The sequence below is a fragment of the Janthinobacterium sp. genome, from assembly GCF_009923995.1.
In the GTDB taxonomy this organism is placed as follows: domain Bacteria; phylum Pseudomonadota; class Gammaproteobacteria; order Burkholderiales; family Burkholderiaceae_D; genus Janthinobacterium.
The window spans coordinates 1-55686 of the sequence record NZ_RFSK01000028.1 but is presented as its reverse complement, the minus strand read 5'-3'; the positions used below and the strand labels follow the sequence as shown (position 1 = coordinate 55686).

The 55686-nt window shown below is 64.0% G+C and carries 53 protein-coding genes (1 of these 53 only partly in view); 20 read left to right on the top strand and 33 right to left on the bottom strand.

Annotated elements, in window-relative coordinates; translation table 11 throughout:
* The 12 genes from EBS11_RS15315 to EBS11_RS15260 form a co-directional block, all read right to left on the bottom strand.
* Positions 1 to 344, bottom strand: partial view of a FliA/WhiG family RNA polymerase sigma factor gene (locus EBS11_RS15315; protein WP_290604015.1) — the beginning only. It extends 400 nt beyond the left edge of the window; only the first 344 of its 744 coding nucleotides appear in the window; its start codon is at positions 342 to 344; the stop codon falls past the left edge of the window.
* A gap of 33 nt (positions 345 to 377) precedes the next feature.
* The gene (locus EBS11_RS15310; protein WP_365955506.1) at positions 378 to 842 is read right to left on the bottom strand and encodes a flagellar basal body-associated FliL family protein; all 465 of its coding nucleotides are present in this window, start codon (positions 840 to 842) and stop codon (positions 378 to 380) included.
* A gap of 11 nt (positions 843 to 853) precedes the next feature.
* Positions 854 to 2083 (bottom strand): flagellar hook-length control protein FliK, encoded by a 1230-nt coding sequence (locus EBS11_RS15305; protein WP_290604013.1) that lies wholly within the window; start codon positions 2081 to 2083, stop codon positions 854 to 856.
* Positions 2080 to 2397 (bottom strand): hypothetical protein, encoded by a 318-nt coding sequence (locus EBS11_RS15300; protein ID WP_290604011.1) that lies wholly within the window; start codon positions 2395 to 2397, stop codon positions 2080 to 2082. The genes EBS11_RS15305 and EBS11_RS15300 overlap by 4 nt, the downstream gene beginning before the upstream one ends.
* A complete protein-coding gene (gene fliS, locus EBS11_RS15295; protein WP_290604009.1) occupies positions 2390 to 2779 on the bottom strand; it encodes a flagellar export chaperone FliS in 390 nt (129 codons plus the stop codon). The genes EBS11_RS15300 and fliS overlap by 8 nt, the downstream gene beginning before the upstream one ends.
* 61 nt (positions 2780 to 2840) lie before the next feature.
* Positions 2841 to 4256: a flagellar filament capping protein FliD gene (gene fliD / locus EBS11_RS15290; protein WP_290604007.1), complete on the bottom strand. Its 1416-nt coding sequence runs from the start codon at positions 4254 to 4256 to the stop codon at positions 2841 to 2843.
* A gap of 86 nt (positions 4257 to 4342) precedes the next feature.
* Positions 4343 to 4780, bottom strand: coding sequence for a flagellar export protein FliJ (locus tag EBS11_RS15285; RefSeq protein WP_086145673.1), 438 nt, complete (start codon positions 4778 to 4780; stop codon positions 4343 to 4345).
* 8 nt (positions 4781 to 4788) lie between these two features.
* Entirely contained in the window at positions 4789 to 6099 is a 1311-nt protein-coding gene (gene fliI, locus EBS11_RS15280) for a flagellar protein export ATPase FliI (RefSeq protein WP_290604005.1), read from the bottom strand.
* Entirely contained in the window at positions 6096 to 6785 is a 690-nt protein-coding gene (gene fliH, locus EBS11_RS15275; RefSeq protein ID WP_290604003.1) for a flagellar assembly protein FliH, read from the bottom strand. The genes fliI and fliH overlap by 4 nt, the downstream gene beginning before the upstream one ends.
* Entirely contained in the window at positions 6782 to 7822 is a 1041-nt protein-coding gene (locus tag EBS11_RS15270; RefSeq protein ID WP_290604001.1) for a flagellar motor switch protein FliG, read from the bottom strand. The genes fliH and EBS11_RS15270 overlap by 4 nt, the downstream gene beginning before the upstream one ends.
* The gene (fliF, locus tag EBS11_RS15265; RefSeq protein WP_290603999.1) at positions 7800 to 9536 is read right to left on the bottom strand and encodes a flagellar basal-body MS-ring/collar protein FliF; all 1737 of its coding nucleotides are present in this window, start codon (positions 9534 to 9536) and stop codon (positions 7800 to 7802) included. Before fliF ends, EBS11_RS15270 begins: the two co-directional genes overlap by 23 nt.
* A gap of 60 nt (positions 9537 to 9596) precedes the next feature.
* Positions 9597 to 9935: a flagellar hook-basal body complex protein FliE gene (locus EBS11_RS15260; protein ID WP_290603997.1), complete on the bottom strand. Its 339-nt coding sequence runs from the start codon at positions 9933 to 9935 to the stop codon at positions 9597 to 9599.
* A 551-nt stretch (positions 9936 to 10486) separates the two neighbouring features.
* On the opposite strand from EBS11_RS15260, the gene EBS11_RS15255 reads away from it, so the two are divergent.
* The 7 genes from EBS11_RS15255 to EBS11_RS15225 all read left to right on the top strand — a co-directional run bounded on the left by EBS11_RS15255 (position 10487) and on the right by EBS11_RS15225 (position 16933).
* Entirely contained in the window at positions 10487 to 11362 is an 876-nt protein-coding gene (locus tag EBS11_RS15255; protein ID WP_290603995.1) for a FliM/FliN family flagellar motor switch protein, read from the top strand.
* 1 nt (position 11363) lies between these two features.
* Positions 11364 to 11729 carry a FliM/FliN family flagellar motor switch protein gene (locus EBS11_RS15250; RefSeq protein WP_070220030.1) on the top strand — a complete coding sequence of 122 codons (366 nt, stop codon included), beginning with the start codon at positions 11364 to 11366 and terminating at the stop codon, positions 11727 to 11729.
* Between the two features lie 17 nt (positions 11730 to 11746).
* Positions 11747 to 12496, top strand: coding sequence for a flagellar type III secretion system pore protein FliP (gene fliP, locus EBS11_RS15245; RefSeq protein WP_290603991.1), 750 nt, complete (start codon positions 11747 to 11749; stop codon positions 12494 to 12496).
* 3 nt (positions 12497 to 12499) lie between these two features.
* The gene (locus EBS11_RS15240; protein WP_289905390.1) at positions 12500 to 12772 is read left to right on the top strand and encodes a flagellar biosynthetic protein FliQ; all 273 of its coding nucleotides are present in this window, start codon (positions 12500 to 12502) and stop codon (positions 12770 to 12772) included.
* A gap of 11 nt (positions 12773 to 12783) precedes the next feature.
* Complete coding sequence (locus EBS11_RS15235; RefSeq protein ID WP_290603987.1) at positions 12784 to 13581, top strand: flagellar biosynthetic protein FliR; 798 nt, start codon at positions 12784 to 12786, stop codon at positions 13579 to 13581.
* 128 nt (positions 13582 to 13709) lie between these two features.
* Positions 13710 to 14849, top strand: a complete 1140-nt coding sequence (locus EBS11_RS15230) for a flagellar type III secretion system protein FlhB (RefSeq protein ID WP_290603985.1) — start codon at positions 13710 to 13712, stop codon at positions 14847 to 14849.
* Positions 14846 to 16933, top strand: a complete 2088-nt coding sequence (locus EBS11_RS15225; protein WP_290603983.1) for a flagellar biosynthesis protein FlhA — start codon at positions 14846 to 14848, stop codon at positions 16931 to 16933. Before EBS11_RS15230 ends, EBS11_RS15225 begins: the two co-directional genes overlap by 4 nt.
* Positions 16934 to 16986: 53 nt before the next feature.
* Here the strand turns inward: EBS11_RS15225 and EBS11_RS15220 are convergent, their stop codons facing one another.
* The 14 genes from EBS11_RS15220 to EBS11_RS15155 form a co-directional block, all read right to left on the bottom strand.
* On the bottom strand, positions 16987 to 18087 hold the full coding sequence (locus tag EBS11_RS15220; RefSeq protein ID WP_290603982.1) for a hypothetical protein: 1101 nt from the start codon (positions 18085 to 18087) through the stop codon (positions 16987 to 16989).
* Between the two features lie 95 nt (positions 18088 to 18182).
* Positions 18183 to 19325, bottom strand: coding sequence for a flagellin (locus tag EBS11_RS15215; protein ID WP_290603981.1), 1143 nt, complete (start codon positions 19323 to 19325; stop codon positions 18183 to 18185).
* A gap of 112 nt (positions 19326 to 19437) precedes the next feature.
* Complete coding sequence (locus EBS11_RS15210) at positions 19438 to 22305, bottom strand: tetratricopeptide repeat protein (protein WP_290603979.1); 2868 nt, start codon at positions 22303 to 22305, stop codon at positions 19438 to 19440.
* 132 nt (positions 22306 to 22437) lie between these two features.
* Entirely contained in the window at positions 22438 to 23205 is a 768-nt protein-coding gene (locus tag EBS11_RS15205) for a class I SAM-dependent methyltransferase (RefSeq protein WP_290603977.1), read from the bottom strand.
* Positions 23202 to 24209: a hypothetical protein gene (locus EBS11_RS15200; RefSeq protein WP_290603975.1), complete on the bottom strand. Its 1008-nt coding sequence runs from the start codon at positions 24207 to 24209 to the stop codon at positions 23202 to 23204. Before EBS11_RS15200 ends, EBS11_RS15205 begins: the two co-directional genes overlap by 4 nt.
* Positions 24206 to 25177 (bottom strand): hypothetical protein, encoded by a 972-nt coding sequence (locus tag EBS11_RS15195; RefSeq protein WP_290603973.1) that lies wholly within the window; start codon positions 25175 to 25177, stop codon positions 24206 to 24208. Before EBS11_RS15195 ends, EBS11_RS15200 begins: the two co-directional genes overlap by 4 nt.
* A gap of 43 nt (positions 25178 to 25220) precedes the next feature.
* A complete protein-coding gene (locus EBS11_RS15190; RefSeq protein ID WP_290603971.1) occupies positions 25221 to 25898 on the bottom strand; it encodes a metallophosphoesterase family protein in 678 nt (225 codons plus the stop codon).
* On the bottom strand, positions 25876 to 26853 hold the full coding sequence (locus tag EBS11_RS15185; protein ID WP_290603969.1) for an ATP-grasp domain-containing protein: 978 nt from the start codon (positions 26851 to 26853) through the stop codon (positions 25876 to 25878). The genes EBS11_RS15190 and EBS11_RS15185 overlap by 23 nt, the downstream gene beginning before the upstream one ends.
* A complete protein-coding gene (locus tag EBS11_RS15180) occupies positions 26850 to 27698 on the bottom strand; it encodes an NAD(P)-dependent oxidoreductase (protein WP_290603967.1) in 849 nt (282 codons plus the stop codon). The genes EBS11_RS15185 and EBS11_RS15180 overlap by 4 nt, the downstream gene beginning before the upstream one ends.
* A gap of 39 nt (positions 27699 to 27737) precedes the next feature.
* Complete coding sequence (locus EBS11_RS15175) at positions 27738 to 28868, bottom strand: class I SAM-dependent methyltransferase (protein WP_290603965.1); 1131 nt, start codon at positions 28866 to 28868, stop codon at positions 27738 to 27740.
* Positions 28869 to 28942: 74 nt separating this feature from the next.
* Positions 28943 to 29626, bottom strand: coding sequence for a WbqC family protein (locus EBS11_RS15170; protein WP_290603963.1), 684 nt, complete (start codon positions 29624 to 29626; stop codon positions 28943 to 28945).
* A gap of 11 nt (positions 29627 to 29637) precedes the next feature.
* Positions 29638 to 30801: a DegT/DnrJ/EryC1/StrS family aminotransferase gene (locus tag EBS11_RS15165; protein ID WP_290604053.1), complete on the bottom strand. Its 1164-nt coding sequence runs from the start codon at positions 30799 to 30801 to the stop codon at positions 29638 to 29640.
* 318 nt (positions 30802 to 31119) lie between these two features.
* Complete coding sequence (locus EBS11_RS15160) at positions 31120 to 32724, bottom strand: hypothetical protein (protein ID WP_290603961.1); 1605 nt, start codon at positions 32722 to 32724, stop codon at positions 31120 to 31122.
* 286 nt (positions 32725 to 33010) lie between these two features.
* A complete protein-coding gene (locus tag EBS11_RS15155) occupies positions 33011 to 34687 on the bottom strand; it encodes an electron transfer flavoprotein-ubiquinone oxidoreductase (protein WP_290603959.1) in 1677 nt (558 codons plus the stop codon).
* 251 nt (positions 34688 to 34938) lie between these two features.
* On the opposite strand from EBS11_RS15155, the gene EBS11_RS15150 reads away from it, so the two are divergent.
* Positions 34939 to 35715: an SDR family oxidoreductase gene (locus EBS11_RS15150; protein ID WP_034752351.1), complete on the top strand. Its 777-nt coding sequence runs from the start codon at positions 34939 to 34941 to the stop codon at positions 35713 to 35715.
* Positions 35716 to 35782: 67 nt separating this feature from the next.
* On the opposite strand, the gene EBS11_RS15145 is transcribed toward EBS11_RS15150, so the two are convergent.
* On the bottom strand, positions 35783 to 36349 hold the full coding sequence (locus tag EBS11_RS15145) for a PAS and helix-turn-helix domain-containing protein (RefSeq protein ID WP_290603952.1): 567 nt from the start codon (positions 36347 to 36349) through the stop codon (positions 35783 to 35785).
* 146 nt (positions 36350 to 36495) lie between these two features.
* Between EBS11_RS15145 and EBS11_RS15140 the strand changes: the two genes are divergently transcribed.
* On the top strand, positions 36496 to 37194 hold the full coding sequence (locus EBS11_RS15140; RefSeq protein ID WP_290603951.1) for a CoA transferase subunit A: 699 nt from the start codon (positions 36496 to 36498) through the stop codon (positions 37192 to 37194).
* A gap of 157 nt (positions 37195 to 37351) precedes the next feature.
* Positions 37352 to 38002: a CoA transferase subunit B gene (locus EBS11_RS15135; RefSeq protein ID WP_077403229.1), complete on the top strand. Its 651-nt coding sequence runs from the start codon at positions 37352 to 37354 to the stop codon at positions 38000 to 38002.
* A gap of 54 nt (positions 38003 to 38056) precedes the next feature.
* Here EBS11_RS15135 and EBS11_RS15130 read toward each other — a convergent pair whose 3' ends face one another.
* Positions 38057 to 38467, bottom strand: a complete 411-nt coding sequence (locus EBS11_RS15130; protein ID WP_290603949.1) for a DoxX family protein — start codon at positions 38465 to 38467, stop codon at positions 38057 to 38059.
* Positions 38468 to 38712: 245 nt separating this feature from the next.
* The gene (locus EBS11_RS15125) at positions 38713 to 40050 is read right to left on the bottom strand and encodes a dicarboxylate/amino acid:cation symporter (protein WP_290603947.1); all 1338 of its coding nucleotides are present in this window, start codon (positions 40048 to 40050) and stop codon (positions 38713 to 38715) included.
* 261 nt (positions 40051 to 40311) lie between these two features.
* On the opposite strand from EBS11_RS15125, the gene EBS11_RS15120 reads away from it, so the two are divergent.
* Genes EBS11_RS15120 through EBS11_RS15110 form a run of 3 tightly spaced genes read left to right on the top strand, consistent with a single transcriptional unit; the run spans position 40312 to position 43883 of the window.
* Positions 40312 to 41193 carry an alpha/beta hydrolase gene (locus EBS11_RS15120; RefSeq protein ID WP_290603945.1) on the top strand — a complete coding sequence of 294 codons (882 nt, stop codon included), beginning with the start codon at positions 40312 to 40314 and terminating at the stop codon, positions 41191 to 41193.
* Positions 41194 to 41239: 46 nt separating this feature from the next.
* On the top strand, positions 41240 to 41590 hold the full coding sequence (locus EBS11_RS15115; RefSeq protein WP_102294719.1) for a RidA family protein: 351 nt from the start codon (positions 41240 to 41242) through the stop codon (positions 41588 to 41590).
* A gap of 40 nt (positions 41591 to 41630) precedes the next feature.
* On the top strand, positions 41631 to 43883 hold the full coding sequence (locus EBS11_RS15110) for a bifunctional (p)ppGpp synthetase/guanosine-3',5'-bis(diphosphate) 3'-pyrophosphohydrolase (RefSeq protein ID WP_290603941.1): 2253 nt from the start codon (positions 41631 to 41633) through the stop codon (positions 43881 to 43883).
* Between the two features lie 39 nt (positions 43884 to 43922).
* Here the strand turns inward: EBS11_RS15110 and EBS11_RS15105 are convergent, their stop codons facing one another.
* Positions 43923 to 44870 (bottom strand): cation diffusion facilitator family transporter, encoded by a 948-nt coding sequence (locus EBS11_RS15105; RefSeq protein WP_290603939.1) that lies wholly within the window; start codon positions 44868 to 44870, stop codon positions 43923 to 43925.
* A gap of 177 nt (positions 44871 to 45047) precedes the next feature.
* Between EBS11_RS15105 and EBS11_RS15100 the strand changes: the two genes are divergently transcribed.
* A complete protein-coding gene (locus EBS11_RS15100; RefSeq protein WP_290603937.1) occupies positions 45048 to 45488 on the top strand; it encodes an LptA/OstA family protein in 441 nt (146 codons plus the stop codon).
* A gap of 81 nt (positions 45489 to 45569) precedes the next feature.
* On the opposite strand, the gene EBS11_RS15095 is transcribed toward EBS11_RS15100, so the two are convergent.
* On the bottom strand, positions 45570 to 46445 hold the full coding sequence (locus EBS11_RS15095; protein WP_290603935.1) for a pirin family protein: 876 nt from the start codon (positions 46443 to 46445) through the stop codon (positions 45570 to 45572).
* 57 nt (positions 46446 to 46502) lie between these two features.
* Positions 46503 to 47102, bottom strand: coding sequence for an NAD(P)H-dependent oxidoreductase (locus EBS11_RS15090; protein ID WP_290603933.1), 600 nt, complete (start codon positions 47100 to 47102; stop codon positions 46503 to 46505).
* A gap of 125 nt (positions 47103 to 47227) precedes the next feature.
* Here EBS11_RS15090 and EBS11_RS15085 point away from each other — a divergent pair, with 125 nt between their 5' ends.
* A complete protein-coding gene (locus tag EBS11_RS15085) occupies positions 47228 to 48133 on the top strand; it encodes a LysR family transcriptional regulator (RefSeq protein WP_290603931.1) in 906 nt (301 codons plus the stop codon).
* A 17-nt stretch (positions 48134 to 48150) separates the two neighbouring features.
* Here the strand turns inward: EBS11_RS15085 and asd are convergent, their stop codons facing one another.
* The gene (gene asd, locus EBS11_RS15080; protein WP_290603929.1) at positions 48151 to 48999 is read right to left on the bottom strand and encodes an archaetidylserine decarboxylase; all 849 of its coding nucleotides are present in this window, start codon (positions 48997 to 48999) and stop codon (positions 48151 to 48153) included.
* Positions 49000 to 49238: 239 nt separating this feature from the next.
* Between asd and EBS11_RS15075 the strand changes: the two genes are divergently transcribed.
* From EBS11_RS15075 to EBS11_RS15055, 5 genes are all read left to right on the top strand, one after another.
* Positions 49239 to 51461 (top strand): TonB-dependent receptor, encoded by a 2223-nt coding sequence (locus tag EBS11_RS15075; RefSeq protein WP_365955492.1) that lies wholly within the window; start codon positions 49239 to 49241, stop codon positions 51459 to 51461.
* Between the two features lie 119 nt (positions 51462 to 51580).
* A complete protein-coding gene (locus EBS11_RS15070) occupies positions 51581 to 52819 on the top strand; it encodes a DEAD/DEAH box helicase (protein WP_290603927.1) in 1239 nt (412 codons plus the stop codon).
* Positions 52820 to 52886: 67 nt separating this feature from the next.
* Positions 52887 to 53504, top strand: coding sequence for an LON peptidase substrate-binding domain-containing protein (locus EBS11_RS15065; RefSeq protein ID WP_290603925.1), 618 nt, complete (start codon positions 52887 to 52889; stop codon positions 53502 to 53504).
* A gap of 150 nt (positions 53505 to 53654) precedes the next feature.
* Positions 53655 to 54398, top strand: coding sequence for a DNA-binding protein (locus EBS11_RS15060; RefSeq protein WP_290603923.1), 744 nt, complete (start codon positions 53655 to 53657; stop codon positions 54396 to 54398).
* A 215-nt stretch (positions 54399 to 54613) separates the two neighbouring features.
* On the top strand, positions 54614 to 55606 hold the full coding sequence (locus tag EBS11_RS15055; protein WP_290603921.1) for a chemotaxis protein CheB: 993 nt from the start codon (positions 54614 to 54616) through the stop codon (positions 55604 to 55606).
* Positions 55607 to 55686 lie beyond the last annotated feature (80 nt).

Genomic DNA, 55686 nt, shown 5'->3' with positions numbered 1-55686 from the left:
TGGCTTTCCTGGCGCACGGCGCGCGGGCGCCAGTCCTGGCGCCGCAATTCGTCGAGGATGGCGCCGCGGATGCGCAGGCTGGCATAGCTGCCGAAGGACTGGTCCGGCACGCCGTAGCGGCGCAAGGCTTCGAGCAGGCCCATCAGGCCGATCTGTTCCATGTCGTCGCGGTCGATGGCGCCCGACACCTGCGAATTGAGCTGGCGCACGATGCGCTTGACCAGCGGTGCGTACGCCACCAGATGTTGTTGCTCTTCAGCAACGCTGAGCACGGCCGCGCAAGCGCTGGCGGCCGCATATTCGCCGGCGCCGTACGCTTCCTGGTATTGCTCTACATAGGCCACGGGATCTCCCACTAGGTCGGCTGGCGTGTCGGCTTATTCAATGATCAGCTTGCCCACCATGACTTCGGTGAAGGGCTTTTCCATCTGTTCGCGCTCATAGCTGACATTGAAGGCCTTGTTGATCTGTTCCGCATACTGTTCCACGGTCATGGTCTGTGCCTTGTCCACCGGGAAGCTCGACAGGGTGCTGACGGCGATCGAGCGCATCAGGGGCAGGTGGTCCTTGGTCAGCTTTTCCTTTTCTTCCGTGGTGGCGATCACCAGGTCGGCCGACAGGTAGTGCGTGTCCGTGTCGCCGGGGCCGCGGCGCAGCATCACGATGACCTTGTCGAGCGTGATGAACTTGCGCGCCTTCTTGCCTGTGGCGGGCGGCGGCGGGGCTTTCGCTTCGGCGGCATCGGCATGGCCGGCGACCGGCTTGGCCAGGTACCACATGGCGCCACCGGCCGCGCCGGCGGCCAGCACGGCCACGGCGATGAAGCCGGCGATCAGTTTCATTTTCATATTCATCAGGCAGTCTCTCGCTCATGCATGGCGTAAGTGGTGGGGGCAGTGCTGCCGTCGGACAGGGCGCGTCCCGGTTCCGCATCGTCATCCTGGCGGCCCGGCTGACGCTGGCCGCGCGCATCGCCCTCGGCGAAGGCCTGGGCGGCGGGGCTGCGCGGGGTGGCGCCGATGTTCACGGCCACCTCGGTGTACTGGCGCTGCGCCAGGTCGTTGCGCATGTTGTCGCCGATGCCCTGCAGCTGGCGCAGCACTTCCGGGTTCGACGCCGTGACGTTGACCTGCAGCGTGCCGGCCGCGTGGCGGATGGAAATGTCGATGCGTCCCAGCATCGGCGGCTCGAGGCGGATCGTCGCGTGCTCGCTGTTGCGTCCGATCTGCGTCTGCAGGCGCTCGCCCAGCGCTTCGCGCAGCGGTTCCTGCCATTGCTGGGCAGGGCCGCTGAGCTTGACGGTATCGCCGGCCGGGGCCGCCGTCGTCGCACTGGCCAGCGTGCCCGTCAGGCTTACGCCGGTCGCGGCCGGCGCGACAGGCGTGGCCGGCCGTTCGGCGTCGCGCCCGGCGAGCGCCGCGGTCATGGCGGCCGGCGCGGCGGCAGCGGCCGTCTTGCCTGCGCCGGCGTCGCCGTCGGCGGAGGGCGCCGGAAACGCGGCCGCCAGCGGCTCGCGCGCGTCGCGACCCGGTGCCGCCGGTGCATTGAGCGTCACGGCGGCCGGATGCAGGCTGATGTTCAGGGCGGGATTCTGCTGCACGCTGATTTGTTGTGTGGAAATGACGGCGAGGCGCGGCGCGGCCGCTTCCGCGTCCGCCGCGCTGCCGTCCGGTGCCGGCGTGGCGGCCGGCAGGGCCGGCGGCACGGGCATGGCCGTCGGCGGCATCAGGGGCGGCGCCATGGCGGCCAGCCCGGCATCGGGCGTGGCGCCGGCCTGGGCGATGTCAGCCGGAACACTGTCGACGGCCTCGGCCGGTTTAACAGGGGCGTCGGTCTCGGTGCCGGCCGGCGGCGGCAGGGCCGTCGCCGCGTCATTCATGGCCACGCCCAGCGCCTGCGCGAACAGCGGCAAGCCCGACGGCAGCGCCGCGTACTGGGCGGGCAGGTCAGGCGGCGCGCTGGTGGCGGCATCGGCCGGCGGATTGACTGCCGCGCCAGCAATGATGCCGGCGCCGGCATTCGCGCCGGCGCCGGCTGGAGTAGGGGCGGCCATGGTGGCTGTCATGTTAAAACTGATGTTCATGCTTGATTTCCATCCTGGTACATATCGCTTTCCAGCGCATATGCAACCCAGCCTTCCTGTTTCGAGTGTATCTCGCCCATGTGCAGGCCCAGGCGCTGTTTTTCGTTGATGCAGATTTGCAATGCCTGCCCATGCACGCGGCGCAGGGTGAGCAGGGCGGTGTGTTCGCTGTCGCTGAGCGCGCCCTGGCCCGCCAGCAGGGGCAATTGCTGCGCCAGCTTGCGTTCCAGCTGCTCGAGCGCGTTCCAGTCCTGCTGGCCGGCGGCGGCGTGCAGTTCGCGCGTCAGTTGCTGCAAGGCCGGTGTCCTATCCATTCTTGGCCTGGACGCCGAGCCAGCCTTGCTTGATGGTCGTCAACAAGGTCGTCACTTCATCGATGAGGGCAGGGTCGAGGGTGATGCCGGCCATGTACAGGCGGCCCGTGCAATATTCGTACAGGCGGCCCAGGTTGGCCACGACCTCGCCGCCATTCTCGAAATCGAGCGAGCTCGACAGGCCATTGATGATTTCCGTGCATTTGTCCAGGCTGATGGCCTTTTGTTCGTAGCGCTTGCCGACGATATGTCCGCGCGCGCGCGCCAGTTCTTCCAGCAAGCCGTCGGTGAGCAGCAAGACCAGTTCGACTGGGGTGGCGCGCGACGTCTGCGCATCCAGGTTGACGGCGTGGTAATTACTGTATGCATCTTGATTCATCATTTTTTCTCACTCTAAAAGCTGGGTGTTGCTGGCAGGGTCCGCGCACGGACGGCGACTGCCTCTATTTAGTCTTGTCGCTGCCGAACAGGGCATCGAACATATCCGTCGTTTGCGACATGCGCGCCTGCAAGGATTGCAGTTGGGTAAATTGCGCCTTGTAGCGGTTGTACATGGCCGTGTAGTCGGCTTCGAACTTGGTCTGGCGTTCGTCGAGCGACTTTTGCAGCTTGGCCGCCGAGGTTTCGCGCTGCGACAGCTGGCCATTGGTGGTGGTCCAGGTCTGGATGAACTTGTCCAGCTTGCCGGCGATGCCGCTCGAGGTGCCGGCCGTGCTGCTGCCGATTGCCTTGTCCAGGCCGCCAGGATTGGTTTTCAGGGCCGCTTCCAGCTTGGTGGCATCGAGCGCCAGGGTGCCGTTGCGTTGCGCCGTGATGCCGAAGGTGGCCAGGGCGCCCGTGGCCGTTTCGCGCAGGGTGCGCACCAGCTGATCGCGCAGCACGCGCACGCCGCTGTCGGTGGAAAACACGCCGGCAGCCTTCGACGAGGCGGGATCGCCCGGGTCGGTGAGGGCATCCAGGGTTGCCTTGAGCTTGTTGTAGGCGGTGACAAAGCTCTGCGCATTGGTGGTGGTAGCGGCCGTGTCCAGCGCCACGGTCAGGGTGATCGGCGCATCGCCGCTCGCCTGCGCCTTGGTAAAGGTCATCTTCACGCCTTCGATGTTGCTGAAGGTATTCGAGGACTGCTTCACCCGGTTGCTGGTGTCGAGCGGATCGGCAGGCTTGCCGCCCACCCACATGATGGCATCCTGGGCCGTGACCAGCTGCTTGGGGGTGGTATCGAGGGCATCCTTGAGCGTGCCGGCGGCCATCGCGCTCGTATCGAGCGACAGCGCGCCTTCCTCGCCGCTGACGTTCGACGTCAGCACGAGCTGGGCGATGCCGCCGATGGTGATGACGGACGCCGTTACGCGCGAGTTGTTTTTCGGCTCGGCATTGATGGCGGCGGCGATTTCCTTGGCCGACAGGGTGCTCGTGTCGGCATCCGTATTGGCCTTGCTCAGGTCCACGGTGAAATCGGTGTTGTTGGCCAGCTTGATCTTCAGGGTGCCATCGCCGTCGGCGGGGACGGGCGTGCCGGTCAGGCCGCCCAGCGAAATTTGGTTATTGGTGGCAATTTTTTCCACGAACACGGAATACGTGCCTGCCGCGGCCGTTGACGAGGCGGTGGCAGTGCCCACGGCCGTATTGCTCAGCGTGGCACCCTGCACCAGCATGGTCTTGCCGGTGGTCATGGTCAACAGGCTGGAGCTGAAGGTGGTCAAGGCCATCTTCAGGTTCGCCAGGCCGGCCGTCGTCGCTGCAGCCGCCTTGGTCTGGGCGGTGATGCGGGCCTGCAGGTCGGCCGTGTACTTGTCGGTCAATGCCTGGGCGGATGCCGTCGGATCGTATGTATTCGTAGCGTTGGTGGAAAGGGCCATGTCAAACTCCTAAAATTAGCATGCAGGATATACCCAATGACAAGGCGACCAAATATCCACTTTTCTGAAATTATTTCTGCAAAACATTATTTTACCTGCCCGCGGAACCAGAATTGCGTTGCCAGTTCATCCTGCCGCTTGGCATCCACTCGTTGTTGCTCATTTGCAACATGCTTCTGTTTTTGCGTCAGCACCTGGTCCAGCACTTCGCGCTTGGCCCAGGCCGTGTTCAGGGCGCGCTGCGAGATGGCCATGTTGGCCTCGTGCAGGTGCAGGTCGGTACGGTGCTGGTCGGCCATCTGCATGACGGCCTGCTTGAAGTTGCCGCAGTTGACGGACAGGGCCAGGGGCAGGGCACCGCTGGGGCCGCTATCCGTGTACAGGCCCGTCAGGCGCTCCAGGTTCTTCTGGTAGCGCTCGCGCACGGCCGTCTGTGCCGCCATTTCGCCTTGCAGGCGTTCCACCTCGGTGCTGCGCAGGCCGACCAGCGTGGTCAGGTTGCGGATGGTATGCGCGTCGCTCACAAATACTCCTAGGCCATGATGTGTTCAAGTTGTTCGATGCACGGCCCCATCGGCGCCTCTTCCTTGGTGCCCTGGCACAGGAAGGCCTCGATCGGCCCATGCAGCTGCACGGCGCGGTCGGTGATGGGGTCGGCGCCGGGCACGTAGGCGCCCAGCGGGATCAGGTCGCGCACGCGGGCATGGCGCGCCATCGACGCTTTCAGCGCGCGCGCCGCCTGCATGTGCTCGGGCGTGATGACTTGCGCCATGCAGCGGCTGATCGAGGCGGCGATGTCGATGGCGGGGTAGTGGCCCCGCTCGGCCAGTTCACGCGTGAGCACGATGTGGCCGTCGAGAATCGCGCGCGCCGTGTCGACGACCGGGTCCTGCTGGTCGTCGCCTTCGGCCAGCACGGTGTAGATGGCGCTCATGCTGCCGTCCTGGTGGGCGCCGTTGCCGGCGCTCTCCACCAGCTGCGGCAGGTTCGAAAAGACGGACGGCGGATAGCCGCGCGTGGCCGGCGGCTCGCCCAGGGCCAGCGCCACTTCGCGCAAGGCCATCGCATAGCGCGTGAGCGAATCGACGAGCAGCAGCACGTGCTTGCCCTGGTCGCGGTAATGGGCGGCGATCGAATGGCACAGTTCGGTGGCCATGATGCGCATCAAGGGCGATTCATCGGCCGGGGCGATCACCAGCACGGCTTTCTTCAAGCCTTCGGCGCCCAGCGACTTTTCGACGAATTCGCGCACTTCGCGGCCCCGCTCGCCGATCAGGCCGACGACGACGACGTCGGCCACCGTCTGGCGCGTGATCAGGCCCAGCAGCACGCTCTTGCCGACGCCGGAGCCGGCCATCAGGCCCACGCGCTGGCCCTTGCCCAGGGTCAGCATGCTGTTGATGGCGCGCACGCCCACGTCCAGGGGCTCGACCACGGGTTGTTTCTTCAGGGGATTGATCTTCGGCGGCGTCACTTCCAGGATGTGGTCGCCGCCGAGGCGGCCCAGGTCGTCGATGGGCTCGCCCAGGCCATTGACCATGCGGCCCAGCCACGAGGGGCCGATCTGCAGGCTGGCCTTGTCGGGCAGGGGCAGCACGCGCGCGCCCGTCGTCAGGCCCGTGGCCTTCTTGAACGGCATCAGGTAGGACAGCTTTTCGCGGAAACCCACCACTTGCGCGTCGAGCCACTCGCCATTCACAGTTTCAATTTGACAACGCTGGCCCGTGTGCAGCCGGCAGCCGGCGCTTTCCAGCAGCAGGCCGGAGGCGCCGACCAGGCGGCCGGTGGGTGTCGCGACCGGAATATCGCCGATCTCGAAGCTGCGCAGCGTGTCGGCGATCATGCAGGCGCGCCCTGGTCCGCGTGTTCGGCCGCCAGCGCCAGGTGGCTGCTGACCTGTTCCATGCAGGCCGACAGGCGCTGGTGGCAGCCCGCGTCGACTTCGTTGTCGCCCGCCTTGATGCGGCACTCGCCCGCGTCGAGGCGGGCGTCGGCGATCAGGTTCCAGCGCTTGGCGCGCTTCGGATCAAGTTCGCTGATGCGTTTGAGTTCTTCCGGATTGAGGAAGACGTCGATTTCCTCGCGCGTGGGCGGCATCGAGGCCAGGGTCTCGTCGACGAGGGCCAGCAATTGCACGGGCTGCAGCGCCAGTTCGGCGCGGATCACCTGGCGCGCCACCTTGGCCACCAGGTCGACCACTTCCTTGCGCTGCGCGGCGCGGTAGTCGGCGCGCACCTTTTTCAGGTCGCGCAGGATGGCGTCGACGGGGCGCGCCAGGCGGTCCAGGGCCACCAGGGTTTCATTGCGGCCTTCTTCGCGGCCATGCGCGATGCCATCGCTGCGCCCGGCATCGTAGCCATCCTGCTGGCCCTGCACGAGGCCCACTTCGTAGCCGTCGCGCTGGCCCTGCTCGAAGCCTTCCGAGACGGACGCCTGCCACTGGCCGTCCGTGTCCTCGGCGGAGGCGCGCTGGCCGGCGGCGATGAATTGCGACAGGGGCGGGAAACGATACGCGCGAAAGTGTTTCATTCGATCACCGCTTCGGCAAACAGCTGCACCTCGATCTCGCCCGCATCGGCGAGGCCCTTGACGGTGGCCATGATTTCCTGGCGCGTCTGTTCGATGCGCGACAGCGGCACGGGGCCGGAACGGCGCATCATGTCCTCGAAGCTCTGCGCCTGGCGGCGCGGCATGGTTTTCAGCACGGCTTCGCGGATCGACGGTTCCGCGCCCTTCAGGGCGATGGCCCACTGTTCCATCGGCACGTCTTCCAGGATGCGCGTGAGCGTGACATCGCTCTGCGTGGCGAGGATCAGGAAGTCGTACATGCTCAGTTCGATCTCGGATACCACCTCCGGATCGTGCGCGCGCAGCAGCTCGACGAGCGCGGCGCGGTTGCCCGGCATGCGGTTGAGGATCTCGGCCGCCTGGCGGATGCCTTCCACGCTGGTGCTCTGCGTGTCGAGCGTGCCCAGGCAGCGGCCCACGAGTTCGTCGAGCTCGACCAGCAGGTCGCGGTCGATCTCGTCCAGGCGGGCCAGGTTCAGCAGGACCAGGTCGCGGCCTTCGGCGGGCAGGGCGTCGAGGATCTGGCCGGCCAGCGCGGGCGGCAGGAAGGCGAGGAACACGGCTTGCATCTGCACGTGCTCGTTGACGATGTATTCGGCCAGCCATTTCGGCGAAGCCCACTGCAGGCGTGCCATCTTGGGGCGGATGGCATCGCCGTAAATGTTGTTCAGCACGCTGTTCGCGATATCGCTGCCCAGCGCCATGTCCAGCGAGCGCTTCAGGTAGCTGCGCGAGGCGCCGTGCACGCCGCTTTGCTGGCGGTAATCATCGAAAAAGGTCTGCATGGCCGTTTTCACGGCCTCGACCTTGATGCCGCTCATGCGCGACATCACTTGCGTGACTTCCAGCAATTCTTCGCGCGACAGGCAGCGCAGCACGTTGGCGGCCTGCTCTTCGCCCATGCTCAGCAGCACGATGGCGGCTTGTTCCACGGGACTCAGGCTGACGTTCTCGACTTCTGCGTCGTCAGGGAAATTATTGTTGTTGAGTTCGGCCATTTTTCTGCATCCATTGTTTGACGACTTCGGCGACACGCTCGGGTTCTTTTTCAGCCAGCACTTTCAGGTGGTCGACCATCACGTCGACCGCCGAGCCAGGCGGCGGCAAGTCATAGTTTTCCAGCAGCGGCACGACCGGCATGCTGCCCGCCGCGGCCGCTTCACCTTCGAGGGCCGGCAGGCCATTGAGGCCCAGGGCCGGCGTACCGGCCGCGGCCGCGCCAGTCGCGCCGGCGGCGGCGGTGCTGCTGCCGGCCAGGACCGGGGCAGGATCGAGCTGTTTCAGGACGGGCGGCGCCAGGCGCGCCGTCAGCAGGCGCAGCAGCGGACGCAGGATCAGGAAGTAGCCGAGCACGGCGCCGAGCGCATACAGCAGCCAGCTGCTGAAGTCGACGACGGTGTCGCGTTCTTCCCACCACTGGGCCACGGGCGCCTTGGCAGGGAAGGCGAGGGCCGTCAGGCTCAGGCTGTCGCCGCGCTGGGCGTTGATGCCCAGGCCGCTGCGCAGCATTTTTTCGATATTGCCCAGTTCGGCAGGCGTCCAGCCCGTCTTGGGGTTCGGTGCGGCGGCGCTGTTGAGCACGACGGCGACGCTGAGTTTTTCCAGGCGGCCACGGCTGCGCTTGATCTGCGTGATGCTGCGGTCGTAGGCGTACTGGCGCGTGGTGGCGTTCTTGCGGGCCGTGCCGTCGTCGGACGGCTTCGGCGCGCCATCGGCGGGCGCGGCGCCGGCCGCATCGGCAGGGGCGGGCACGGCGGCGGCGGGCGGACGGTTCGACAGGCTGCCGGGAATGCCGGCCACGGTGCGGTTGCGCTCCTGCTCTTCGCGCATCGCTTCGCTCGTCACTTTCGGGGCTTCGCCGTATTTTTCCAGCGTTTCGTCCACGCGGTCGTTGTTCACGGCGGCCGTCACGCTGAGCTTGAAGTTGTCTTCGCCGATGACGGGGCCGAGCAGGCCCGTGACGTTGCGGCGGATGTCATCCTGGAAACGTTTTGCGCCTTCATTGCCGGCCGCGGAAGCGTCGAAGCCATCGCTCAGGTCGACGTGCGAGGACAGCAGGTTGCCGCCCTGGTCGACCAGGCTCACGCGCGTGGGCGCCAGGCTGGCGACGCTGCCGGCCACCATGTTGATGACGGCGGCGATCTGTTCCGGCGCCAGGGTGCGGCCCGGTTTCAGGGCCACCACCACGGAGGCGGACGATTTGTCGCCATCGCTGGCAACGAAGGAGGTGGACTTGGCAATCGACAGGTGGACGCGCGCCGAAGCGATGGCGTCCATCGTCATGATGCTTTGCGCCAGCTCGCCTTCCAGGCCGCGGCGGAAGCGCACGTCCTGCACGAACTGCGACACGCCCAGCGGGTCGTTCTTGTCCATCAGTTCCAGGCCGGCCGGCAGCTGCGCCGTCACGCCCTTCGAGGCGAGCAGCATGCGCACCTTGCCCAGCATGGCGTCGGGCACCAGCACCTGGCCGCTGTCCGGATGCAAACGGTAGGGGATGTGTTCCGCGTCCAGCGTCGCCATCATGTCCGTCACGGCCACTTTTTCGCGCGCGCCGAAGACCGGCTTGTAGTTGGCCTGGTCGCGCCAGGCATACATGGTCACCATGGCGGTGATGCCGACGGCCAGCGCGACGATGGGAACCAGGTTTTTCAGCAGGGCGGGCGGGATGGCGGGCTGGGCGCCAAGGCGCCAGCGCGCAAATGCGGACTTCATGGGGGTAATCACTTGGAGTAACTTTCGCTGGGAGGCAGGGCGTGGATCTGGGCGTGGATCTTACAGGGGCAGTTTGATGAGTTCGTCGACGGCGCCCATGACCTTGTTGCGTACCTGCATCAACATGGAGAAGGACAGGCTCGCTTCCTGGCTGGCCAGCATGGCACCGACGAGGTCATCGCTCTTGCCGCTGTCGACGTCGCCCATTTTCTGCGCGGCCATGCGGTCATCGTTGTTGACCTTGCCGACGGCGTCTTTCATGCTTTGCGCGAACGAGAAGCCGGAGGCTTCCCCTGTGCCGAACTGGGCGGCCGGCGCGATGCTGGCGCCCAGGGCGCGCGCGTCGTTGCTCAGTGCTGCCAGATCGGCCTTGATCAGACCTGCGAGTTCATTGCTCATCTTGCCCTCTACTTTCAATATGCGGTGACGTATCAATCAGAAATACTGGTGTTGCCATGCCAGCGGAAGGCCATCGTCCTGCCACCCGCCCGGCCCGATTCCCAGGGCCCATCAGTCTTATCAGTTGCCACACCATCCGCTGCAAGCAGATCGAAACAAATCCAGCAAACCCGCGCCGACGCGATTTACATGGCCATGACAACCAATATAGAGCTGATAAAAGTTTCTACAGGTGGCAATAAGAGGGACTGGAAACTGCCATAAAAACCGGAATCAGGTAAGCGGAATGGCGCACTGCAAATCTAATTTTTGTCGCTATAAGCTTACCTCGCGGCAACTATAAAGTAAAGAGAGGATTGGCTCAAGAAATATTGATACATGGCAATATTTAGGTTTTTCCTGTATTGTTCAGCACCGTAATCATGCAGCATGCGATACGATGCGCAATCGTTTGCCGGCCTTGCCATCGGCAAGGCCAAGATGATGCTGTATTTAATTTCGGGCGATCCGTATAATTTGTTCTGCCACCGCAATACCGACATGACTACTACATGACAACCATTACCAAGACAGATCAAACGACGCGCCATCAAGTCCTGGATTCCTGTCTGCTCGGACGTCCTGTCCATTTGCTGCATGTCTTCGGCGCCCAGCTGCGCGACGACCTGGCCGCGGCCTTGCGTCAGCCCATGAGCCGCCGCTACTGGGGCAATTTCCAGATCGACGCCGTCGCCTTGTCGCGCGTCGAGAGCGAAGACAGCGTGAATCGCTGGCTGAGTTTCTCCACGCCCGCCGGCCAGGCCGGCTTCACGCTCGAGCGCCAGATACTCTTGAGCGTGCTGAACTATCGTTACGGTAGTGCTGGCGCCAAGGGCGCGCCGCCCGATCCGGCCCGCGTGCGCGTGACAGCGACGGAAGAGCGCCTGGCTGTGGTGCTGGGACAACAGCTCGTTTCCAGCCTGTTCGCGCGCATCCACAAGAACCTGCAAGCGCTGGGCAAGAACAGCGCCATCGATGCCAGCGCCGAGGTCGCCGTGCAGTCGGGCGTGCATCCGGCCCGCGGCAGCTGGATCGTCACCGTCTCGCTCAGCGATGTCGAGGCGGGGCAGAGCGGCAGCTTCTGGTTTTCGCTGGACAAGCGCCTGATGGCCGACGTGCTGCGCGGCCTGCTGCCCGAGCGCGCGCAGGCGAAGAAAGCCCTGCGCAGCGTGCGCCCGCTGGCGTCGCGCCTGCAGGTGACCCTCGAAGGCCGTCTCGTCAGCAAGCAGGTGCAGCTGGGCGCCCTGTTCGACCTGCGCGTGGGCGACGTGATTCCCGTCAGCCTGAGCCGCACGGACGTGATGCTCGACGATTCCCGTTTATTTACAGCAGCCGTTTCCGAACACAAGGGCAAGCTCTGTTTAACCTCATTTGAAGATGTCGAATAATATGAATATGACCGATACCAACCAGAGCGAAACCCTGCTGGAAGACCTGGGCGACGATATGATCATCGACCAGGGCGACGTCGCCGACGTGGCCAGCACCCGCGCGCGGCGCGACATTCCGCAAATGATGCGCAAGATTCCCGTGACCCTCACGCTGGAAGTGGGCTCGGCGCGCATCTCGCTGGAGGAATTGATGGCTATCGGCCCGGAAAGCGTGATCGAACTCGACATGCTGGCCGGCGAGCCGCTGGTGATCAAGGTCAATGGCACGCCCATCGGCCGCGCCGAAGTGGTGGTGGCGGGTGAAAACTATGGCTTGAAAGTCATCGACCTCGACGGCCTCAATCTCGACCTGATGACAGCATGAAGCTGGCGGTACCCGGTATGACCCGGCGCCACGGCCCGCTGGCCGCGGCGCTTGCCTTGCCCGTTCTGCTGCTGTGCTGCAGCGCCGCCGGCGCCCAGGACCTGCTGTCCGGCGTGGTGCCGGGCGCGAAGACCGACCTGTCGGTGAAGATGCAGATCCTCGTCGTCATGACCCTGCTCGGGCTGCTGCCCGTGATGGTCATGATGATGACCAGCTTTACCCGCTTCGTCATCGTGCTGTCCCTGCTGCGCCAGGCCCTGGGCCTGCAGCAGGGCTTGCCCAACCGCATCGTCACCGGCATCGCCCTGATCCTGACCCTGCTCGTCATGCGTCCCATCGGCGACCAGGTGTGGAAGGAAGCCTTCGTGCCCTACGACCGCGACCAGATCGGCATGCAGGAAGCCCTGAAGATCGCCGAAGTGCCGATTTCGCGCTTCATGCTGGCGCAGACGAGCAAGGCGGCCCTGGCGCAGATCGCCCACCTGGCCGGCGAACCGTCGACCATGCGCCCGCAGGACCACAGCTTCACGGTCAAGCTGGCCGCGTTTGTCTTGTCCGAACTCAAGACGGCTTTCCAGATCGGGTGCATGCTGTTCATACCGTTCCTCATCATCGATCTGGTGGTGGCGTCCGTGCTGATGGCGATGGGCATGATGATGCTGTCGCCGCTGGTCATTTCGCTGCCGTTCAAGCTGCTGCTGTTCGTGCTCGTCGACGGCTGGACCCTGACCGTCAACACTTTAGTTACCAGCATACAGGCGTATTGATCCATGTTGACCCCTGAAGTCGCCGTCGACCTGATCATCGAAGCGCTGCACGTCGTGATGCTGCTGGTGGTCATCCTCGTCGTGCCCGGCCTGCTCATGGGCTTGCTGGTCGCGCTGGTACAGGCGGCCACGTCCATCAATGAGCAGACCATGAGTTTCCTGCCGCGCCTGCTGGTCACCCTGCTGGCCCTGATCCTGGCCGGACGCTGGATGGCCGGCTACCTGATGGATTATTGCGTGTCCATTTTTCAGCGCGCCGCCACCCTGGTCGGATAGCGCCGCGCGCCATGGACCAGATTTTCAACCAGGTGCTGCCGTTTCTGCTGGCCGTGTGGTGGCCGTTCTGCCGCATTCTGGCCATGCTCAGCGCCTCGCCCGTGATCGGCGACGGCGCCGTGCCGGCCACCGTGCGCATCCTGCTGTCGCTGGTGCTGGCCATCCTCATGCTGCCCGTCATGCAGGCGTCGGGCGCCTCGCAGGAGCTGCTGAAGATCGATCCGTTTTCGCTGCATGCCGTCGTCGCCACGCTGGAACAGGCCGTCATCGGCTTCATCCTGGGCCTGGCCTTCCATTTCGCCATGTCGGTGATGTCCGTGCTCGGCTACCTGGTGTCGAGCCAGGTGGGCTTTTCCATGGCCGTCATGAACGACCCGCTGAACGGCACCTCGTCGGACGTCATCACGGGCTTGCTCACCATCATGTGCATGATCGTTTTCTTTTCCGTCGACGGCCACCTGGTGCTGACGGGCGTGATCGGCGCCAGTTTCAAGGCCTGGCCCGTGGGACAGGGCTATGCCCCGCTGCTGCTGCAGACGGTGGCCTACAACGTGGCGTGGATTTTCGCCGCCGCCATGCTGCTGGCCTTGCCGATCGTGTTTTCCACCATGGTGGTGCAGCTGGGCTTTGGCTTCCTGAACCGCGTGGCGCCGTCGCTGAACCTGTTTTCGCTGGGCTTTTCCATGATCACCGTGTTCGGCCTGCTGATGCTGGCGCAGATCGTGCGCTTCATTCCCGAACACTATATCGCCATGACGAATCGCGTGCTCGACATGATCGCCGAACAGATGCGGGTGGCCCATGGATAGCGCACGCACCATGCGCAGTCCGCTTGCAGGCATCCGGTGCTCGCCGTGCCTCCGCACGGCTGCGCTACTCGACCCGGCATTGAACTTGCTCGCCACGCTTGCAGGGCACCTGCGGAAAGGTGTGGCGCATGGCCGATAGCAGCACGGGCGACAAGACAGAAAAGGCGTCACAGCAAAAGCTGAAGAAGTCGCGCCAGGAAGGGCAGGTGGTGCGCTCGCGCGACCTGTCGACGGCGCTGGGCATCCTGATCAGCATGAAGCTGTTCGTCTTCCTGCTGCCCGGCTACCTGGACACCTTCCGCCAGCTGTTCGCCATGTCCTTCATGCCGCTCGACAGCAAGGGCGCGCTCGACAATGCCATGTCGATGGCCTTCACCACTTCGGTGGGCCTGCTGATCAAGATGATCGTGCCCCTGTTCTGCGTGCCCCTGTTCGTCGTGCTCGGCTCCTTGATCCCCGGCGGCTGGGTCATCAGCACGAAGAACTGGATGCCGAAGATGGAGCGCCTGAGCCCGGCCAAGAACCTGGGACGGCTGGTGTCGCCCAAGCATGGCTTTGAATTCGGCCTGTCCATCGCCAAGGCGGCCGTGCTGGGCATGGTGCTCGTGCACGTGAGCCGCTCCAGCCTGACGCAGTACGTGGACCTGCAGCACCGGCCCTTGCAGCAGGCCATGCTGGACGGTTCGGCCCTGATGCTCGACGGCCTGATGGCCCTCGTGGCCGTGTTCGTGCTGTTCGCCGTCATCGACGTGCCGGCGCAGGCCTTTTTCTTTGCCCGCAACCAGCGCATGAGCAAGCAGGACGTCAAGGAAGAGCACAAGAGCAGCGAAGGGCGGCCCGAAGTGCGCCAGCGCATCCGCCAGCTGCAGCAGCAGATCGGCCGGCGCAGCGTGCGCAAGACCGTGCCGGACGCCGACGTGGTGATCGTCAACCCCGAGCATTACGCCGTGGCGCTGAAGTATGACCAGGACCGCGCCGAGGCGCCGTTCGTCGTTGCCAAGGGCGTCGACGAGATGGCCCTGTACATCCGCCAGGTGGCGCAGGAGCACCATATCGAAACGCTGGAGCTGCCGCCGCTGGCGCGCGCCATCTACAACACCAGCCAGGTGCAGCAGCAGATTCCCGTGCAGCTGTACCAGGCCGTCTCGCAGGTGCTGAACTACATCCTGCAGCTGAAAGCATTCCGTTCTGGGCAGCGTGCTGCCCAGCCCCCATTTCCCACCGAGGTGGTCGTGCCATCTCATTTGAGCGAGGTAGTACCTTCATGAATTTCCTGAACCGGTTGGTTGCCGAAATGCGCCGCCACAAGTTCGCCACGCCGCTGTTCCTGCTGGTGATCCTGGCGATGATCATCCTGCCGCTGCCGCCCGTGCTGCTCGATATCCTGTTCACGTTCAATATCGTGCTGGCACTGATCGTCATCCTCGTCAGCGTCTCGGCCAAGCGGCCGCTCGACTTCTCCGTCTTCCCGACGGTGATCCTGGCCACCACCATGCTCAGGCTGACCCTCAACGTGGCGTCCACGCGCGTGGTGCTGCTGCATGGCCACACGGGCGCGGACGCGGCCGGTAAAGTCATCGAGGCCTTCGGTAACGTGGTGATTGGCGGCAATTTCGTCGTCGGCATCGTCGTCTTCGTGATCTTGATGATCATCAACTTCGCCGTTGTCACCAAGGGCGCCGAGCGCATCTCGGAAGTGTCCGCGCGCTTCACCCTGGACGCCTTGCCGGGCAAGCAGATGGCCATCGACGCCGACCTGAACGCCGGCCTGATCAACCAGGAAAAAGCCCAGCTGCGCCGCAAGGACGTGGCCGCCGAAGCGGACTTCTATGGCGCCATGGACGGCGCCTCGAAGTTCGTGCGGGGCGACGCCGTCGCCAGTATCCTGATCCTGATCATCAACATGGTGGGCGGCGTGGCCATCGGCTCGCTGATGCACGACCTGTCGTTCGGCGATGCCTTCCGCCAGTACGCGCTGCTCACCATCGGTGACGGCCTGGTGGCGCAGATCCCCGCGCTGCTGCTGTCGGCCGCCGCCGCCATCCTCGTCACGCGCATCAGCGATTCGGGCGATTTCGAGCAGCAGGTGGCGGGCCAGGTACTGACGTCGCCCACGGTGATCTTCAGCGCGGCCGGCATGATGGTGGCGCTGGCCTTGATCCCGGGCATGCCGTGGTTCATGTTCATGACCTTTGCCGCCGTGCTGGGCTTCGTCGCCTGGCGCCTGACCAAGCGCGTGAAGGCGCCCGACGCGGCCGGCATGGCGGCCATCGAGGCGGCCCTGCGCGAGGAAAAGCCGGCCGAACTGGAATGGCAGCAGCTGCCCGCCGTGCAGCCGCTGATGGTCATGCTGGGCTATAAGCTGGTCGGCATGGTGGACAAGACGCAGGGCGAACCTTTGAATAAGCGCGTCAAGGGCGTGCGGCAGAGCCTGTCCGAATCCATGGGCTTGCTGTTGCCGAATATCGGCGTGCGCGACGACCTGGCGCTGAAGCCGTCGCAATACGCGATCGTGCTGTCCGGCACCGTGGTGGCGCAGGCGGAAGTGCAGGCCGACCGCCTGATGGCGATCCCGTCGCCGAATGTGTATGGCCAGCTCGACGGCATTCCCGGCATCGAACCGGCCTACGGCATGCCCGTCACGTGGATCGAGCCGGGCGACAAGGCGCATGCGCTGGGCCTGGGCTACCAGGTCATCGAGGCGCCCAGCGTGATCGCCACGCACTTGTCGAAGATGGTGCGCGAATACCTGCCGGAACTGTTCCGCCACGAAGACGTCTCGGCCATGATGGAACGCCTGACGGCCCTGTCGCCCAAGCTCGCCGGCGCGCTGGACAAGGCCCTGACGCACACGCAGATGCTGCGCGTGTTCCGCGTCTTGCTGGCCGAAAACGTATCCCTGAAGGATATCGTGCCCATCGCCACCACCTTGCTCGACAGCTCCGAGACGACCAAGGACCCGATCCTGCTGGCGGCCGAAGTGCGCTGCGCCCTGCGGCGCCAGATCGTCAGCGGCCTGTTCGGCCAGAAGATGGAAATGCAGGCGTTCAATCTGGGCGGCGAGCTGGAAAACATGTTGCTGGGATCGTTGAACCAGGCGCGCCAGGCGGGCAAGGTGACCCTGGATAACTATCCGATCGACCCGCACCTGCTGTCGCAGCTGCAGGTGAACATGCCGGTGGCGCGCGAGCAGATGAAGCAGCAGGCGACGCCGCCGCTGCTGCTCGTGCTGCCGCAGATCCGTCCGCTGCTGGCCCGCTACGCGCGCCTGTTCGCGCCGGGGCTGCATGTGCTGTCGTACAACGAAATCCCGGAAAACCGCGAAGTGAGCATCATCGGCACGGTGGGGTAAGGTGTGCATCAGCAAAAAAAACGGCGCCGCGGGCGCCGTTTTTTTATGCTGCGTCAATCCTGCTCGTCGATGGGCGGCAGCAGGTCCGGCTGCGGCTCGGGTTCGCCGGCCAGCAGCAAGACTTCCTCTTGCGGCAGATCAATGTTATCGCCGTAGTCATAGCCCAGCGGCGCCGCCACTTCGCGCGAGACGATGGGCGCTTCCTCCTGCTGCGCGGGCGGGGCGGGCGTCTCGGGATCGGCGGCCGCTTCCGCTTCCGGCTGCGTCAGCAGCAGCGCCACTTCGGCCATGGCGCGGAACAGGGGCAGCGACAATGCGGCGGCGGCTGCCTGCATGGGATAGTTGCCGTGCACGCGCTGGGCGTGCAGCTGGCGGTTCAGGCGGCAGCGCACGACGCGCAGGCCGGCGCGGCGCACGGCGTCGGCGATCGCGGGCAGGGCCAGGCGCAGGTGGCGCAGGGCCGGCTCTTCATCGGCGGCCAGTTCCAGCAGCACGCCGTCGGCCACCGGCTCCATCTGCACCAGGACGCGGCCGATGCCGAAGATGACCAGTTCGACGCGCAGGGCCACCTTGGCCTGGCGCCGGCGCGGCGCATGTTCCTCGTCGCCGTCGCTGGCCAGCACGCGTAGCAGCAGGCGCTGTCCGCCCCAGCCGTAGACGGCAAAGCGCCATGCTTCGCCATCCATGGCCAGCGGCGGCCGGGCGCCTTCGCGCAGCAGCGCCGGCTGCTGTTCGGCCATGAACAGCTTGCCCGGCAGGTGCTGGCCGCGGGCCTGCTCCTGCAGCGCGGCGTACTGTTCGCCATACGTCCTGACCATCACGCGCCAGGAAGCGGCCAGCTGCGCCGGGTCGGGCGGCTGCCACACCAGCTGGCGCGTAAAAAACAGTTGATTGACCTGCATGGCGCTGCTGTCGCGCGCCGTCGCGCCGCTGCCGGCGCCATCCGCGTTCGGCTTGATCAGCGCGGCCAGGCCATCCTGCGCCTGCTGCAATTGCGCGGGCAGGGTGCCGGCGTCGGGGGCGGGCGCCATGAAGGGGCCGACGGGCACCAGCGGCTGCACCACGCCCGGCGTCATCGGCGTAGCGGGGCTGACGTCGAGGCGCTGGGTAATCAGGGGCAGGGGATTGCCTGCGGACACACGCTCTATCGCCATTGCTCGCTCCGCGTGGGATGAATAAAAAAAAGCCAACTGCTTGCGCAGTTGGCTCTGGTCGGCCTGACCTGAGCCAGGTCAGGACGCGGGGACTATTATTGCAGCAGGGACATGACCATCGAGGACATGCTGTTGCTTTGTTTCAACATTGCGGTACCAGCTTGCAGCAGCATTTGCGAAGCGGTCATGTTCGAGCTTTCGGTCGCGAAGTCGGTGTCCATGATACGGCCCGTTGCTGCCTGGGTGTTGGTGCTGATGTTGGCCAGGTTGGTGGCAACGTGGTCCAGACGGTTGCCCGCTGCACCCAGTGCCGAACGTACCGAACCGACTGCATCGATAGCTGCTTGCAGCTTGTCGATGGTTTGCGATGCGCCGCCTGCAGCGGTCAGTTCTGCACCGCCACCTGCGATCGGCGCGCCGAACGAGTTGTATTCAGCGCTGGCGCTAGCCAGTGCCGAGTGCATCGCGCCCAGTTGGCCGGACAGGTCCAGACCCATGGTTTCCGAGGTCGACGAGCCGATCTGGAAGTTCAGTGCGCTTGCCATTTTGCCATCGACCGACGATGCGGCGGCGGCAGCGGAGTAGCTGGCCGTCGTGGTTTTTGCCAGCTGGGCAGCTGCGTCGGTTGCTTTTGCTGCGGTCAGCGCGGATTCGGCCAGGGCCAGGGCGGAGACGGTAGCTGGGGTCGACGAGGCATTCGCTGCCAGTGCCGAAGCGTAGCTGGCGTTGGCCGAAGCCAGGGCGGTGGTCGAGGTGGCTGCTGCGGAAGCGGCTGCAGCGGCGGCGGTCACGGCGTTGGTTTGTTGTGCTGCGGTTGCTTTGCTGGTCAGCAGTTTCGCGCCACCGAACGAGGTGTTGCCCAGAACGTTGCTCAATTCAGCCGTCAGGGTGTCGAATTCAGCTTGCATTGCGGTTTTGTCAGCGTCGGTTGCCGAAGCATCCGCGCCTTGCGTTGCCAGATCCTTCATGCGGACCAGGATGTTGACGGTTTCGTTCAGCGCGCCGTCGGCGGTCTGGATCATCGAGGTGGCGTTTTGCGTGTTGCGCATTGCCATGGCCATGCCGCTCGTTTGTGCCTTCAGGCGGGTTGCAATTTGCAGGCCTGCAGCGTCATCCATTGCCGAGTTGATGCGGAAGCCGGTGGACAGGCGGGTCATCGAGGTCGACAGCGACGATTGGGTTTTCGAGATCGAATTTTGTGCGGACAGGGCCGCTGCATTGGTGTGAAGGCTCAGCATGAAGATGCTCCAGTTAGGTGGTTACGGTGCGGAGCAGCAGTGTTTGCGCTCTCCCTAGTACAAGACGACCGTTGCTCTACATAAATTAAATGCTTATGAGAATTTTTTTAAATTATTTTTCGGCGCTGGCGGAAAGTGCCGCCTGCGCCTGCTGCAAGGCCGCGTTTTTTTGCCGCGCCAGGTCGTGGGACGGCTCCAGCGCCAGCGCCATGCGGTAGCTTTCCGCCGCCTCGGCCGCCTGGCCCAGGGCTGCCTGGGCGCTGCCCATGTTGCAGTAGGCATCGGCAAAGCCGACGTCCAGGGCCAGTGCCCGGGCATAGCATTCGATGGCGCGCGCGTGCTGCCCCTGTTCCTGCCAGGCGTTGCCCAGGTTGCCGTGGGTCTGCGCGTCGTCCGGCGCCAGCGCCACGGCCGTTTGCAAGGTGGCCAGCGCGTCCTTGCCCTGTGCCTGCAGCGCCGTGCCCAGCACGCTCCAGGCAAAGCCGGATTCCGGATAGCGCGCCACCAGGGTGTGCGCGGCCGCTTCCAGTTCGGCATGCTGGCCGGCTTGGTACAGGGCGACGACGTAGTCGGCCTCGTCCTGCGTCGGCGTCGTCAGGGCCACGACGGCCTGCTGCAGCAGGGCTGGCAATGCGTCATCGTCGAGTCCCCGCGCGATGGCGGCCGCCAGCACGTTGTGCGCCTGCCGGGCCTGGCCTGCCCGCAGCAGCCCTTGTGCATAGGAAAGACAAAACTCCGCTTGTTGCGGCGCCGCATCATGTGCCGCGGACAAATAGGGCAGGGCTTCGTGCGGGAAACCCAGCTGCGTTGCCAGCAAGCCCATATTATGGTTGGCGATCACGTGGCGGGGCTGGCTGTGGATGATCGCCAGGTACAGCGTTTCGGCCTCGACGAAGCGGCTGGACTGGTGATGCTCGATGGCCAGCAGCAGGGCGGCGTCGACGTTGACGTCATGCAGCGATTGCAGGCTGGTGGCGCGCTGGTGCAGCGAGCTTTGCGCCGGCTCGGCGTCGAACGAGGCGGGCGGCAGGCCGGCGCAATGGCGCTGCCACATGCCGCGCAGCGCATTGTCGAGGCCAGCGGCGATCAGCGCCGGCTGGCCGGAGGGCGCGTTGCTCATGCGCGCGCGCATGCCCGTGCGCAGCTGCGCAAGATGTGCCGGGTCGCCGGCGATGGCGATGCCTTTTTGCAGGAAGTCGTCGTCGTCGCTGGCGATGAACTCGGCCAGACTGACTTGCTCGAGGATGGCCGCGCCTACCCTGCCGGGCAAGGTGGGGCCCGTCATGGTGAGCGTCGGCACGCCCATCCACAGCGCGTGGCAGGTGGTGGTGCCGCCGTTGTAGGGCGAGGTATCGAGGCAGACGTCGACCTGGCTGTGCAGGGCCAGGTAGTCGCGCGTGTTGGTGTGCGGGTGAAAACTGAGGCGTTCCGCGGCGATGCCTTCCTTGACAAAGGCGGCGCGCAAGGTATCGCTGATCTGTTCGCTCGGCATGGCCGCCAGCAGCATTTTCGCCGTCGGCACGGCGCGCAGCAGCCGCGACCAGCGCGCGATGACGGCGGCGCTCAGCTTGCCCGGACGGTTGAAGCTGCCGAACGTGATGTAGCCGTGCACGCTTGCGGGGGCGGCGCTGACCGGCGGCGAGACGGCCGAGGGCATGAAGGGCGCGGTGGCGGGCAGGCGCAGCAGCTTTTCCGTGAACTGCTCGTCGAGCAGGCCGGGGGGCGAGAAGAAGCGGTCCGTCAGGTAGTAATCCATCGACTGCAGGCCCGTGCTCAGCGGATAGCCTATCCACGTGGCCTGCAGCGGCGCAGGCTTGCGGGCAAAGGTCTGCAGGCGGTTGTGGCCCGTGTGGCCGGACAGGTCGACGAGGATGTCGATGCCGTCGGCCTGGATGTTCAGCGCCAGCTGTTCGTCCGACAGCGCCTGCACGTCGTGCCAGTGGCGCACGACGTCGCGCAACTGCGTGGTCACGGCATCGTTGATGATGTTGTTGCAATAGATGTGCAGTTCCAGCCCCTCCGCATGCACCAGGTGTTCCAGCACGGGCGCAATGAAGTTGGCCACGGCATGATTGTTCAGGTCGGCGGAGACAAAGCCCACGCGCAGCCGGCGGGCGGGATCGCGCACGTTGGCATGGCGGGGCCAGGCGGCGCGCAGCGGCGTCTCGAACTGTTCGCCGAAGTGCCGGTGCTCGGCAAACAGGGCTGCGGGACCGAGCTGGGCGCTGTGGCTGAGGGTGAACAGCAGGTTGCTATGCATGTCGGCCCACGCCGGATTGACGGCAAGCGCGCGCCGGCACGTCGCGATCGTGTCATCCAGATGGCCCAGTTTGCCCTGGATGGCGCTGAGGTTGATATGCGCCAGGTGAAAACCCGCGTCGAGCCGGATGGTTTCGACGAAGCAGGCCTGGGCTTCCTCGAAGCGTTCCAGCCGCATCAGGCAGGTGCCCGCATTGAAATGGGCGTACTGAAAATACGGCGCGGCGAGCTGGGCCTGCCGGTAGTGCTCCAGCGCCTCTTCCAGCTGGTCCTGGGCCTGCAGGACGGAACCGATATTGTTGTAGGCCAAGGCGTTGCCCGGCAGGTGGTGTAGCATTTTCCGGTAGGCATCGAGCGCCTGCTGCAGCTGGCCGCTGGCCTGGAAGGACAGGCCCAGGCAATTGTAGGTTGCCGCATTGCCGGGTTCATGCCGCAGCGCGGCCTGATAGGCCTCGATCGCCAGCGCATGGCGCTGCGTCAGGGCCAGCAGTTCGCCGTGGTCGCACAGTAGCGCGGCGCCGGGCGCCAGTGCTATCGCCTGCTGGAACGCTGCCTCTGCAGCGTCGTACTGTGTCAGTGCAACGAGGCTCTTGGCCAGTTGATGATGCAGCTGCGCATCATCCGGACGGCTGGCAAGCGCTGCCCGGCAGGCGTCCGCATCCGCTTGCGCCGCCGCCTGTTGCTGGGCAGGGCTGGGTTGTACCGGTGCCGGCAGTGGCAAATGGGGTCGGGCTGTAGCGCGCATGGGGAGGAATGAAAGGATTTTGCCAGCCCGGATTTTAACCGCTAAAGATGCCTTGAGGAAATTTTCCGCGCCACTGCCGGCATGCAAGCCTCGGCGATTGTTGCGCGCTCAGCTCATGGCGTCCGCGCGCGGCGATTCGCATAGCAAAAAGATGCTGGAGCACAGGTCCGGGTATTGCTGGCCCAGCTGATAGCAACCGTCCAGGTAGGCGGGAGAGATGATATCGGTCTGCAGCAGCCTGTCCCACTGGAAATTGGCCAGCGCCTTGAAAAAGATGCCCGAACGGTGCACTACCGACAAGCCGGCACTGACCGCATCGCGTTCCAGCGTGTCGAGCGTATAGGTGCAGCGGTGGCCGTGCTCCGCCTCGGCCGGGGTCACCGCCGTATTGTGGCTGATGAGTCCCATCTTCACGGCGATCTGGCGCGACGGCGCATGCGCATTCGGGCAGACGAGAAACAGGCGTCCGCCTGGCGCCAGCCATTCCTCGCCTATGCGCCTGAGCACGGCGACGGGATCGTCGAGGTGCTCCAGCACGTGCGTGAGGACGATGTTGTCGTATTGTCGGGGCAGCGTGGCGTGCTCGAACATGGAATGCACGAACTGCACGCGATCGCCCAGGCGCCGCCTGGCTTCGGCCAGCGCTTCGTCGGACGCTTCCACGCAGGTGATGTCGGTAAAGTAGGGCAGGAAACGCCGCGTGAAATCGCCCTTGTAGCTCCCCAGTTCGAGCAGGCTGCCCTGCTTGAAGAAGGGCAGGAACGAGCGGATCATGTACGGGTGCATGACGTCGAAATCAAAGCCGTAGGAATACTTTTCGTTTGCCTGATTGGCGGAATCGTCGAGTTCCTGGTTATAGTTTCTTGCGGTACTCATGGTTGATTCTCCGGGGAAGTCGGAACGGAAGGGGGGCCAGCGTGCGCAGGGGCATCGAGCAGGCGGGCCAGGCCGAATCCTGCGCGGCCGAAGGCATTGCCGTTGTACAGCATGTAGATCTCGCCATCCAGCGCAAAGGTGTGCGGATAGCATTGCATTTGGGAATCCCAGCCGTCCGCCGCGACATCGATGCCGGCCAGGCTGTCGTCGCGCGTCCACTCCAGCATGTCGCGCGACCAGGCATAGCCGATGCGGTAGGCGCTATTGCTATCCGTGCGGAAACCATGCGCTTGCCGATAGCAAAAATACATGTGATGCAAGCCGTTGCGTTCAAATACCGTGGGCAGCGCCTGGCATTCGTCTTCGTTCAGCCGGTCCGCGATGATGGCCTTGCCGTCGCGCCGCCAGTGGATGCCGTCCGCCGAGGTGGCATGGGCGATCTTGTAGACGCGGTCAGGCGGCTGTGCCGGGTCGAACTTTTTCCATGCCGTGCCGTAGATGTACCACATATGGTACGTTTCGGCATGGATCGCAACGTAGGCATCGGCCACCAGAAACGGTTCGTGCAGCGAGGCGGACATGACCGGCCCCGTGCCATGCTTCTGGAACGTCAAGCCATCGTCGTGGCTGATGGCCAGCCCGATGCTGGCGTCGACGGAGACGGATACCTTGCGGTTCCAGCCGGTGGTATAGGCCAGCACCCGTTCGCCATCACGCACCATGTTGACCGGAAAGATGCCGTGTTCATCGAAACAGCCGAGGCCGCCGAGGGGAATGACCGTGCCGCTGGAGGTGCCGATGATGTTGCGCAGCGAGCGGTCGACATCCACGAAGGCGACATGGCTCAGGTATTTGCCCGTGCTGTCGCGTTCGCGCGTCGAAAAATAGATGCGTACCCGGTCCGGCAGCACCAGCGTTTGCGGCGATTGGGCAAAATCGACGCAGTTGTTTGGCAATGCATGCTCGGACGGATCGAACAGCTTGCCCAGTTTTTCCCATTTCATCGCGCGCTCCAGTCTTGTGATGCCGGCAACCTGGCCAGGCCGATGCCGGCGCGTCCCATTTCATTGCCTTGATAAACCATATACGTTGTGCCATCGACAACGAAAACGTGCGGGTAATTGACCATTTCCCCATCCCAGCCGCCGTCCGAGACTTGCATGCCGGCAAGGTCGTCGTTGCGTTGCCAGTGCAGCAGGTCAGTGGAGCTGGCATAGCCGATGCGATAGCCGCCCTGCGGGCCCTTGTAGTCGCGGATGTCGCGGTAGGAAAAGAACATATGGTAGGCGCCGTCACGGAAAATGACGTCCGGGCACGCCTGGCATTCGTGTTCCCCGAGCTTGTCCTCGATCAGGTCGCGACCATGCGTGACCCACTCGATTCCGTCGGCAGAGCTTGCCATGCGGATTTTATAGATGGGTTCGGGCTTGCCATCCGTTTCGCGCCATTCCTTGCCGGCGACATACCACATATGCCATTGCCCGCCGTACTGGCGCACGCGCGGACTGCCCAGCAGGAAGGGTTCATCGGGGCTGTAGCCCAGCACGGGTCCCGGCCCCAGGCGGCGGAAGGTATCGCCGTTATCGTCGCTGACGGCGATGCCGATGGCGGCGTTGAAGCGCACCGATTCGCAGCGCGTCCAGCCGCCGTAGTACACGCGCACCTGCTGCGCATCGCGAATCACGGTGAGGGGATTGATGCCGAATTCGTCGAACGTGCCATAGCCGCCCAGGTCCAGCGGCGGGGCCTGGCAAACGTGGGTGACCTGCAGCAGGTTGTGCCTGTCCAGGTCGATATATGCCATGTAACTGACGTATTGACCGTCGACGGGCGCAGGCCTGGAGCAGAAATACACGCGCACGCGGTCGTCGTCGACCAATACGGTTGGCGACTGGGCAAAATCATGCATCCAGCTGCCGCCATTCAGATCCTTGGGGTCGAACAGCTTCCCCATCTTTTCCCACTTGAACATTACCTTGATCCTTTGCCAAATTCTGCCGTCACGTACCGGCCATTTACTCGTCGAGGCGCCGCAGCACCTTGGAACCCGTTTTCAAGCCGCCATAGTAATAGTCGTTGAAGCCCGCAGCCTGCATCAGGTCGAAGACGGGCTGCATGTCGTAGGCCACGCGGTGCAGCGTGAAACGGCCATCCCCGTACAAGGCGAACGCGGCGCGCGGATCGCCATCCCGGGGCTGGCCGACGGAACCCGGATTGCAGTAGGTCTTGCCGTCATAGGTCTCCAGCCGCTGGACATGGGTGTGGCCCGAGACGAAGATGCGCCCCTCCACCTGCGCGAAATAGTCCGCGCTGGGCTTCAGGTATTCGTCGATGGGGTCGCCCCAGCCGCCATGCACCATGCGGACCTCTCCGACCTGCAACTGCAGCGGCAGGGTTTTCAGCCACGCCAGATTGTCCTCGCTGATCACCTTGCGCTGGTACACGAGGCAGTCGTTGACGCTGCGCGAGCGGGGGCAGAAGCCGCCGCCCGCCATATACCAGTCGTGGTTGCCCATGACGCAGGCAATGGCGCGCGCGCGCAGCATGTCGCAGCACTCGTTGACTTGCGAATAGTAGCCAACGACGTCGCCGGCACAATAAATGGCTTCCACGCCGAGCCGGTCAATTTCCGCCAGCACGGCCTTCAGCGCTTCAAAATTGCCGTGGATGTCAGAGATGAAGGCTATCGTCATAAAATATATGCTCCTCTATGTAACGGACGGCATGGCCACGCCGGATGGCGGGCGCGGCAGGCGTCTGCCCGTGCAGGAAAAAGTCGGCCGCCATGGCGCTCTCGTTATAGCCGAATGCGGTGCGGATGGCTGTAGACGAGGAAATGCGGGGATTGATCTCCAGCAATTTGACGCCGTCGCTGCACGTCCTGAACTGGAAATTGGTCGGCCCGACGGGCGAAAACTGCCGGCATAGGCCAGTCAGGGCAGCGTTAAATTGCTCGCCAGAAACGACTTCGGCCTTGTCCGTAAAGCCATCCCTGGAGAGCTTCCTGCGCAGCGCGATGCTGGCGTGATAGCCGCCGCGGCCGTCGCCGAACGCCGCCAGCGTGAATTCGTTGTCGTCGTCGCCGATGATGGGCTGGGCCATCAGCACGGGGCCGATATCCTGGCGGTGCCGCTCGAAGGTGGCCGCGCTGTCGACCCTGACGATGCCCTTGGAACCGAAGCCGCGGCGCGGCTTCAGCAGGAAGGGCAGGCCGAACGTACTGGCCAGGAAGTCGAATCCGTCATGCAGGCTGCTGTCGATCGCCCATGGCATGTCCGCCGCGCGCAGCGTCTCGTAGAAGGCCCATTTGTCCTTGCACAGGCGCACCAGCCCGGGCTGGTTCATGACGGCCTTCGCGCCATGCCGCTCTATCTGCGCCAGATGCTCTATCCAGTGGTACAGGTCGATTTCGATGCCTGGGATGAGCAGGTCGACCTGATGCTTGTCGATGGTGGCGCACAGCCAGTCGAGATAGCCGGCCTGGCTCGTGGGCGGCGCCAGTTCGAAGACGTCGCAGAAACCCTGGGCGACCGAGTCGCGGTACATGGAGGTGCCGATCAGGCGCAGCGCGGGATCGGCTTTTTTCAGGGAGCGCAGGATGCCATAGCCGACGATGCCGCTGGCGCCGGAGACGAGGATTGTTTTCATTGCTTGCCCTTTCTGTGCGCCGCTTCCCTGGCCATCCCCGCCGCGAAGGAAATCCGCGGTGTGTAGCCCAGCAGGCGGAACAGGCGGTCGTCGGCGGGGAAGACATTGTCGGCAATGTCCGGCTGCTGCGGGACGAAATGCAGCTGGCTGCTGCTGTGGAAGGCCAGGGCCGCGGCGCGGAAAATGTCCGAGTAGCTGACGTCCTGGGGGTGGGCACAGGCATAGCTGCCGGTCAGCCGGCGTTGGATGGCCAGGGCGATCAGGTGCGCGACGTCTTCCACGTGGATGAAATTGCGGCGCGCGTCGCGGCGGCCGTAAATGGCCACGTCTTCGTTGTTCGCCACCTTGTCGATGATGGAAAACAGGAAGGGCTGGTGCTGGCGGTAGGCCTGGCCGACGCCATAGAATTGCGAGGGCTTGATGATCGTCAAGGCCAGGCCGGCATTCTTGCAGTAAAGCTGGGCCAATTCATCCGCATGGCGCTTGGACAGGGAGTAGGCGGTGTAGAACGGCGACGCCGCATCCAGGCTGGCGAAGATGCTGGAAACCTGCAGCATATGGGGAATCGACGCGGCCGTGCACAGCTGGCACAGCTTGAGCGTGCCGAGCGCATTGACCTGTTCCGTCACGTACACGGCAGACGGATCGGTGCCGCCAAAGCTTGCGGCGGCGTTGACGAGTACGTCGATGCCCGGTGGCAGCTGGCGCGGGTCGAGCTCGTCGCTCAGGTCCAGGTGGATATCGCCATCCGCGCGGCCGGCGCGGAATACCTGCGCAAACTGCGACAGGATGGGTATCAGCGCCTGCGCCAGCGACGAACTCGCTCCGACGATCAGTATGCGCATGCGCTTCCTTTCAATGTGGGGGCCGCCTTGCATGGTTGCTCAGGGTGCCGTGGCATCGGTGTCTTCCAGGCGCCGCGACAATTGCAGGAACAGGGCGCTGCCCATGACGAACGCCGTGCCGATGCCGTGCCGGTATTGCGCAATGAATTCGTCGCCCGCACGCTGCGGGCCATCGCCGTACGGCCAGATATAATCATCGACGATGATCCAGCCGCCTGCGGCGACGAGGGGACTCCAGCTCGCCAGGTCGGACCGGGCTGCGGCATAGCTGTGATTGCCGTCGATATGCAGCAAGGCAATTTCACCGTGGTAGTGCGTGCTGCCGAACGCCTCCGTCCGGACCTCGCGCCGCTGGCGGTAGTGCTGTGCGCCTTCGTCGGAAGGCAGGCGCAGGTAGTTGACGTGGTCGTGGCTGTAGGGCAGCAGATTCATCTCGAACACGGTCAGCGCTTCGCTGGCATCGAATTGCGCCGAAACCTGGTCCACCAATCCTTTTTCGTCATGCTGCACCAGGTGCGCATTCGACCAGGGATCGACGCACAGCAGCTTGCCGATTTGATAGCAGCGTGCAAGCCAGGCCAGCAGGAAAGCGGATTTGCCCCACCAGCTGCCGATTTCCACGATGTCGCCACGCACGGCATGGCGCGCGACTTCCGCCAGGGCAAACATTTTTTCGTGGTCGCACATGCCCGGTATGAGTTCGGCATGGCGGAACAGGGCGGCCAGTTCGATCGCGCTGGCGCCTGGACGGGCAGGTACCCCGGTGCAGAACTGCAGCGGCCGGGCCTGCCAAGCCGCCACCTGCGCGCGTGCCTCGCGGTAGGCGGCCAGTTCGGCATTTGCCGGCGACGCGTTGAGCAGCGTCACGCCGGGCGCCAGTTCGTGCAACGTCCGGTGCAGATGGTCCCAGATGACGGGGTTGGGCGTGTATATGCCGCCGATGCCGGCGCTGGCGATGCAGTCCTGCAAGGCGGCATCAAAATTGGCGTCCGTGATGTAGGGCAGGTGCCGCCAGGCCGGGTACTTGTCGCGCGACGGATCATGCAGCAGCGAGGACGCGCCCACCACGGCCTTGCCGTCCGCCAGGCATTTTTGAAGGAATTCCAGCGACCTGGGCGTTCCGCCAGGAAAAATCAGGATGGAGCGCTTGCTGCTGTCTGTTGTTTGCATGATATGTCCAGGATAGGGAAGTGTGCGCCGCAATGCGTTCGCCTGGCGCCAGCCGTGGGCGAACCCGTGCACGGTCAGAGCAGTGCGTACTTGTCCTCGATGGCCTGCCGTACGCTGGCGGCCGGATTAAACATCAGCACGTCGATGATCGAGAGCCAGGGCACGAAAGGCAAGCCGAACTGTGGGTAGCTGAACGGCTGCGACTGGATGAAGCGCAAGTCGATGCCTGCTTGCCGGAATGTCTCCGTCGAATACAGTGCCTGCCCGCCGATGGCATTGACATAGGTGTCGGCCGCGAGCGCCTGGCAGATGGCCAGCACCTTGTCCTGGCTTTTCAGCCCGTGGTCGATGGCGATGCCGGAGGACACCCGTATCGGCGTGCCTATGCCCAGGTGTGCGCATGTCTGCCGCAGGCTGTGGTGCAGGAAGTCGAACAGGTTGTGCGGCACATACTGCAGAATCGATTCGATCAAGGCCATGGTGTGCGCAAAATAGGGAGCCTTGCGGTAGGCGCCGGCGAACTGCGCCAGCAGCTTGGCCGCCTTGAAATCGCCGGCGAGCATGCGCTCACGCACGTGCAGGGTGTCGCTGTCTTTCTTGAGCGGCAGCGAAAACATGGCATCTTTGCCATTTAGCAGCATTCTATTACGGTTGATCCAGCCTTTTTTCGTGTATTCAATATTGTCATACAAGACAAAGACGTCCGCCGCCGCAATGAGCTGGAAATAGCCGATGTACGGAAAAAAGTACGGCTGCATGATGGCCACCTTCATACGGCGATGGCCGCTACGGCGGCGGGCGGCATGGCATGCGTCGCGTCAGTGATGAGACTGACGATGAAATCGATCTGCTCGAACGTCAGTCCCGGATACTGCGGCAGGCAAATGATCTGTTCGGCTGCCTGGCGGGCCGCCGGCAGATTGGCCGGGGCTGCCGAGGCCATTCCCCGGTACATGGGGAAATCGCTGATCAAGGGGTAGAAATAGCGGCGCGCATAGATATTGTTGTCGCGCAGGTGCTGGAACAGCTGGTCGCGGCTGAGGGGGAAGGCGGGCGTGACCAGCACGGGAAAGTAGGCGTGGTTGGTGATGCCGTCCGCTGCCGGCTGGCAGCGTATGCCCGGGACCCGCGCCAGGCGCTGGCGATAGTAGGCATCCACCTCGGCGCGCCGCTGCAAGGCCTGGTCGATGCCTTTCAGCTGCAGCAGGCCGAAGGCGGCATTGATTTCGCTCATCTTGCCGTTGATCCCCGGGGCCACGACGGTGGTCTCGCCGACTATGCCGAAGTTTTTCAGGTGGTCGATGCGCGTCTTGGTCTTGGCGTCCGGACACACGATGGCGCCACCCTCAAAAGTATTGAAGACTTTGGTGGCGTGAAAACTCAGTACCGAAAGGTCTCCATGGTTCAGTACGCTTGCGCCCTTGTGCTGCACGGCAAAGGCATGCGCGGCATCATAGATGACCTTCAGTCCATAGTTGTCGGCAATACGCTGGATGCGCTCGACGTCGCAAGGTTGCCCATAGCAATGGACAGGCATGATGGCCGTCGTTTGCGGCGTGATGGCCGCTTCGATCTTGTCCGGGTCCATGTTGAAGGTAAGCGGATCAATGTCGACAAAGACCGGCTTGATGCCATTCCACAGCAGGGAATGGGCCGTCGCCACGAAGGAATAGGGAGTGGTGATGACCTCGCCGGTGATGCGCAGCGCCTGCAATGCGGTGATCAATGCCAGGGTGCCGTTGGTGAACAGGCAAATATGCTTGACACCCAGATAGTCGCACAGTGCTTCTTCCAGCTGGTGGTGGAAGGGCCCGCCATTGGTGAGAATGTTGTGCTTCCAGATTTCCTCCAGATACGGAATGAAATCTTCCAGCGCTGGCAGCAGCGACTGGGTTACATAGATCGGCGTTGCTGGTTTTGCCGGTGCGGTCATCATAGTGCCTCTTGTTGGGTCATTTTTTCTGCTTGTCCGCCAGCCCGGCGCGGACATATACAGGCAGAGGCGTCAGGGCGCGGGCAGCGCGTGGGCCGCTGCTCCGCAGTGGCTCTGCAGCAACAAGAGAGGGGCATGTTCCAGTGCGGCGCGGGCGGTTGCGTACATAAGAAAATCGGTGATGGAGTAGGCCAGAGCGGATTGTAACTGCTGGTGGAGGTAAAAGAAACTTTCCACAAGGAATTTTTTCTCAAGGTGTTTTTTTGCCTATTGCGGCCTTGCGCCGCTCCCCCCCGGGGGCCTGGCAGCGCGGCGGCATCATGTCGGTGCGCCATCCCCGCCGGCAGGCCGGGGTGCCTGAAGCAGCCAGTGTCCGGCTTGCTGGTAGAACGCCGGCGCCAGGTGGAAGCGGTCCAGGTGCCAGCGGCCATTGCCCAGCCTGTCCTGTCCGGCAGTCGCGCCATGCACGTCCAGGAAGTGCCAGTGCCGCTCCTGCGCACCTGCCTTCAGCAGGGTATTGACGCTGTCTATCATGTCGAGGAAACCGCGCTTGTCGCCGGGGTCGCGCCGGTCCGTCAGGTCGTAGCCGGGGGCCGGCACGCCTTGCAGCGTAATGGATGGCCATGGGCGCTGGCGCAAGGCCTGGTCGAGGAAGGCCAGGTAGCCAGCCACGGTCGAGCCGATCAGCGCGTCGAGCGGGCCGTGGCCGCGCTGCGCCGCCCGCCACATGCCTTCGACGGGACGGCAATCGATTTCGCCCATGGTGAGCAGCAATGCACCTTCGCCGATGGCATCGAGATGGCTCTGCAAATGTTGTTTGTAGGTATTTTGCCCCGCTTGGGCAAGGTGGTGCATCTGGATGCCCATGATAAACCTGCTGCGCGCCTGCACCTGGCGTCCCTGCCATGCAAACACTGTGTTGCCGGGCGATAAACTGTGCGATTCGCCGATGACATGCAGCAGCGCCAGGGGGCGCGACGCATCCGCCGCCGTCGCCGGACACGCCGCTGCCAACTGGCGCAGGTAGCGGTAAAACACGCGCATGGCGCGATCCTCGTCGATATCGGCCATGTCCGCGAAGTCGGCATGCAACTCAGCAATGCGCACGACTTCCGCGCGGTCGGCATGCAGCCACGCGCCGATCATGGCATAGGCGGCGAGCAGGCCCTGGTAGCGCCGGTCATCGCTCAGGTGGGCGGAAAAGCGGGCTACCTGCGCGGGGAAGTGCGCGAGGCCTTGCGCGCCGGACAGGCAGGAGGTCAGCCATTGGTTGATCAGCCGCAAGTCAAAAGTGCGCAGCGCAACGGTATCGGCGACGCTGGCGTCCAGCACCTGCCGGGCGGCATCGAATTGCCCCGAGCGGTTGAGCAGGCTGACCCTGGCGTGCGCCATGGCCGGATCCGCGCAAACGGCGGGCGGCAGCGTGCGCAGAAACTGCAGGGCGTCGTCGTCGCGCTCCAGCCTCAGCAGCAGGTCGATACGGCGGGCGCAAAGAGCTGCCGTGCCGGGCCGCCTGGCTAGGCCCAGCTGCGTCGCCCGCAGGGCGCCTTCCCAGTCGCGTGCATTTGTCAGCAGTGTGCCCAGCTCGATGCACGCCTCGATGTCGGACGGATGCCTGTCGATGATGTGCCCGTATGTGGCGATCGCCCTGGATGGCTCGCCCTGCAGTATCTCGCACGAGGCCCTGAGCAGGAGGGCGGACAGGCAGTCTGGCTCCAGCCCGAGTGCCGTGGCCAGCCAGTCGCGGGCAAGTTCGGCATGGCCTTGCCGCAGCAGGCCCGCCGCCACGGCGCTGGCCGCCGCTGCCGTCGGCCCTGCCGCCAGCGCGGCATGCAGGGTATCCGCCACGGCGGCATCCTGGTCGTCCGCCGCAGCCTGCAAGACCGTCATGGTGCGCGCGCGGAGCGCCGCGATGTCGTCCACGGCTGGCCGGGCCTGCGGCAGTTGCTGTGCGTCAGGGCGGGGCGGTGCAGGGCGGGTGTTGGCGCACATGGGAGCAGGGAACGGACGTGCCAGTCGGAAAGACTGGAATTGTAACGGTAAGAAGTGCTTTAGAGAAACTTCTTCGTCTGAACTTCCCGGAAATGTGGTGCCGCGCGCCACCGTGAGGGCGGCGTTGCCGGCAACCATGGTTGTTTTGGCAAAAAAACGGCGTGGAGACCGTCCGGTGTCCACGCCGCGCTGCTTTCCCTTGCGGGAAGTGCCGTTCTTACATGTTCGGATAATTCGGTCCGCCGCCACCTTCCGGCGTCACCCAGACGATGTTCTGCGTCGGGTCCTTGATGTCGCAGGTCTTGCAGTGCACGCAGTTCTGCGCATTGATCTGCAGGCGCTCGGCGCCGTCGTCGTTCTTCACGAACTCGTACACGCCGGCGGGACAGTAGCGCGCTTCCGGACCCGCGTACGTGGCCAGGTTGACGTCGACGGGCACGCTGGCGTTTTTCAAGGTCAGGTGGATGGGCTGGTCTTCCGCGTGGTTCGTGTTCGAGATGAAGACGGAGGACATCTTGTCGAAGGTCAGCTTGCCATCCGGTTTCGGATACACGATCACTTTCGACTGGGCCGCCGGCTTCAGGCATTCGTGGTCGCCATGCGTGTGGTGCAGGGTCCATGGCGCCTTGCCGCGGAAGATGATCTGGTCGATGCCCGTCATCAGGCTGCCCAGATACAGGCCTTTCGACAGCCATGGCTTGACGTTGCGCGCCACGTGCAGCTCTTCGTGCAGCCAGGATTGCTCAAAGGCAACCGGGTAGCTGGACAGCTCGTCGTGCTGACGCGCTTCGCCCAGCGCGCCGAAGGCCGCCTCGGCCGCCAGCATGCCGCTCTTGATGGCCGCGTGGCTGCCCTTGATGCGGCTCATGTTCAGGAAGCCCGCGTCGCAGCCGATCAGCGCGCCGCCCGCGAATACCAGTTTCGGCAAGGATTGCAGGCCGCCGGCCGTGATCGCCCGCGCGCCGTACGAGATGCGCTTGCCGCCTTCGAAGAACTTGCGGATTTCCGGATGCGTCTTGTAGCGCTGGAATTCCTCGTACGGCGACAGGTAGGGGTTTTCATAGGCCAGGCCGACGACGTAGCCGACCATCACCTGGTTGTTTTCCAGGTGGTACAGGAAGGAGCCGCCGTAGGTTTTCGCGTCCAGCGGCCAGCCCGTCGAGTGGATCACCAGGCCCGGCTGGTGCAGGGCAGGGTCGATTTCCCACAGTTCCTTGATGCCGATGCCGTACGATTGCGGGTCCTTGCCGGCGTTCAAGTCATACTTGGCCATCAGCTGCTTGCCCAGGTGGCCGCGCGCGCCTTCCGCGAACAGGGTGTACTTGGCGTGCAATTCCATGCCCAGCTGGAAGTCGGGGCCGGCCTGGCCGTCGCGCTTGACGCCCATGTTGCCGGTCGCCACGCCCTTCACGGAGCCGTCGTCGTTGTACAGGATTTCCGCGGCAGGAAAGCCCGGGAAGATTTCCACGCCCAGGTTTTCCGCCTGCTGGCCCATCCAGCGCACGACGTTGCCCAGCGAGACGATGTAGTTGCCGTGGTTTTCAAAGCAGGCCGGCACGGCGAAGTTCGGCGTCTTGTAGGCCTTGGTTTCCGTCAGGAACAGGATGCGGTCTTCCGTCACGGCCGTGTTCAGGGGAGCGCCCAGCTCCTTCCAGTTCGGGATCAGTTCCGTCAGCGCTTTCGGGTCCATGATGGCGCCCGACAGGATGTGCGCGCCCAGTTCGCCGCCTTTTTCCAGTACGCAGACGGACACTTCCTGGTTCTTTTCAGCGGCCAGCTGCTTCAGGCGGATCGCGGCCGCCAGGCCCGCGGGGCCGCCGCCCACGATGACCACGTCATACTCCATGGTCTCGCGCGGTCCGTACTGTTCAACTAAGTTATTAGGCTGTGTCATGGTCTCGATTTATAGTCACTAAATGGGTGGGTGAGGAATCTTCGAAGAAATTTAAGCACGAGTGTGCTTGTTTTTGGCGAGGATTGCAACTTTGGCGCCATTTTGCGTGACATTGCCCCTCGCCGCAATCTAAATCCAGCCATTTTGTGTAATGATGGCGTTTCACTTGGCTCAAGTGCGCCGCCGGGGATTTTGCCCGCATGCCACAGGCACGGCGTAAAGTGTTATCTAAAATAAAACAGGAGTAGCTCGTGGGCATAGAAGTCAATTTCGAGGGCAAGATTGCCCTGATTACCGGCGCATCGAGCGGCCTCGGCGCGCGCTTTGCGAAAGTGCTGGCCCAGGCCGGCGCCCAGGTCGTGCTGGCCTCGCGCCGCACCGAACGGCTGAAGGAGTTGCGCGCCGAAATCGAGGCGGACGGCGGCGCCGCGCACGTGGTGTCGCTCGACGTGACGGACTTCGCCAGCATCAAGTCGGCCATCGCGCATGCGGAAACGGAAGCCGGCCCCATCGATATCCTCGTCAACAATTCAGGTGTGTCCACCACGCAACGCCTGGTCGACGTCACGCCCGAGGATTACTCCTTCGTGATGGACACCAATCTGCGCGGATCGTTCTTCGTGGCCCAGCAGACGGCCAAGCGCATGATCGCGCGCGCCAAGGGCGACCCGAAGAAACAGCACCGCATCATCAATATCGCCTCGATGGCGGGCTTGCAGGTGCTGCCGCAGATCGGCGTGTATTGCATGAGCAAGGCGGGCATGGTGCACATGACGCGCGCCATGGCCGTGGAGTGGGGCAAGTACGGCATCAACACCAACGCCATCTGCCCCGGCTATATTTCCACGGAAATCAACGAGGATTACTTTGCCACCGAGCAGGGCAAGAAACTGATCGAGATGCTGCCCAATAAGCGCCCGGGCAAGCCGGAAGACCTCGACGGCCTGCTGCTGTTGCTGGCGGGCGAGGATTCGCATTTCATCAACGGCGCCATCATTTCCGCCGATGGCGGCATGAGCACGTTTTAACGCCATACAAGCTGCTGCGCGTCGCGCTTTGCGGCACGCTGCGGGTTTGTCTTGCGTCAAAGCAGCCCTAGCGCGGCAGCTGCAGTCCCACCAGCTTGTGCACCAGCTCCGATGATGTCGAGGCGGCAAACTTGCGCATCAGCTTGGCGCGGTGCATTTCCACCGTGCGGGGGCTGAGGTCGATCTGGCGGGCGATCAGCTTGCTCGTCTTGCCTTCCACCAGCAGCGCGGCGATTTCGCGCTCGCGCGGCGTCAGTTCCGCCGTCACGGGACGTTTCTCGCTGACATCCTCGAACGTCCAGATGCCCGCTCCCAGCGGCTGCGCGGACAGCATGGCGTGGCCCGTCACGTGGCACCAGAATAATTCCCCATTACTGCGCCGCATGATGCGCTCGTCCGAATAGCGGCCCTTGGCATTCATGATGGGAATGATGCGTTCACCCGTGCGCAGGAATTCGTCGTGCGTGGGGTAGAGTACTTCGAAGGACTGGCCATCGAGCTCGGGGCGCGCATAGCCGAACATGCCGGCCAGCGCCTCGTTGCAGCTGCGCATGATGCGGTTTTCCGACATGCACATGCCCACGGGCGCGTGCAGGAAGATACTTTCATAATCGATGGCTGACGCGGCGTTCATCTGATGCGTATCACTCTCACAGGGGATGGCCGGCACGGCGCCGGTAGTTCTACGGTATTGTACTTTCCACTCGCGTATTTTATGCTGAGTAGCTGCCTGAGTCATGGACTCAAGACCAAAGCTTAACAAAAGATAGAGGGACACCCATGAATAAAGTTTATCCTGACGCCGCCTCGGCGCTGGCCGGTATCGTCCAAGATGGCCAGACCATCGCCGTCGGCGGCTTCGGCCTGTGCGGCATCCCTGAAGCCCTGATCGGCGCCTTGCGCGATTCGGGCGTGACGGGCCTGACGGCCATCTCCAACAACGCGGGCGTGGACGGCTTCGGCCTGGGCCAGCTGCTCACCACGCGCCAGATCAAGAAAATGATCGCCTCCTACGTGGGTGAAAACAAGGAATTCGCGCGCCAGTACCTGGCCGGCGAACTGGAACTGGAATTCACGCCGCAAGGCACGCTGGCCGAAAAACTGCGCGCCGGCGGCGCCGGCATCCCCGCCTTCTTCACCAAGACGGGCGTGGGCACCATCGTTGCCGATGGCAAGGAACTGCGTGAATTCGACGGCGAACAGTACGTGATGGAGCGCAGCCTCGTGGCCGACGTGTCGCTGGTGAAAGCCTACATGGCGGACCGCGCGGGCAATTTGGTCTACCGCAAGACGGCGCGCAATTTCAACCCGAACGTGGCCATGGCCGGCAAGATCACCATCGTCGAAGTGGAAAAACTGGTCGAAGTGGGCGAGATCGACCCGGACCAGGTGCACACCCCCAGCATCTTCGTGCACCGCATCGTGGTCAACGCGCACCCGGAAAAACGCATCGAGCAGCGCACCGTGCGCACCGACTAATAAATAGAAGATTTACGCATGGCAAAACCGTAGCGAGCGGCAGTGATGTGTGGCCAAGAAGCGCCACCGTACTTGAGTACGGTGAGCATCGCCGGCCGCAAAGCGCGCCGCACAGCAGGTTTGGACAGGCGTTCCACGAAAATTGAGGGAGATGATAATGGCTTGGACACGTGATGAAATGGCCGCGCGCGCGGCGAAGGAATTGCAGGACGGTTTTTATGTGAACCTGGGCATCGGCTTGCCGACCCTGGTGGCGAACTATGTGCCGGAAAATATCGAAGTGTTCCTGCAGTCGGAAAACGGCTTGCTGGGCATCGGCCCGTTCCCCACGGACGACGAAGTCGACGCTGACCTGATCAACGCGGGCAAGCAGACGGTGACGGCCTTGCCCGGCGCTGCCTACTTCAGCTCGGCCGACTCCTTCGGCATGATCCGCGGCGGCAAGATCAACCTGGCCATCCTCGGCGCCATGCAGGTGTCGGAAAAGGGCGACCTGGCGAACTGGATGATTCCAGGCAAGATGGTCAAGGGCATGGGCGGCGCGATGGACCTCGTCGCCGGCGTCAAGCGCGTCGTCGTGCTGATGGAACACGTGGCCACGGCCAAGGATGGCACGACGTCGCACAAGCTGCTGAAACAGTGCGACCTGCCGCTGACGGGCGTGGGCGTGGTCGACGTCATCATCAGCGACCTGGGCGTCATCGACGTGACGGAAAACGGCCTGAAGCTGGTGGAACTGGCGCCGGGCGTGACCAAGGAACAGGTGCAGGCGGCCACGGGCGCGGAACTGGACGTTTCCGCCGTGTAAGCCACGCGGCGTGTCGCAGGGAAGCAGGGCGGACAGCGATGTCCGCCCTTTTTTTTATGCGCCGGCCTTGCCGCGCACGGCGTCGAGGCTGTAGGCGCCGCCGCCCGCCGCCGCGAGATACAGGAAGGTGAAGCAGTACATGACGGCCATTTCGCCGCCGTTCAGGATGGGCAGGAAGGCGGCTGGCGCATGCATCAGAAAATAGGCCACGGCCATCTGGCCCGACAGGATGAAGGCGACGGGACGCGTGAACAGGCCGATCAGCAGCAGGGCGCCGCCCACCAGCTCCAGCACGCCGGCCGCGCCCATCAGGGAAAACAGTTGCAGGCCGTCGAACATGGCGACGTGGGGCACGCCGAACAGCTTGGCCGTGCCGTGCTGGATGTAGAGGAAGCCGAGGATGATGCGAAGCAGGCCCAGCAGGCGTGGGGACCAGGTGGCGTAGAAGGCGGGCGTGAGGGACATGGGATACTCCATTCAAAAGGTGGATGGTTCGCTGTCAGGCTTGCATTAACGCAATGTCATTATGCGCGAGCCTGCTGGCGAACAGGTGATCGTACTGTAATGGTTTTTCATTCATTGATCATCACGATAAATATTGATGCATCATTTACTGATTGTTGATGATGGCGCCATCGCCGCCGGAAATGAAAAAAGCCCCGCGGATCGCTCCGCGGGGCCTTGCCGGGGTGCAGCCTGTTCGGTGCTGCTTACTTGACGATATTCACCGTCGGGGCGACGTAGGCGTCGTCGGTCGGGTGGGTTGGATGGGCCAGTTCGCTGTGCAGCTTGTCCATGTCCAGTTCCTTTTCCCATTTCGACACGACGATGGTGGCCACGCCGTTGCCGACGAAGTTGGTCAGCGCGCGGCATTCGCTCATGAAGCGGTCGATGCCCAGGATCAGCGCCATGCCCGCCACGGGGATGGTCGGCACCACGGCCAGGGTGGCGGCCAGGGTGATGAAGCCGGCGCCCGTGATGCCGGACGCGCCTTTCGAGGTCAGCATTGCCACGCCCAGGATGGTGAGTTCCTGCCAGATCGTCAGGTCCGTGTTGGTGGCCTGTGCCACGAACAGGGCGGCCATGGTCATGTAGATGTTGGTGCCGTCCAGGTTGAACGAGTAGCCGGTAGGCACGACCAGGCCGACGACTGGCTTGGAGCAGCCCAGGCGCTCGAGTTTCTTCATCAGGGCCGGCAGGGCCGATTCCGACGAGCTCGTGCCCAGCACGATCAGCAGTTCTTCCTTGATGTACAGCAGGAAGCGGCCGATGGAGAAGCCCGTGTACTTGGCGATAGCGCCCAGCACGACGAAGACGAACAGGAAGCAGGTCAGGTAGAACGAACCCATCAGTTTTGCCAGCGGGATCAGCGATGCCAGGCCGTATTTGCCGATGGTGAAGGCCATCGCACCGAAGGCGCCGATGGGAGCGACTTTCATGATGATGTTGACCATGCCGAAGATGGCATGCGACAGTTCGTCGATCAGTTTGGTGACAGGACGGCCGCGCTCGCCCAGCAGGGACAGCGAGAAGCCGAACAGGATGGCGATCAGCAGCACTTGCAGGATGTCGCCCTTGGCGAAGGCGTCAACGAAGGTCTTCGGGATGATATTCATCAGGAAGTCGACGGTGCTCATGCCTTCGGCGTGCGTGTATTGCGCGATCGACTTGGCATCCAGGTGGGCAGGATCGGCGTTGAAGCCGGCGCCCGGTTTCAGGATGTTCGCCACCAGCAGGCCGATGGCCAGCGCGAAGGTGGAGACGATTTCAAAGTACAGCAGGGCCTTGCCGCCCACGCGGCCGATTTTCTTGACGTCCTGCATGCCGGCGATGCCGGAGACCACGGTACAGAAGATCACCGGGGCGATGATCATCTTGATCAGTTTGATAAAGCCGTCGCCCAGCGGTTTCATGTCGACGGCGTTGGAAGGGTAGAACACCCCCAGCAGCACGCCAGCCACGATGGCGAACAGCACCTGCACGTACAGGATTTTATAAAATGGTTTTTTCACGAGTGGTCTCCTCTTGCGGGTTGATGCTGCGATCATCCGCCCATTGGCAGGCAGGCTCAATTGTGGATAACCGCAGATATGCATTTTCGCTATATCGGGTATTGCGCCATGGCGGGCGTGCTGCGGCGCAGCATTTCAGCCGTGCGCTTGGAGCATTGCCCGCGCTGCGCTACACTGCCGAAGAGTCACGCGCGGGGCAGCCGGCAAATCGCCGGTTTCTTTGTTTTTTACTACCAAATAACGACGCCTCACAAAATCGGCGCGCAGCAGGTTTTGTCCGGCGTTATAAGGAATCGCATGATCGAAGCCAGCATCAAGTCAGTGCAATGCATTTCGCCGGCGGGCCTGCACCGCATGTCGTACAAGGAGTGGGGCGCGCCCGACAATCCGAACGTGCTCGTCTGCGCCCATGGCGTGACGCGCGTGGCCGACGACTTCGACAGCCTGGCGCGCGCCATGGCCAGCGATTACCGCGTGATCTGCCCCGACGTGGTGGGACGCGGCCGCTCGGACTGGCTGGCCAATCCGCAGTTTTACCGCGTGCCGCAGTATGTGAGCGACATGGTGACCCTGCTGGCGCGCGTGCTGGCCAACGGCGAGCGCCAGACGGTGGACTGGTTCGGCACGTCGATGGGCGGCTTGATCGGCCTGGGCCTGGCCTCGCTGCCCGGCAGCCCGATCAGCAAGCTGGTGCTGAACGACATCGGCCCGACCCTGGCGCCTGAAGCCCTGCAGCGCATCGGCGACTACATCGGCCAGGACCTGCGCTTCGAAACGTTCGAGCAGGGTGCCAAGTTTGTGCGCGACGTGTCCGCCAGCTTCGGCCCGCACACGGATGCCGAATGGCATAAACTGGCGGTGGATGTCTTGCGCCAGGATAAGGACGGCCATTGGCGCCGCCACTATGATATGGGACTGGCCCTGCCGTTCCGCTCGGCCACGCCCGAATCGGCGGCCAGCGATGAAGCCATGCTGTGGGCCGCGTATGATGCCGTGCGCTGTCCCACCTTGCTGGTGCGCGGCGCGGAATCGGATTTGCTGTCGCATGAAACGGCCACGCGCATGCTGGGCCGCGGCCCGAAGGCGCAACTGGTGGAAATCGCCGGCGTGGGCCATGCGCCCACCTTCATCCACGACGACCAGATCGCCATCGCCCGCCAGTTTTTGCTGGGCAAGTAATCAGGAATAACGCTGTACCGATTTTGAAACAACCGAAAGTAAAAGCATGGAAATCACACGACTGCACGTAGGCAAACGCCTCTCCGAAGTAGCCATACACAACAACACCATCTACCTGGCGGGCCAGATCGCGGAAGACACGACGCAGGGCATCGTCGGCCAGACGCGCGAAGTGCTGGGCCACGTCGACCGCCTGCTGATGGAAGCGGGCAGCGACAAGACCTGCATCCTGTCCTGCCAGATCTATATCGCCGACATGAAGGATTTTGCCGGCATGAATGAAGTATGGGATGACTGGGTCGCCTCCGGCCACACGCCGCCGCGCGCCACGGTGGAAGCCAAGCTGGCCAATCCGGCTTGCCTGGTGGAAATCGTCATCATCGCTGCAGAGCGCTAAGTCATTCAGTTATTGAGTTGTTAAGTTTATAAGGTATCACATGGTTTCCATCTCGGCCCCGAATAGCGCCACCTCGGAACAACTGGTAGAGGGCCTGAGTGCGCCGGACAGCGCGCGCGTGCTGGACGCGCTCGCGTATGCCACCGACGCGTATGGCGACAAGCTGACCTTTGCCGGCCGCTCCGCGCTGGACTTCGCCGTCGGCGTGGCCACCACCCTGGCCTTCCTGCGCAGCGATGCGGAAACGCGCATCGCCGGCCTGATGTTCGAGCTGACCCTGCTCGAGCCGGACACCGCGGCCGATATCGAGCCGCGCTTCGGCAAGCAGGTGTGCGACCTGGCCACGGGCGTGCGCCAGCTGATCCGCTTGCGCGCGCTGACCCAGGCGCAGCATGGCGGCAGCGCCGGCCGGGGCAAGAATGCGGCGCAGCAAGCCGTGGCCCAGGTGGAAACCCTGCGCAAGATGCTGCTGGCGATGGCCTCCGACATGCGTGTCGTGCTGGTGCGCCTGGCAGCGTGCGTGACGACCTTGCGCTATTTCGCTGAATTGAAACTGTTCAACGAAATGACGCGCGAGTACGGCAAGGAAACGCTGGACTTGTACGCGCCGCTGGCCAACCGCCTCGGCATCTGGCAGCTGAAGTGGGAACTGGAAGATCTGTCCTTCCGCTTCATCGAGCCGGAAGCGTATAAACGCATCGCCAAGATGCTGGAAGAAAAGCGCATGATGCGCGAGGGCTTCGTATCCTCGGCCATTTTGCGCCTGCAGACGGAGCTGGCTTCGGCCGGCATCCAGGCGGAAGTGTTTGGCCGCCCGAAACATATCTACAGCATCTGGAACAAGATGCGCGGCAAGGAACTGGACTTCACGGCCCTGTACGACGTACGCGCCTTCCGCGTCATCGTCGCCGACGTGAAGACCTGCTACACGGTGCTGGGCGTGGTGCACAATATCTGGACCCCCATCCCGAAGGAATTCGACGATTACATTTCGCGGCCAAAACCCAACGGTTACCAGTCGCTGCACACGGTGGTGACGGCCGAGGACGGCCGGCCGCTGGAAGTGCAAATCCGCACGAATGAAATGCACAGCTTTGCCGAATACGGCGTGGCGGCGCACTGGCGCTACAAGGAAGAGGGCGGTTCGAACTTTGCCGGCCAGAAATACGACGAGAAGATCGCCTGGCTGCGCCAGCTGCTGGCGTGGAAGACGGAGGTGGCCGACGCCGTCGTGGGCCAGGAAGAAATCCAGCGCGAATGGGTGGAAAAGCTCAAGTCCGCCACCCTGGATGACCGCATCTTCGTCATGACGCCGCAGGCGCGCGTGCTGGAATTGCCCGTGGGCGCCACGCCCGTCGATTTTGCGTATCACCTGCACACGGACGTGGGCCACCGCTGCCGCGGCGCCAAGGTCGACGGCATCATGGTGCCCCTGAATACGCAATTAAAGAATGGCCAGACGTGCGAAATCATCACGGCCAAGGGCGCGCCGGGCACGGCCGGGCCGTCGCGCGACTGGCTCAGCGCGGGCTACGCCGTCAGCACGCGCACGCGGTCAAAAATCCGCGCCTGGTTCCACGCCATCGACATGCAGGAAACCCTGGCCCATGGCCGCGCGCTGGTGGAAAAATCGTTGCAGCGCGAAGGCAAGACGGCCGTCAACCTCGAGGCGCTGGCGCAAAAGCTGGGCTTTGCCAAGGTCGACGAGCTGTTCCTGTCGGTGGGCAAGGATGAATTCAGCCTGCGCCACGTGGAGCAGGCGCTGCACGACAATGGCGAAGTGGTGGTGCCGGAAGACGCCGTACTGGTGGGCAAGAGCCGCGCTTCCAGCGTGGAGCAGGGCGCCAAGTCCGGCGTGCTGGTGGTGGGTACGGAAGGCCTCATGACGGTGCTGGCCAAGTGCTGCAAGCCGGCGCCGCCGGACAGCATCGTGGGGTTTGTGACGCGTGGCAAGGGCGTCTCCATCCACCGCGCCACCTGCAAGAATTTCGAGGAAATGCGCGCCAAGGCACCCGAGCGCGTCATCTTCACGGAGTGGGGCAGCACGGGCGGGCACGACACGGTGTACCCGGTCGATATTTTCATCCTCGCCGGCGACCGCCAGGGCTTGTTGCGCGACATCTCCGAAATTTTTTCGCGCGAAAAGATCAACGTGATCGGCGTCAACACCCAAAGCGCCAAGGGCCAGGCCCGCATGACCTTTACGGCCGAGATCAGCTCGACGGCGCAGTTGTTGAAGGCGCTGAATGTGATCAAGGATGTGAGCGGGGTGCTGGAGGCACGCCGAAGTTAGCGTATCTTGGGGTCTGACCCGCCGGGTCAGACCCCGGTTTTAATGCGTCTTGTCACCCGCATGCAATCCCGCCATGGCAGCCGTCTCCGGCTGCAGGGTGATATGGTCGATGCCATGCTTGGCTAACAACATCTTCTTGATCGCGCGCAAGACCTTCGGCCAGTGGTCCAGGTGCTCGATTTCCACGTGGCCGATCAGGGCCGGCTGGCCCGGCGACATGTCCCACACGTGCAGGTCGTGCACGGCGATCACGCCTTCCACCTGTTCCACGTCCGTGCCTACCTCGATGTAGTCGATATGCTGCGGCACGCCTTCCATCAGGAAGTGGTAGGACTCGCGCAGCACGCCGAACGTCGATTTCAGGATCAGCAGGGAGACGAGCACGGACAGCAGCGGGTCGATCTGCATCCAGCCCGTGAAGTAGATCACGGCGCCGGCGACGATGGCGGCGACGGAGCCGAGCAAGTCGCCCATCACGTGCACGAGGGCGGCGCGCGTATTCACGCTTTGTTTGTCCTTGGACAATACCCACGCCACCACCAGGTTGATCAGCAGGCCGATGAAGGCGACGATGAAGACCATGCCGCCTTGCACGGTTTGCGGGGCGGAAAAGCGCAGCACGGCTTCATAGCAGATCCAGCCCACCACGCACAGCATGGCCAGGCCGTTGACGAAGGCGGCCAGCGCCTCGGCGCGGCCGAAGCCGAACGAGTGGCGCGGCGACGGCGGGCGGCGCGCGATGATCTGCGCCAGCAGGGCCAGGCCCAGCGCGGCCGCGTCCGTGACCATGTGGCCCGCGTCGGAAATCAGTGCCAGCGAATTGGACAGGAAGCCGGCGATCACCTCGATGCCGGCAAACGACAGGGTCAGGCCCAGCGCCCACGCGAGGATGCTCTGGCTGCGCCCCTCGAACGAATGGGTATGCTTGGCGTCGCCTTTGCGGTGCGCGTGCAGGTGGGTGGCGTCGTGTTCGGTGGTGTCGTGCATGGCAGTGAGCGGCTGATGATAGTTGCGCTAGTGTAAAGGAATTGGCGCGGCGATGTACCCGGCGCGGCTGCCGTGCCGTCGCAGGGTGGGAAATGGAGAGAATTGGCGCCGCTTTGTTCTGCATAATGGCCGGGCCATGCCAGCCTCTCCGTGCTGGCGGCGCACCGGGAGGATACGATGAAACGATGGATATTACTGGCCCTGGCCGCCAGCCTGGCTCCGGCCGCGGCCCTGGCCGAACCGGCCGTGCTGGCGGAAAATGCCGTCATGCACTCGCAGCATGCGGTGATGGACCCTGCCCGCCGCAGCAGCACCTTGACGGGCAATGTCAGGCTGGATACGGAAACCCTGCACATGCGGGGCGATACCCTGCACATGCACAGCGATGCCGACGGTTTCAAGACCTATACCTTGACGGCGGCCGCCGGCAAGACGGCGACCGTGCGCAAGAAGCTGCCGGGGCAGGGCGCGGGCTGGATCGATGGTGAAGGCGGGAAAATTATCTACGAAGAAAAGCTGCAGCGCCTGTTTGTCGACGGCAAGGTGCGCCTGCCCGCTGCGTCCCAGCCGCAGCCGGAGGCGGATGGCCGCCTGCTGGCGCAGCACGCCGTACCCTGAGCCATTCCATGCTGCCGCAAGGCAGGCAAGCGCGCCCGGCCCCAGGCCCGGCGCGCTTTTTATTTCAGGGCGGCAATGCGCTTACTGCGCCGCCGTCTCGCCGAACTTGCCTTCGCGGAAGTCCTGCACGGCCTGGAACACTTCCGCCTGGGTATTCATGACGAAAGGGCCGTACTGGGCGATGGGTTCATTCAGCGGCTTGCCGGCGATCAGGATCACGCGGCCGCCTTGCGGCGCCTCGATGCGCACGCCGTCGCTGCCCGGCGTGTTGGCGAAGATGGCCATGCGCAGGGCAGGCACGGCCTTGCCGTCCACCTGCACTTCGCCGCGGAAGGTGTACAGGAAGGCGTTATGGCCTTCCGGCAAGGGCTGCTCGAAACTGCTGCCCGCCGGCAAATCGATATCGAGGTACAGCGGCTCCGTCAGCTCGCGCTGCACGGCACCCGTCACGCCATGGCTGGCGCCGGCGATCACTTGCACGGCCACGCCCCCGTCCGTCGTGTAGCGGGGGATTTCCTCGCTCGTGAAATCGCGGTACCACGGCGTGCGCATCTTGTCGCGCGCGGGCAGGTTCAGCCACAACTGGAAACCTTCCATCACGCCTTCTTCCTGTTCCGGCATTTCCGAGTGGATCACGCCGCTGCCGGCCGTCATCCATTGCACGCCGCCCGACGTCAGCAAGCCTTCATGGCCCGCGCTGTCCTTGTGGCGCATGCGGCCCGTGATCATGTACGACACCGTCTCGAAACCGCGGTGCGGATGCTCGGGGAAGCCGGCGATGTAATCGTTCGGCTGGTCGCTGGCGAAGTTGTCCAGCATCAAAAACGGGTCGAGCCGGCGCTGCAGCTGCTGCGTCAGCACGCGGTTGATCTTCACGCCGGCGCCATCCATGACGGCCTGGCCGGCGATCACGCGCTCGACGGCGCGTGGCTTGTTGACAGCGGTGGTATCGCTCATTGTTCTCTCCTCTAGGCCAGGGCGGCGCCAGTGCGCCGTCCCTTTCACTGCTGGGGATTACACCAGAATCGCGTTGATCTCGGCGTCCGCCTGGGCTTGCGCCTTGGCCACGGCTTCCGGACCCATGCCCATGCCTTCGGAATACACGTATTGCACGTCCGTCATGCCCAGGAAACCGAACATGGTGTTCAGGTAAGGCACCTGGCTGTCGTGCGCGCTATCGCGGTGCAGGCCGCCGCGGGACAGGCCCACGTAGACTTTCTTGCCGGTCAACAGGCCCACGGGGCCGGTTTCCGTGTACTTGAAGGTGACGTTGGCGCGGGCAATCGCGTCGAACCAGCTCTTCAGCTGCACGGTGATGCCGAAGTTGTACATGGGCGCGCCGATGACGATGACGTCGGCCGCTTGTACCTGGGCAATCAGGGCGTCGTCCAGGGCGATGCGGGCTGCCTGTTCCGGCGTGCGCTGGTCGGCTGGCGTGAACAGCGCCTGCAGAGTCGGCTCGTCGAGCACAGGATGCGGTTCGGCGGCCAGGTCGCGGCGTGCCAGGGTGGCTTCAGGGTTGGCTGCTTGCACGCGGGCAACGATGGCATCGGCCAAGCGGGTCGAGGCGGAACCGGTGCTGCGGGCGCTGGAATTGATTTGCAGGATGTTCATCTTGTTTCTCCGTTGTGAGGTGTCTTGCGATGGATGAACTATAGCAATTCCAAAATCGATGCGGAAGCCGTTAAAATGGATAACATTAATCCATCAGTGGAACAATCGAGTGTAAAGGTAAGGATATGGATATCGATCCCGGAGATTTGCTGCTGTTTGCCCGCGTCGTCGAATGCGGCAGTTTCTCGCGCGCCGCCGTGCGCGTGGACTTGCCCAAGTCGACCCTGTCGCGGCGCATCTCGCAGCTGGAAGCGCGGCTGGGCGAACGGCTGCTGCTGCGCACCACGCGCAAGCTGGCGCTGACGGAATTTGGCGCCAGCCTGCTCGAGCATGCGCGCAAGGTGGTGGAAGAAACGGAGGCGGCCGGCGCGCTGGCGCAGCACCGCCAGGCGGGACCGAGCGGCCTGCTGCGCATTTCCATGCCGGCCGACTTCGGCGATACCCTGATGCGCCAGGTGCTGGCCGAGTTCGTGCGCCGCTATCCGGCCATTTCGCTGGAACTGGACTTGTCGGCGCGCCGCGTGGATTTGCTGGAAGAGAACTTCGACCTGGCCATCCGCATGGGCAACCTGCCCGACGACGCCAGCCTGGCCGCGCGCCGCGTGGCCTTCAGCACCCTGGCGCTGTATGCCTCGCCGCAATACACGAGCGTGCACGGCTTGCCCGAGCATCCCGACGATTTATATGGCCATGATTTGCTCAGCCTGCCACGTTCCGTGCATGGTCTCGTGCACTGGACTTTGATCCGCGGCAAGACGACGTGGGAGCGCGACTTGCCCGTGCGCCTGCTGGCGAATTCTCCGGAATTGCTGGTGCGCATGGCCTGCACGGGCGTGGGCATCGCGGCCAGCACGGACCGCTTTGCCAAGGCCTACGTGGCGACGGGGGAGCTGGTGCGGGTGCTGCCGGAATGGAGTTTCCCGCTGGTCACGGGCTGGGCCGTGTTTCCCGGCCGGCGCCTGATGCCGGCCAAGACGCGGGCGTTCCTGGACTTGATGGAAGAAATGTACCGGACGGACGCGCCCGTGTAGGCGCGCGTCAGGATACTTTACTTGGGCAGGTTGCCCATGACTTCGCCCAGCTGCACGGGGCCGGCCGGCTGCCAGCCGCCATTGAATGTCACGGTGTCTTTCGGGAACAGCATGACGACGGTGGAGCCGAGCAGGAAGCGGCCCAGTTCTTCGCCCTGTTTCAGCACGACATTGTCGTTCGCATAGCTCCAGTCGCGCACCTGGCCCGTGCGGGGCGGGTTGACGACGCCGTGCCAGACGGTGGCCATGCTGCCGACGATGGTGGCGCCGACCAAGGTCATGACGAAGGGGCCATTGGCTGTGTCGAAGACGCAGACGACGCGTTCGTTGCGGGCGAACAGGCCGGGAATGCCGCGCGCCGTCGTCGGGTTGACGGAGAACAGTTCACCGGGCACATAGATCATGCGCGTCAGGCGGCCGTCGCACGGCATGTGGATGCGGTGGTAGTCGCGCGGGCTCAGGTACAGGTTGGCGAAGCTGCCGTGTTCGAACCGGGCCGCCAGGGCCGCGTCGCCGCCCACCAGGGCCGTGGTGCTGAAGTGGTGGCCCTTGGCCTGGAAGATCTGGTCCTTGTCGATCGTGCCGAACTGGCTGATGCGGCCATCGACGGGGCAGACGTAGTCGGCCTTGGCGAGGGGACGGGCATCGGGGCGCAGGGCGCGCGTGAAAAAGTCGTTGAAGCTGGCGTAGTGCGTGATGTCCGGGTCCAGCGCCTCATCCATGTTGACGTTGTAGCGACCGACGAACCAGCGGATCAACCGGGTGGTCATGGCGCCGCCCTTGGCGCCGGCGATGCGGCCGGCGAAGTTGGTCAACGCTCCCTTGGGAAGCAGATATTGGGGCAGGACGGCAAGACGGTCAGACACGATGGGAAGCCTTTGACGGGGGGATGGGAACAATGATGAAAACGCATTATAGCGGCGATGTGGCGCGCAATGATACGGGCTGCGCGGCACGGTGGCTTTCCTGGGCTTGCACCGAATTTAATTTGCTATAGGAAATATTTTCGAGAAACTGTGCCATAAGAGCAAAATTGCCGCAAAATACGGCTGCCTGTTTTTTAGCATTTAGCCATTTTTATTCAGCCAACTTTTTCAGCCCAGTCATGATGCCACGCCGTACCCTGCGCCTCACCGTTGTTGCCTCCGCCGTCCTGTTTGCCTGCCATGTCCAGGCCCAGCAATCCGAAGCATCCGCCGCCGATCCCGTCGCCGCCACGCCGCCGAAGGCGGAAAAGCCTGCGGCGCCCGCCATGCAGACGGTGGAAGTCAAGGGCAGCGGCTATGATCCGCGCCGCGATGATACGGCCAGCAAGATGATCGTCAGCAGCGAGGAAATCCTCAAGTATGGCGACACGAATGTCACCGACGTGCTCAAGCGCCTGCCCGGCATTACGGTTTCCGGCGCGGCGGGACGTTCGGGCGGCGAGATCCGCATGCGGGGCCTGGGCAGCGGCTACACGCAGATCCTCCTCAATGGCGAACGGGCGCCGGCCGGCTTTTCGCTCGATACCCTGTCGCCCGACGTCATCGAGCGCATCGAAATCCTGCACGCGGCCAGCGCCGAATACAGCACGCAGTCGATCGCCGGCACCATCAACGTGGTGCTGAAGAAGGCCGTCAAGACGGCGCAGCGCGAAGTGAAGCTGGGCGTGCAGGGCAGCAATGTGAGTTTCTCGCCGACCTTGAATGTGCAGTTGTCCGACCGCGACGGTAATTTTTCGTATTCGCTGGCAGGCGCGCTGTACCGCTTCGATTACCACTACGACAATCCGGGCATGGATCTCGCCTATTTGCCCGATGGCGCGCAGAGCTTGCTGCGCCGTGTGAATGGCACGGGCGACGGCCGCTCCCAGGGCGTCAACCTGTCGCCCAGGCTGAACTGGACGCTGGCCGGCGGCGACACCCTGACGGCGCAGTTTTTCCTCAGTGCGGGGCGCAGCGAAAACCGCAGCCACAGCCGCAGTGAAACCGAGCTGGGCATGCGCCCCGATTACGATACCACCGATAGCCAGAATGACAATGACTTCCGTTACGGGCGTGCCGACCTGACCTGGGTGCACAAGCTGGAAGGGGGCGCCAAGCTCGAACTCAAGTTCGGCGCATCGGGCAGCGGCAGCACGGCCGATGGCCGCCCCGTGGGCGACATCGACGGCGTGGGGCTGGCGCTGGACCGCACCGTGCGGGTGGAAGCGTCGGAGCGGGGACTGTCTTCGACGGGCAAGTATTCGGCGCCCTGGGTCCCTGGCCATGCCTTGTCCATGGGCTGGGACGGCGCCTTCACGCGGCGCGAGGAAGACCGCTGGCAGCGCGAGCTGGCCCTGCCTGGCGGCCGCCCGCCCGTCAACAGCGACGAGGATTACAACGCCGACATCAAGCGCCTGGCCCTGTATGCGCAGGACGAGTGGGAAATCACGCCGCGCTGGTCCATGTATGCGGGCGTGCGCTGGGAAGGCATCGACACGCGCAGCGATGGCGACAGCTTCGATGCCGTGCAGCAGCGCAGCAGCGTCTGGAGCCCGCTGCTGCAAACCCTGTGGAAGTTGCCCGATACCAAGGGCGACCAGGTGCGCCTGGCCCTCACGCGCACCTACAAGGCGCCGCAGACGGGCAATCTGATTCCGCGCCGCAGCCTGTCCACGAACAATAGCCAGAGCGAGCCCGACCGCGAGGGCAATCCGAACCTGAAGCCGGAGCTGGCGCTGGGCATCGATGCCTCGTACGAGCATTACTGGGCGGAAGGCGCCTTGCTCAGCGCCCGCGCCTCGGCCCGCCGCATCGACGGCTACACGCGCCAGGGCTTGCTGTTCATCAATGACCGCTGGGTCTCCACGCCCGTCAACGACGGCCGCGCGAATACGCAGACGGTAGAGCTGGAAGCGAAGTTCCCCCTGCGCGCCGTGCTGGCCGCGCCCGTGCCCGCGCTGGACTTGCGCGCCAGCATCAGCCGCAACTGGTCGCAGGTGGACCAGGTACCGGGGCCGAATAACCGGCTCGACCAGCAAACCCCCGTCAGCGGCAACTTTGGCCTCGACTACAAGACCCCCGATGGCATGCTGACGACGGGCGGCAGCTTCAATTTCCGCAACGGCGGCCCCGTGCGCATCACCGAGCGCCAGAGCGCCTATACGACGCCGCGGCGCGACCTCGACATCTATGCGCTGTGGAAATTCGATGCGAAGAACCAGCTGCGCCTGGCCATGTCGAACCTGCTGGCGCAGGATTTTGAAAGCAGCAGCAGTTATACGGACCCCAGCGGTACCATCATCCGCAACAGCATTTCGCCCAGCTCGCCGCAGGCGCGCGCCACGATGGAAATGAAGTTCTGACGGACACGTTTTATCGGTGAAAACCGTGGCCGGCAGCCCCGCTGGCCTATAATCTCGGCAATCGCGCGCAGGGCCCGTCCGTGTGCGCCGCCTTTTCCTTTGCCAAGATTGCCTTTCCCATGACGTTTTCCTCCCTCGGCCTGATCGATCCCCTCGTCCGCAAACTTGATGAGCTCGGCTATGCCCAGCCCACGCCCGTGCAGGCGCAAGCCATTCCGGCCGTGCTGGCGGGCCGCGATTTGATGGCCGCCGCGCAGACGGGCACGGGCAAGACGGCCGGCTTTGCCGTGCCCCTGCTGCAGCGCCTGACCCTGGAAGGCGTGGTGGCGCCCCAGTGCGTGCGCGTGCTCGTGCTCGTGCCCACGCGCGAACTGGCCGAACAGGTCTATGCCAGCTTCCGCAGCTATGGCGGCAACTTGCCGCTGCGCAGCTTTGTCGCCTATGGCGGCGTGCCCATCGAGCCGCAGATCAGCAAGCTGCGCAAGGGCCTGGACGTGCTGGTGGCCACGCCGGGCCGCTTGCTGGACTTGCAGACGCAGGGCGCCGTCAAGTTCGAGCAGGTGCAGACCCTGGTGCTGGACGAGGCCGACCGCATGCTGGACCTGGGCTTCGAGCGCGAGCTGGACTTGTTGCTGATGAGCATGCCCAAGCAGCGCCAGACCCTGCTGTTCTCGGCCACCTTCTCGGACGCCATCCGCGCCATGGCCAAGACCATGCTGAAGGACCCCGTCTCGGTGGAGGTGAGCGCGCGCAACAGCACGGTGAAGGCCGTGAAGCAATCCGTCATCGTGTGCGACAAGAAGCGCAAGCCGGAACTGTTCCTGCACCTGCTGAAGAAAAAGCGCTGGGGCCAGGTGCTGGTCTTCGTCAAGACGCGCAAAGGCGTGGAACAACTGGTCAACACCTTGCTGGAGCAGGGCGTGCGCGCCGACTCCATCCACGGCGACAAGACGCAGCCGAACCGCCTGCGTGCACTGGCCCGTTTCAAATCGGCCGAGGTGCAGGTGCTGGTGGCCACCGACGTGGCTGCCCGCGGCCTGGACATCGACCAGCTGCCCGTCGTCGTCAATTTCGACTTGCCGACGGTCGCGGAAGATTACATTCACCGCATCGGCCGCACGGGCCGCGCGGGCGCCTCGGGCGAGGCGATTTCCCTCGTCTGCGCCGATGAAGTGGAATTGCTGTCGGCCGTGGAAGCGCTGACCCGGCAAACCCTGAAACGCAGCGAGGAAGGGGGCTTCGAGGCGGAGCACCGCGTGCCGGGCACGTCCGCCGGCGGCACCATCCAGAAAAAGGTCGTCAAAGTGCTGGCGCCGAAGGCGGCCGAGCGGGCGAAAAAACGCCGCTTCTACAAGTAAGCGGGAACGCTGGCCAGGCAGGGCAAGGCGCGCTGCACGGATATGCCATTCGTGCCATCATGCGCCTATGACCTCGATACCTTTGTTCCCGCTCAATACGGTGCTGTATCCCGATGGCTATCTGCCCCTGCAGATCTTTGAGGTGCGCTACCTGGACATGATACGCCAGTGCATCATGGGCGAGCAGCCCTTCGGCGTGGTGCAGCTGCTGGACGGCACGGAAGTGCGCAAGCCGGGCCAGCGGGAAACCCTGGCCCCCGTGGGCACCCTGGCGCGCGTCATCGACTGGGCCGCGCCCCTGTCCGGCTTGCTGCAAATCAAATGCATGGGCCAGCAGCGCTTTCACATCGTGGCCAGCGAACAGCTGAAACACGGCTTGTGGACGGCGCGGATTGAAACCTTGCCGCCCGATAAGATCATTCCCATCCCGCAGGAACAGCAGAACGTGGCCGATGCGCTGGGCGCGCTGATACGCACCTTGCAGGAACAAAAGATCCCGCCCGAGCAGATGCCGCTGCAGCCGCCTTACCGGCTCGATGAGTGCGGCTGGGTGGCGAACCGCTGGTGCGAACTGCTGTCGCTGAGCGCCATGCAGAAACAGCTCCTGCTGAGCCAGGACAATCCCGTGCTGCGCCTGGAACTGGTGCAGGACATGCTGACCGAAAACGGCCTGCTCGAAGAATGAGGCGCCGGGCCGCATGCTTGCACGCGATTCCGTTGTGCAATTGCAATTTCTATTGAGAAATACTTTACGCTTTGCCGCCGCTGGCATAAGATGATGCCCCTGGGAAAGATAGTCCCAGATGACCCTGAGCAACATTCAAGAGTGGACGACATGGCAAAAGTAAGCGCGGAACAGATCAATGCGGCAATGGAAGCGCTGGCGGGAGAAGGCCAGGCCGTCACCGTGCGCGCCTTGCGCGAGCGGCTGGGCAATGGTGCCTGCCTGGGCACCATCAGCAAGCTGCTGCAGCGCCGCAAGGCCGGCGCCCAGCGCCAGATCGCCGCTGCCGCCGAGCTGTCGCCCGTGCTGCAAAAGGCCATCCTCGATTTTGTAGGACAGGAGTTGAGCGCCAGCCACAGCGCGCATGAAGCCGAGATGAACGACAATCAACAGGAATTGATGGACCTGGCTAGCGAGAACGAACGCCAGCAGGAATTGCTCGACCTGCAGGCAGGCGAGCTGGCCACCCTGCGCGAGGAACTCGAGCGCGAGCGCCAGGTGGCGAACCAGGCCCGCACGGACCTGGCCAAGGCGCAGCTGCGCCTGGAAGGCTTGCCGCGCCTGGAAGAGGCGGCCGAGCAGGCGCGCATGGACCTGGCCAAGGCACAGTTCAAGCTCGAAGGCATCCCCCGCCTGGAAGAGGCGGCCGAAGCGGCCCGCGCGGAACTGATCCAGGCCCAGCTGAAGCTGGAAAGCCTGACCCGCGTGGAAACGGAACTGGCCACGGTGCGCCTGGAACTGGAAGCGGAGCGCGAAGAGCTGGGCGAGACGCGCGCCGAGCTGGACGAAGAGCGCACCCTGCGCATCAAGGCGCAGCAGTTCATCGTCGATCCCATCTTCAAAACGCCGGTCTGAGAACGCCTGGCCGAAGCTGCTGCGCGTCGGTATCGGTAGCTTGCGATGCTCACCGCACTTGAGTGCGGTAGCGCTTCTCGGCCACCTCTCCCTTCCGCTCGCGACGCTTTTTCCAGGCGTCGATGCGTCGTAGTGCCCTCGGTTATACAGCGCACGGAATCGTGCTTCAAGCCACAGCAGAATGACTGCTGGACCTGGGCGCGAAAGGGGCTGGCATGGAGGTGTTGATACTCATCGGTGCTTCCGTGGGCGGCATGGAAGCCTTGTCCGCCATTTTTTCCGCGCTGCCCGCCAGCATGCCGGCCCCCGTGCTGGCCGTCGCGCACCTGGGGGCGCGCCATAGCGTCTTGCCCGAGATCCTCGGCAAGACTTCCGCCTTGCCCGTGCGCTTTGCCGAGGAGCGCGAGCCCGTGCGGCCCGGGCGCATCCTGCTGGCGCCACCGGACCGGCACATGCTGGTCGTCAGCGCGGCCGGCCAGCCCTGCATCGAACTGACGCGGGGACCGAAGGAAAACCACACGCGTCCCGCCATCGATCCCCTGTTCCGCAGCGCGGCGGCCGCGTATGGGCGCAAGGTCGTGGGCGTGATCCTCAGCGGCTACCTGGACGACGGCACGGCGGGCCTGCAAGCCATCAAGGCCTGCGGCGGCAAGGTGCTGGTGCAGGAGCCGTCGGAGGCCGTGGCGCCATCGATGCCGCAAAGCGCCATCGACCATGTGGACGTGGACTGGCGCCTGCCGGTGGCGCAGATCGCGCCGGCCCTGCTGGCGCTGGCCAGCGGCAAGCCGGCATCGGCCCAGCCGGCCCAGCCGCAGCAGCCTGCGCCCCACTGGATCGCCATGGAAAACCGTTTTGCCCGGGGAGTGGGAAACATGGAACAACTGGAAAAGATCGCCTCGCCATCGACGTTTACCTGCCCGGAATGCCAGGGCACGCTATGGGAATTGCACGGCCAGCAGCCGCAGCGCTTCCGCTGCCATACGGGGCACGGTTTCACGGCGAAAATCCTCGGCGAAGTGCAGCACGACAAGGCGGAAGCGGCCATCTGGGCCGCCGTGCGGGCCTTGCAGGAAAAGGAAAGACTGTACCTGGACCTGGCCGCCAAGGCACATGCCTGGCTGCATCCGGGCGCGGCCAGCGAGTACGGCGCCCGGGCGCGCCAGGCGCGCGAGCAGGCCGATGTGCTCAGGCGAACCTTGCTGGCTTAAAATAGCGCCCTGTCGCGCCGTGTCGCGCACGCGTCTATCGTAAAGAAGGTCTATGTCAGCAGAGAAAAATTTGCCGCCCC

Bases quoted from the DNA above. Each gene is read 5' to 3' on its own strand.
- EBS11_RS15310 (WP_365955506.1), bottom strand. From the start codon at position 842: ATGAAACTGATCGCCGGCTTCATCGCCGTGGCCGTGCTGGCCGCCGGC.
- EBS11_RS15305 (WP_290604013.1), bottom strand. From the start codon at position 2,083: ATGAACATCAGTTTTAACATGACAGCCACCATGGCCGCCCCTACTCCA.
- EBS11_RS15300 (WP_290604011.1), bottom strand. From the start codon at position 2,397: ATGGATAGGACACCGGCCTTGCAGCAACTGACGCGCGAACTGCACGCC.
- fliS (WP_290604009.1), bottom strand. From the start codon at position 2,779: ATGATGAATCAAGATGCATACAGTAATTACCACGCCGTCAACCTGGAT.
- fliD (WP_290604007.1), bottom strand. From the start codon at position 4,256: ATGGCCCTTTCCACCAACGCTACGAATACATACGATCCGACGGCATCC.
- fliI (WP_290604005.1), bottom strand. From the start codon at position 6,099: ATGATCGCCGACACGCTGCGCAGCTTCGAGATCGGCGATATTCCGGTC.
- fliH (WP_290604003.1), bottom strand. From the start codon at position 6,785: ATGAAACACTTTCGCGCGTATCGTTTCCCGCCCCTGTCGCAATTCATC.
- EBS11_RS15270 (WP_290604001.1), bottom strand. From the start codon at position 7,822: ATGGCCGAACTCAACAACAATAATTTCCCTGACGACGCAGAAGTCGAG.
- fliF (WP_290603999.1), bottom strand. From the start codon at position 9,536: ATGAAGTCCGCATTTGCGCGCTGGCGCCTTGGCGCCCAGCCCGCCATC.
- EBS11_RS15260 (WP_290603997.1), bottom strand. From the start codon at position 9,935: ATGAGCAATGAACTCGCAGGTCTGATCAAGGCCGATCTGGCAGCACTG.
- EBS11_RS15255 (WP_290603995.1), top strand. From the start codon at position 10,487: ATGACAACCATTACCAAGACAGATCAAACGACGCGCCATCAAGTCCTG.
- EBS11_RS15250 (WP_070220030.1), top strand. From the start codon at position 11,364: ATGAATATGACCGATACCAACCAGAGCGAAACCCTGCTGGAAGACCTG.
- fliP (WP_290603991.1), top strand. From the start codon at position 11,747: ATGACCCGGCGCCACGGCCCGCTGGCCGCGGCGCTTGCCTTGCCCGTT.
- EBS11_RS15240 (WP_289905390.1), top strand. From the start codon at position 12,500: ATGTTGACCCCTGAAGTCGCCGTCGACCTGATCATCGAAGCGCTGCAC.
- EBS11_RS15235 (WP_290603987.1), top strand. From the start codon at position 12,784: ATGGACCAGATTTTCAACCAGGTGCTGCCGTTTCTGCTGGCCGTGTGG.
- EBS11_RS15230 (WP_290603985.1), top strand. From the start codon at position 13,710: ATGGCCGATAGCAGCACGGGCGACAAGACAGAAAAGGCGTCACAGCAA.
- EBS11_RS15225 (WP_290603983.1), top strand. From the start codon at position 14,846: ATGAATTTCCTGAACCGGTTGGTTGCCGAAATGCGCCGCCACAAGTTC.
- EBS11_RS15220 (WP_290603982.1), bottom strand. From the start codon at position 18,087: ATGGCGATAGAGCGTGTGTCCGCAGGCAATCCCCTGCCCCTGATTACC.
- EBS11_RS15215 (WP_290603981.1), bottom strand. From the start codon at position 19,325: ATGCTGAGCCTTCACACCAATGCAGCGGCCCTGTCCGCACAAAATTCG.
- EBS11_RS15205 (WP_290603977.1), bottom strand. From the start codon at position 23,205: ATGAGTACCGCAAGAAACTATAACCAGGAACTCGACGATTCCGCCAAT.
- EBS11_RS15200 (WP_290603975.1), bottom strand. From the start codon at position 24,209: ATGAAATGGGAAAAACTGGGCAAGCTGTTCGATCCGTCCGAGCATGCA.
- EBS11_RS15195 (WP_290603973.1), bottom strand. From the start codon at position 25,177: ATGTTCAAGTGGGAAAAGATGGGGAAGCTGTTCGACCCCAAGGATCTG.
- EBS11_RS15190 (WP_290603971.1), bottom strand. From the start codon at position 25,898: ATGACGATAGCCTTCATCTCTGACATCCACGGCAATTTTGAAGCGCTG.
- EBS11_RS15185 (WP_290603969.1), bottom strand. From the start codon at position 26,853: ATGAAAACAATCCTCGTCTCCGGCGCCAGCGGCATCGTCGGCTATGGC.
- EBS11_RS15180 (WP_290603967.1), bottom strand. From the start codon at position 27,698: ATGCGCATACTGATCGTCGGAGCGAGTTCGTCGCTGGCGCAGGCGCTG.
- EBS11_RS15175 (WP_290603965.1), bottom strand. From the start codon at position 28,868: ATGCAAACAACAGACAGCAGCAAGCGCTCCATCCTGATTTTTCCTGGC.
- EBS11_RS15170 (WP_290603963.1), bottom strand. From the start codon at position 29,626: ATGCAGCCGTACTTTTTTCCGTACATCGGCTATTTCCAGCTCATTGCG.
- EBS11_RS15165 (WP_290604053.1), bottom strand. From the start codon at position 30,801: ATGACCGCACCGGCAAAACCAGCAACGCCGATCTATGTAACCCAGTCG.
- EBS11_RS15155 (WP_290603959.1), bottom strand. From the start codon at position 34,687: ATGACACAGCCTAATAACTTAGTTGAACAGTACGGACCGCGCGAGACC.
- EBS11_RS15145 (WP_290603952.1), bottom strand. From the start codon at position 36,349: ATGAACGCCGCGTCAGCCATCGATTATGAAAGTATCTTCCTGCACGCG.
- EBS11_RS15140 (WP_290603951.1), top strand. From the start codon at position 36,496: ATGAATAAAGTTTATCCTGACGCCGCCTCGGCGCTGGCCGGTATCGTC.
- EBS11_RS15135 (WP_077403229.1), top strand. From the start codon at position 37,352: ATGGCTTGGACACGTGATGAAATGGCCGCGCGCGCGGCGAAGGAATTG.
- EBS11_RS15130 (WP_290603949.1), bottom strand. From the start codon at position 38,467: ATGTCCCTCACGCCCGCCTTCTACGCCACCTGGTCCCCACGCCTGCTG.
- EBS11_RS15125 (WP_290603947.1), bottom strand. From the start codon at position 40,050: ATGATCGCAGCATCAACCCGCAAGAGGAGACCACTCGTGAAAAAACCA.
- EBS11_RS15120 (WP_290603945.1), top strand. From the start codon at position 40,312: ATGATCGAAGCCAGCATCAAGTCAGTGCAATGCATTTCGCCGGCGGGC.
- EBS11_RS15115 (WP_102294719.1), top strand. From the start codon at position 41,240: ATGGAAATCACACGACTGCACGTAGGCAAACGCCTCTCCGAAGTAGCC.
- EBS11_RS15110 (WP_290603941.1), top strand. From the start codon at position 41,631: ATGGTTTCCATCTCGGCCCCGAATAGCGCCACCTCGGAACAACTGGTA.
- EBS11_RS15105 (WP_290603939.1), bottom strand. From the start codon at position 44,870: ATGCACGACACCACCGAACACGACGCCACCCACCTGCACGCGCACCGC.
- EBS11_RS15100 (WP_290603937.1), top strand. From the start codon at position 45,048: ATGAAACGATGGATATTACTGGCCCTGGCCGCCAGCCTGGCTCCGGCC.
- EBS11_RS15095 (WP_290603935.1), bottom strand. From the start codon at position 46,445: ATGAGCGATACCACCGCTGTCAACAAGCCACGCGCCGTCGAGCGCGTG.
- EBS11_RS15090 (WP_290603933.1), bottom strand. From the start codon at position 47,102: ATGAACATCCTGCAAATCAATTCCAGCGCCCGCAGCACCGGTTCCGCC.
- EBS11_RS15085 (WP_290603931.1), top strand. From the start codon at position 47,228: ATGGATATCGATCCCGGAGATTTGCTGCTGTTTGCCCGCGTCGTCGAA.
- EBS11_RS15075 (WP_365955492.1), top strand. From the start codon at position 49,239: ATGATGCCACGCCGTACCCTGCGCCTCACCGTTGTTGCCTCCGCCGTC.
- EBS11_RS15070 (WP_290603927.1), top strand. From the start codon at position 51,581: ATGACGTTTTCCTCCCTCGGCCTGATCGATCCCCTCGTCCGCAAACTT.
- EBS11_RS15065 (WP_290603925.1), top strand. From the start codon at position 52,887: ATGACCTCGATACCTTTGTTCCCGCTCAATACGGTGCTGTATCCCGAT.
- EBS11_RS15060 (WP_290603923.1), top strand. From the start codon at position 53,655: ATGGCAAAAGTAAGCGCGGAACAGATCAATGCGGCAATGGAAGCGCTG.
- EBS11_RS15055 (WP_290603921.1), top strand. From the start codon at position 54,614: ATGGAGGTGTTGATACTCATCGGTGCTTCCGTGGGCGGCATGGAAGCC.